61 protein-coding genes and 1 rRNA gene (1 of these 62 running past the window's edge) are annotated in these 57,671 nt (G+C 38.1%); 29 read left to right on the forward strand and 33 right to left on the reverse strand.

The annotated features are described in order from the left end of the window. Positions 1-7: 7 nt before the first annotated feature. Positions 8-119 (forward strand): 5S ribosomal RNA (rrf, locus tag CWD90_RS15475). A gap of 117 nt (positions 120-236) precedes the next feature. On the opposite strand, the gene CWD90_RS15480 is transcribed toward rrf, so the two are convergent. The 10 genes from CWD90_RS15480 to CWD90_RS15525 all read right to left on the reverse strand — a co-directional run bounded on the left by CWD90_RS15480 (position 237) and on the right by CWD90_RS15525 (position 11,977). Beyond that, complete coding sequence (locus CWD90_RS15480; protein ID WP_103476989.1) at positions 237-434, reverse strand: hypothetical protein; 198 nt, start codon at positions 432-434, stop codon at positions 237-239. 159 nt (positions 435-593) lie between these two features. Beyond that, entirely contained in the window at positions 594-1,115 is a 522-nt protein-coding gene (locus CWD90_RS15485; RefSeq protein ID WP_103476990.1) for a 5' nucleotidase, NT5C type, read from the reverse strand. A 203-nt stretch (positions 1,116-1,318) separates the two neighbouring features. Then, positions 1,319-1,555, reverse strand: coding sequence for a DUF6095 family protein (locus CWD90_RS15490; protein WP_103476991.1), 237 nt, complete (start codon positions 1,553-1,555; stop codon positions 1,319-1,321). 36 nt (positions 1,556-1,591) lie between these two features. After that, on the reverse strand, positions 1,592-2,431 hold the full coding sequence (locus tag CWD90_RS15495) for a DUF4249 family protein (protein ID WP_103476992.1): 840 nt from the start codon (positions 2,429-2,431) through the stop codon (positions 1,592-1,594). Between the two features lie 4 nt (positions 2,432-2,435). Next, positions 2,436-4,811, reverse strand: a complete 2,376-nt coding sequence (locus tag CWD90_RS15500) for a TonB-dependent receptor (RefSeq protein WP_103476993.1) — start codon at positions 4,809-4,811, stop codon at positions 2,436-2,438. A gap of 121 nt (positions 4,812-4,932) precedes the next feature. Beyond that, the gene (locus tag CWD90_RS15505; RefSeq protein ID WP_103476994.1) at positions 4,933-7,152 is read right to left on the reverse strand and encodes an NADP-dependent isocitrate dehydrogenase; all 2,220 of its coding nucleotides are present in this window, start codon (positions 7,150-7,152) and stop codon (positions 4,933-4,935) included. A gap of 687 nt (positions 7,153-7,839) precedes the next feature. After that, positions 7,840-8,190, reverse strand: a complete 351-nt coding sequence (rplS, locus tag CWD90_RS15510) for a 50S ribosomal protein L19 (RefSeq protein ID WP_103476995.1) — start codon at positions 8,188-8,190, stop codon at positions 7,840-7,842. A 233-nt stretch (positions 8,191-8,423) separates the two neighbouring features. Then, a complete protein-coding gene (trmD, locus tag CWD90_RS15515; RefSeq protein ID WP_103476996.1) occupies positions 8,424-9,101 on the reverse strand; it encodes a tRNA (guanosine(37)-N1)-methyltransferase TrmD in 678 nt (225 codons plus the stop codon). 344 nt (positions 9,102-9,445) lie between these two features. Beyond that, entirely contained in the window at positions 9,446-10,066 is a 621-nt protein-coding gene (locus CWD90_RS15520) for a tRNA (guanine-N1)-methyltransferase (protein ID WP_103476997.1), read from the reverse strand. A gap of 516 nt (positions 10,067-10,582) precedes the next feature. Further along, entirely contained in the window at positions 10,583-11,977 is a 1,395-nt protein-coding gene (locus tag CWD90_RS15525; RefSeq protein WP_103476998.1) for a S1C family serine protease, read from the reverse strand. A gap of 126 nt (positions 11,978-12,103) precedes the next feature. Between CWD90_RS15525 and dapF the strand changes: the two genes are divergently transcribed. The 4 genes from dapF to CWD90_RS15545 all read left to right on the forward strand — a co-directional run bounded on the left by dapF (position 12,104) and on the right by CWD90_RS15545 (position 15,226). Next, positions 12,104-12,886, forward strand: a complete 783-nt coding sequence (gene dapF, locus CWD90_RS15530) for a diaminopimelate epimerase (protein ID WP_103476999.1) — start codon at positions 12,104-12,106, stop codon at positions 12,884-12,886. After that, positions 12,873-13,397 carry a GNAT family N-acetyltransferase gene (locus CWD90_RS15535; RefSeq protein WP_103477000.1) on the forward strand — a complete coding sequence of 175 codons (525 nt, stop codon included), beginning with the start codon at positions 12,873-12,875 and terminating at the stop codon, positions 13,395-13,397. The genes dapF and CWD90_RS15535 overlap by 14 nt, the downstream gene beginning before the upstream one ends. Beyond that, positions 13,397-14,440: an endolytic transglycosylase MltG gene (gene mltG / locus CWD90_RS15540; RefSeq protein WP_103477001.1), complete on the forward strand. Its 1,044-nt coding sequence runs from the start codon at positions 13,397-13,399 to the stop codon at positions 14,438-14,440. The genes CWD90_RS15535 and mltG overlap by 1 nt, the downstream gene beginning before the upstream one ends. A gap of 156 nt (positions 14,441-14,596) precedes the next feature. Beyond that, positions 14,597-15,226 (forward strand): hypothetical protein, encoded by a 630-nt coding sequence (locus CWD90_RS15545; protein WP_103477002.1) that lies wholly within the window; start codon positions 14,597-14,599, stop codon positions 15,224-15,226. A 53-nt stretch (positions 15,227-15,279) separates the two neighbouring features. On the opposite strand, the gene CWD90_RS15550 is transcribed toward CWD90_RS15545, so the two are convergent. From CWD90_RS15550 to dnaA, 3 genes are read right to left on the reverse strand one after another with little or no spacing between them, the layout of a single operon-like run. Next, positions 15,280-16,002 (reverse strand): SAM-dependent methyltransferase, encoded by a 723-nt coding sequence (locus tag CWD90_RS15550; protein ID WP_239986538.1) that lies wholly within the window; start codon positions 16,000-16,002, stop codon positions 15,280-15,282. A gap of 10 nt (positions 16,003-16,012) precedes the next feature. Then, a complete protein-coding gene (locus CWD90_RS15555) occupies positions 16,013-16,471 on the reverse strand; it encodes a low molecular weight protein-tyrosine-phosphatase (protein WP_103477003.1) in 459 nt (152 codons plus the stop codon). Between the two features lie 13 nt (positions 16,472-16,484). Beyond that, positions 16,485-17,909, reverse strand: a complete 1,425-nt coding sequence (gene dnaA / locus CWD90_RS15560) for a chromosomal replication initiator protein DnaA (protein ID WP_103477004.1) — start codon at positions 17,907-17,909, stop codon at positions 16,485-16,487. Positions 17,910-18,108: 199 nt separating this feature from the next. Here dnaA and CWD90_RS15565 point away from each other — a divergent pair, with 199 nt between their 5' ends. Further along, positions 18,109-18,507, forward strand: coding sequence for an acyl-CoA thioesterase (locus CWD90_RS15565; RefSeq protein WP_103477005.1), 399 nt, complete (start codon positions 18,109-18,111; stop codon positions 18,505-18,507). Here CWD90_RS15565 and CWD90_RS15570 read toward each other — a convergent pair. The 4 genes from CWD90_RS15570 to ribD are packed head-to-tail and all read right to left on the reverse strand — an operon-like array spanning position 18,496 to position 21,626. Then, on the reverse strand, positions 18,496-19,107 hold the full coding sequence (locus tag CWD90_RS15570) for an IMPACT family protein (RefSeq protein ID WP_103477006.1): 612 nt from the start codon (positions 19,105-19,107) through the stop codon (positions 18,496-18,498). The two genes, CWD90_RS15565 and CWD90_RS15570, sit on opposite strands and share 12 nt — an antisense overlap. 9 nt (positions 19,108-19,116) lie before the next feature. Beyond that, on the reverse strand, positions 19,117-19,980 hold the full coding sequence (locus tag CWD90_RS15575) for a DMT family transporter (RefSeq protein WP_103477007.1): 864 nt from the start codon (positions 19,978-19,980) through the stop codon (positions 19,117-19,119). A 1-nt stretch (position 19,981) separates the two neighbouring features. After that, positions 19,982-20,584, reverse strand: coding sequence for an HAD family hydrolase (locus CWD90_RS15580; protein WP_103477008.1), 603 nt, complete (start codon positions 20,582-20,584; stop codon positions 19,982-19,984). Continuing rightward, positions 20,577-21,626, reverse strand: coding sequence for a bifunctional diaminohydroxyphosphoribosylaminopyrimidine deaminase/5-amino-6-(5-phosphoribosylamino)uracil reductase RibD (ribD, locus tag CWD90_RS15585; protein ID WP_103477077.1), 1,050 nt, complete (start codon positions 21,624-21,626; stop codon positions 20,577-20,579). The genes CWD90_RS15580 and ribD overlap by 8 nt, the downstream gene beginning before the upstream one ends. Before the next feature lie 42 nt (positions 21,627-21,668). Here ribD and CWD90_RS15590 point away from each other — a divergent pair, with 42 nt between their 5' ends. The 7 genes from CWD90_RS15590 to CWD90_RS15620 all read left to right on the forward strand — a co-directional run bounded on the left by CWD90_RS15590 (position 21,669) and on the right by CWD90_RS15620 (position 28,350). Then, the gene (locus CWD90_RS15590) at positions 21,669-22,196 is read left to right on the forward strand and encodes a GNAT family N-acetyltransferase (protein ID WP_103477009.1); all 528 of its coding nucleotides are present in this window, start codon (positions 21,669-21,671) and stop codon (positions 22,194-22,196) included. Positions 22,197-22,205: 9 nt separating this feature from the next. Then, on the forward strand, positions 22,206-23,066 hold the full coding sequence (gene prmC, locus CWD90_RS15595; RefSeq protein ID WP_103477010.1) for a peptide chain release factor N(5)-glutamine methyltransferase: 861 nt from the start codon (positions 22,206-22,208) through the stop codon (positions 23,064-23,066). Between the two features lie 104 nt (positions 23,067-23,170). Continuing rightward, the gene (locus CWD90_RS15600) at positions 23,171-23,752 is read left to right on the forward strand and encodes an LOG family protein (protein ID WP_103477011.1); all 582 of its coding nucleotides are present in this window, start codon (positions 23,171-23,173) and stop codon (positions 23,750-23,752) included. Beyond that, a complete protein-coding gene (gene ligA, locus CWD90_RS15605) occupies positions 23,753-25,747 on the forward strand; it encodes an NAD-dependent DNA ligase LigA (protein WP_103477012.1) in 1,995 nt (664 codons plus the stop codon). Between the two features lie 95 nt (positions 25,748-25,842). Then, positions 25,843-27,177, forward strand: a complete 1,335-nt coding sequence (locus CWD90_RS15610; protein ID WP_103477013.1) for a GntP family permease — start codon at positions 25,843-25,845, stop codon at positions 27,175-27,177. Between the two features lie 10 nt (positions 27,178-27,187). After that, the gene (locus CWD90_RS15615) at positions 27,188-28,021 is read left to right on the forward strand and encodes a fumarylacetoacetate hydrolase family protein (RefSeq protein ID WP_103477014.1); all 834 of its coding nucleotides are present in this window, start codon (positions 27,188-27,190) and stop codon (positions 28,019-28,021) included. Between the two features lie 23 nt (positions 28,022-28,044). Continuing rightward, a complete protein-coding gene (locus tag CWD90_RS15620; protein ID WP_103477015.1) occupies positions 28,045-28,350 on the forward strand; it encodes a hypothetical protein in 306 nt (101 codons plus the stop codon). Positions 28,351-28,499: 149 nt separating this feature from the next. Here CWD90_RS15620 and CWD90_RS15625 read toward each other — a convergent pair whose 3' ends face one another. From CWD90_RS15625 to CWD90_RS15655, 7 genes are all read right to left on the reverse strand, one after another. Beyond that, positions 28,500-29,276 carry an NIPSNAP family protein gene (locus CWD90_RS15625; protein ID WP_103477078.1) on the reverse strand — a complete coding sequence of 259 codons (777 nt, stop codon included), beginning with the start codon at positions 29,274-29,276 and terminating at the stop codon, positions 28,500-28,502. 71 nt (positions 29,277-29,347) lie between these two features. After that, complete coding sequence (locus tag CWD90_RS15630) at positions 29,348-29,797, reverse strand: GNAT family N-acetyltransferase (protein ID WP_103477016.1); 450 nt, start codon at positions 29,795-29,797, stop codon at positions 29,348-29,350. 58 nt (positions 29,798-29,855) lie between these two features. Then, positions 29,856-32,165: an FdhF/YdeP family oxidoreductase gene (locus tag CWD90_RS15635; RefSeq protein ID WP_103477017.1), complete on the reverse strand. Its 2,310-nt coding sequence runs from the start codon at positions 32,163-32,165 to the stop codon at positions 29,856-29,858. After that, complete coding sequence (locus CWD90_RS15640) at positions 32,165-32,539, reverse strand: DUF7009 family protein (RefSeq protein WP_103477018.1); 375 nt, start codon at positions 32,537-32,539, stop codon at positions 32,165-32,167. The genes CWD90_RS15635 and CWD90_RS15640 overlap by 1 nt, the downstream gene beginning before the upstream one ends. A 67-nt stretch (positions 32,540-32,606) precedes the next feature. Next, positions 32,607-33,440: a formate dehydrogenase accessory sulfurtransferase FdhD gene (fdhD, locus tag CWD90_RS15645; protein ID WP_103477079.1), complete on the reverse strand. Its 834-nt coding sequence runs from the start codon at positions 33,438-33,440 to the stop codon at positions 32,607-32,609. Positions 33,441-33,450: 10 nt separating this feature from the next. Beyond that, on the reverse strand, positions 33,451-34,362 hold the full coding sequence (locus tag CWD90_RS15650; RefSeq protein WP_103477080.1) for a bifunctional metallophosphatase/5'-nucleotidase: 912 nt from the start codon (positions 34,360-34,362) through the stop codon (positions 33,451-33,453). A gap of 2 nt (positions 34,363-34,364) precedes the next feature. Further along, positions 34,365-35,129, reverse strand: a complete 765-nt coding sequence (locus CWD90_RS15655; RefSeq protein ID WP_103477019.1) for a 5'-nucleotidase C-terminal domain-containing protein — start codon at positions 35,127-35,129, stop codon at positions 34,365-34,367. A 71-nt stretch (positions 35,130-35,200) separates the two neighbouring features. Between CWD90_RS15655 and CWD90_RS15660 the strand changes: the two genes are divergently transcribed. The 13 genes from CWD90_RS15660 (at position 35,201) to CWD90_RS15720 (ending at position 47,841) form a co-directional block, all read left to right on the forward strand. Beyond that, entirely contained in the window at positions 35,201-35,737 is a 537-nt protein-coding gene (locus tag CWD90_RS15660) for a DUF6913 domain-containing protein (RefSeq protein ID WP_103477020.1), read from the forward strand. Next, complete coding sequence (dapA, locus tag CWD90_RS15665; RefSeq protein ID WP_103477021.1) at positions 35,737-36,627, forward strand: 4-hydroxy-tetrahydrodipicolinate synthase; 891 nt, start codon at positions 35,737-35,739, stop codon at positions 36,625-36,627. Before CWD90_RS15660 ends, dapA begins: the two co-directional genes overlap by 1 nt. A 154-nt stretch (positions 36,628-36,781) precedes the next feature. Beyond that, positions 36,782-37,591: an outer membrane protein assembly factor BamD gene (locus tag CWD90_RS15670; protein ID WP_239986539.1), complete on the forward strand. Its 810-nt coding sequence runs from the start codon at positions 36,782-36,784 to the stop codon at positions 37,589-37,591. Between the two features lie 15 nt (positions 37,592-37,606). Beyond that, positions 37,607-37,939: a DNA-directed RNA polymerase subunit omega gene (locus CWD90_RS15675; protein WP_072864859.1), complete on the forward strand. Its 333-nt coding sequence runs from the start codon at positions 37,607-37,609 to the stop codon at positions 37,937-37,939. A gap of 3 nt (positions 37,940-37,942) precedes the next feature. Next, on the forward strand, positions 37,943-39,148 hold the full coding sequence (coaBC, locus tag CWD90_RS15680; protein ID WP_103477023.1) for a bifunctional phosphopantothenoylcysteine decarboxylase/phosphopantothenate--cysteine ligase CoaBC: 1,206 nt from the start codon (positions 37,943-37,945) through the stop codon (positions 39,146-39,148). Continuing rightward, positions 39,141-40,031 carry a type IX secretion system protein PorD gene (gene porD, locus CWD90_RS15685; RefSeq protein WP_103477024.1) on the forward strand — a complete coding sequence of 297 codons (891 nt, stop codon included), beginning with the start codon at positions 39,141-39,143 and terminating at the stop codon, positions 40,029-40,031. The genes coaBC and porD overlap by 8 nt, the downstream gene beginning before the upstream one ends. A gap of 128 nt (positions 40,032-40,159) precedes the next feature. Further along, on the forward strand, positions 40,160-41,812 hold the full coding sequence (gene recN / locus CWD90_RS15690) for a DNA repair protein RecN (RefSeq protein WP_103477081.1): 1,653 nt from the start codon (positions 40,160-40,162) through the stop codon (positions 41,810-41,812). A gap of 131 nt (positions 41,813-41,943) precedes the next feature. Continuing rightward, positions 41,944-42,756 carry an enoyl-ACP reductase FabI gene (locus CWD90_RS15695; RefSeq protein WP_103477025.1) on the forward strand — a complete coding sequence of 271 codons (813 nt, stop codon included), beginning with the start codon at positions 41,944-41,946 and terminating at the stop codon, positions 42,754-42,756. Between the two features lie 161 nt (positions 42,757-42,917). Continuing rightward, the gene (locus tag CWD90_RS15700) at positions 42,918-43,925 is read left to right on the forward strand and encodes a glycosyltransferase (protein ID WP_103477026.1); all 1,008 of its coding nucleotides are present in this window, start codon (positions 42,918-42,920) and stop codon (positions 43,923-43,925) included. A gap of 2 nt (positions 43,926-43,927) precedes the next feature. Continuing rightward, on the forward strand, positions 43,928-44,887 hold the full coding sequence (locus CWD90_RS15705; RefSeq protein WP_103477027.1) for a CdaR family protein: 960 nt from the start codon (positions 43,928-43,930) through the stop codon (positions 44,885-44,887). Further along, a complete protein-coding gene (gene coaE, locus CWD90_RS15710) occupies positions 44,884-45,471 on the forward strand; it encodes a dephospho-CoA kinase (protein WP_103477028.1) in 588 nt (195 codons plus the stop codon). Before CWD90_RS15705 ends, coaE begins: the two co-directional genes overlap by 4 nt. 80 nt (positions 45,472-45,551) lie before the next feature. After that, positions 45,552-47,126 carry a sensor histidine kinase gene (locus CWD90_RS15715; RefSeq protein ID WP_103477029.1) on the forward strand — a complete coding sequence of 525 codons (1,575 nt, stop codon included), beginning with the start codon at positions 45,552-45,554 and terminating at the stop codon, positions 47,124-47,126. A gap of 7 nt (positions 47,127-47,133) precedes the next feature. Then, on the forward strand, positions 47,134-47,841 hold the full coding sequence (locus CWD90_RS15720) for a response regulator transcription factor (protein ID WP_103477030.1): 708 nt from the start codon (positions 47,134-47,136) through the stop codon (positions 47,839-47,841). Positions 47,842-48,046: 205 nt separating this feature from the next. On the opposite strand, the gene CWD90_RS15725 is transcribed toward CWD90_RS15720, so the two are convergent. The 7 genes from CWD90_RS15725 to CWD90_RS15755 form a co-directional block, all read right to left on the reverse strand. Then, entirely contained in the window at positions 48,047-48,553 is a 507-nt protein-coding gene (locus tag CWD90_RS15725; protein WP_103477031.1) for a gluconokinase, read from the reverse strand. After that, positions 48,550-49,464, reverse strand: a complete 915-nt coding sequence (miaA, locus tag CWD90_RS15730; protein ID WP_103477032.1) for a tRNA (adenosine(37)-N6)-dimethylallyltransferase MiaA — start codon at positions 49,462-49,464, stop codon at positions 48,550-48,552. Before miaA ends, CWD90_RS15725 begins: the two co-directional genes overlap by 4 nt. Further along, positions 49,464-50,291 carry an ion transporter gene (locus tag CWD90_RS15735; RefSeq protein ID WP_103477033.1) on the reverse strand — a complete coding sequence of 276 codons (828 nt, stop codon included), beginning with the start codon at positions 50,289-50,291 and terminating at the stop codon, positions 49,464-49,466. The genes miaA and CWD90_RS15735 overlap by 1 nt, the downstream gene beginning before the upstream one ends. A gap of 3 nt (positions 50,292-50,294) precedes the next feature. Beyond that, on the reverse strand, positions 50,295-51,662 hold the full coding sequence (locus CWD90_RS15740) for an exonuclease domain-containing protein (protein ID WP_103477034.1): 1,368 nt from the start codon (positions 51,660-51,662) through the stop codon (positions 50,295-50,297). 71 nt (positions 51,663-51,733) lie between these two features. Beyond that, positions 51,734-52,387 carry a YggS family pyridoxal phosphate-dependent enzyme gene (locus CWD90_RS15745; RefSeq protein ID WP_103477035.1) on the reverse strand — a complete coding sequence of 218 codons (654 nt, stop codon included), beginning with the start codon at positions 52,385-52,387 and terminating at the stop codon, positions 51,734-51,736. Positions 52,388-52,471: 84 nt separating this feature from the next. Further along, positions 52,472-53,359 (reverse strand): 3-hydroxyacyl-CoA dehydrogenase family protein, encoded by an 888-nt coding sequence (locus CWD90_RS15750; protein WP_103477036.1) that lies wholly within the window; start codon positions 53,357-53,359, stop codon positions 52,472-52,474. Positions 53,360-53,429: 70 nt separating this feature from the next. Continuing rightward, entirely contained in the window at positions 53,430-54,398 is a 969-nt protein-coding gene (locus CWD90_RS15755; protein ID WP_103477037.1) for a Gfo/Idh/MocA family protein, read from the reverse strand. Between the two features lie 268 nt (positions 54,399-54,666). Between CWD90_RS15755 and CWD90_RS15760 the strand changes: the two genes are divergently transcribed. Beyond that, on the forward strand, positions 54,667-55,308 hold the full coding sequence (locus CWD90_RS15760) for a protein-L-isoaspartate(D-aspartate) O-methyltransferase (RefSeq protein ID WP_103477038.1): 642 nt from the start codon (positions 54,667-54,669) through the stop codon (positions 55,306-55,308). Between the two features lie 8 nt (positions 55,309-55,316). Here the strand turns inward: CWD90_RS15760 and smpB are convergent, their stop codons facing one another. Continuing rightward, a complete protein-coding gene (smpB, locus tag CWD90_RS15765) occupies positions 55,317-55,778 on the reverse strand; it encodes an SsrA-binding protein SmpB (protein WP_103477082.1) in 462 nt (153 codons plus the stop codon). A gap of 136 nt (positions 55,779-55,914) precedes the next feature. On the opposite strand from smpB, the gene CWD90_RS15770 reads away from it, so the two are divergent. Continuing rightward, the gene (locus tag CWD90_RS15770; RefSeq protein WP_103477039.1) at positions 55,915-56,661 is read left to right on the forward strand and encodes a DUF6503 family protein; all 747 of its coding nucleotides are present in this window, start codon (positions 55,915-55,917) and stop codon (positions 56,659-56,661) included. Here CWD90_RS15770 and CWD90_RS15775 read toward each other — a convergent pair. Further along, positions 56,658-57,188: a SixA phosphatase family protein gene (locus CWD90_RS15775; protein WP_103477040.1), complete on the reverse strand. Its 531-nt coding sequence runs from the start codon at positions 57,186-57,188 to the stop codon at positions 56,658-56,660. The two genes, CWD90_RS15770 and CWD90_RS15775, sit on opposite strands and share 4 nt — an antisense overlap. A gap of 96 nt (positions 57,189-57,284) precedes the next feature. Between CWD90_RS15775 and CWD90_RS15780 the strand changes: the two genes are divergently transcribed. Then, positions 57,285-57,671: the 5' portion of a PorP/SprF family type IX secretion system membrane protein gene (locus CWD90_RS15780; protein WP_103477041.1), read on the forward strand. The gene runs 1,221 nt beyond the window's last position; the window shows 387 of its 1,608 coding nt (coding positions 1-387); the start codon lies at positions 57,285-57,287; its stop codon lies off the right edge, out of view.

Below are 57,671 nucleotides of genomic sequence, written 5' to 3' on the forward strand. Positions count from 1 at the left end.
AAAGATTTTAGGTGGCCATGGCGACGGGGCCCACCCCTTACCATTCCGAACAGGGAAGTTAAGCCCGTCTGCGCCGATGGTACTGCTACACCAAGTGGGAGAGTAGGCCGCCGCCTTTTTTTGAAAGCACTTACCATGTATATGGTAGGTGCTTTTTTTTTGTCCTAAACTCTTCATAAAAGAGACCTCCATTAAATATATCGATCCGACAACCTGTCACTAAATTCTACCTGGAGTTACGGGCTGTCATGGAATGGCACGCCTAGGGCGTGATCAGTTCCTGCGACCACCGCTACTGCACTTTGTTTGTGCCAATGGGCAGTCATTAATAGGCCTCCGTCTTTTTTTGAAGGCACTTGCCATGTATATGGTAGGTGCTTTTTTTTGGTTAGGACCCAGGGCAAGCCCCTGGCACGATCAATTCCTGCTTCCATGGCCACTGCACTTTGTTTGTGCCAATGGGCAGTCATTAATAGGCCGCCGCCTTTTTTTGAAGTCCCCCCGCCTACGATGAAGGGACTTTTTTTTGCCCTAAATCCAAGTACTTTTTCGGCTATAGTAAATTAACCATATTAAATTATCTAAATCTTATATTATAGTAATTTATTGGCTACTTCCAGCCAATTGTCGGCACGTTCATATCCTGTGGTATGTATATTGTGTGGGGAGGTAAACAATATTTTTCTGCCCTTAAAGTGTTCTAGATTGTAACTGCGATCATCAATTAAAATATCTCCAGATAGAATATGTTTGCTACCGCAGAGAATGCGATTTCTCCAATGTATAAAAGGAAAATGTTCGTCCAACCAGTCACTTTTTTCCCTTAAAGAATTAGGGTATTCCATTGCAGCCGAGGCTACATATAGATCATATTTTAAGGATAGTTCCTTTAAAACCTTTTTACTGTCCTTGATGGGTTTTAGGTCTCTAAAGAAACCATCTGTCCTGGCGTGACTCCTTATGCTAAATTGCCGTTCTTCCGGGACACTCTGCCAAACTTCCCGGCCCATGCAGTCCATTTCAGAAAGGGTTTCATTAAATTCCGCATTGTATCGTGTTATGTGTGCGTTATATGCATCGGCAAACACCTCGTCCATATCTACAAATAAAGTCATTGAAATAATTTTTAACTACGAAAATAACCATTTTCCTTTGAAGTAAGGAACCATTATATTCAGGTAAGATTTGAAATTGGAAGGAGAGAGGTTTAATTAAAGATGCTGGAGAGTTAGGGATAATTTTACTTCGATCGCTTTAGAGTGGTCCTGCCTTAAAAGGATGTTGCAGCAATAGTTACGTTGAATATGGTAGGTAATAATTAATCCTGCCTATTGTCCTTGTTGAAAAGTGCATCCATAATTAGTTTTATACTGTAAAAACCAAGGCTAATAGCGGCAATTGCCAATATTATACCAAAAATCAAAACTGGCCAATACAACGGATGGCCTTCATTTTTAAAAGCCTGATATATTACAAGAGGGGCTGTAAACATTAGGGCAATAGTATAGGCTATATATTTTAGGCCTTTTAGTAAAAGCGCTTTATTTGTTCTCATAGTGATGATATTAGGGATCGTCTTAAATTAAATGGATTATTTTTTTATTATAAGGGAGTCCGAAAAAGTCTGGCATACAGCAAAATAACCCAGCGCAAAATTAGTGCTTAATGAACCATTGCCTATATTATTAGTTTCGTTGGTAATATTAATGATATTACCTTTCACGGTGGTGGCTGGGCTACTAAAGGGGCCAGTGTCCGGTCCGCTCTGAAAAATTAATTGATTCATATAATTATAAAAATCCTGATCTACCCCTAAAATACTAATTATCACTTCCCTTTCTTCTTCTACTTTACTATCATAAAAAAATGAAAATTGAAATCGCTTTCCCTGATAAAATTCATCTTCTGTGACTAAATATTCGCCAAAATCAAAATCGAATAAATAATAATCGTCACGTTCCCCATTATCTGTAAAAGTAACAAGTACTTCTGTCTCATCATCTCCAAAAAGGGTAGTTGTTCCTTGCTTCAGAGAATCTATGGGAACGGCGGGAACATATTTGGTTTTGGCCAAATAGGTTTGGTTGTCGTGATTAATGCCGAGTTCCAATTCACCCCGTGTCAATTCTTCCAAATCCCATTCGTTTTCATAGATACCTGAGCCTGGAATAGATTCCAATAAGTTTAAAACAGCCCCTGATTGAATATTTCTGAGGGTAATTCCCAGTAGTTGGGCTGGTTGTACCTCTTCAAAGAACGAACTAGTTAAACTGGCCTTAATTCGTACTAATACCGATGGGTTGTCCATGTTTTCCAATCTGATCAAAGCATCAATGACCAATCTTGGCTCTTCGGTAGGAAGATCAACCTCAATCACATCCTGACAACCAAGAATTAAAAAATAAAGGGTTAAAAATAAAATGTTCTTCATTTCATTAGAATTTGAAATTATAGGTAGCTGCAGGTACCAAACCAAAGATGGAGGTCCGGACGGCTTCATTTACTCCGGTATCCCCATTGCGACCAAACCCGATCGAGGCTGCATTCCTTCTATTGTATAGGTTATAGATACTAAAAACCCATTCGGATTTAAGCTTTCGACCCTTGTTTTTTCGAGGTGTAAGTGTGGCAGAAAAATCGATTCTATGATAGGCAGGCAGCCGCTGCATATTTCTTGGACCATAATAAGGCACCGCTAAATTTTGGAATTCGAATTGGCCAATTGGATAATTGGTGGGTTGACCAGTCTGAAAAACAAAATTACTATTAAAGCTCCACTTTTCATTTAATTTATAATTGGCATATAAGGAAAAATCATGAGTTTTATCGTAAGGCGTATTATACCATTTTCCTGAATTAATCCCTGGTTCCGATATATTTCTGCCGGGAGTTTTTTGTTCCGATTTTGATAGGGTGTATGCTAGCCAACCCTGGAATCTCCCATGGTTTTTCCGTAGCAGGAACTCAAATCCATAAGCTCTGGCTTCCCCGTTCAGGATTACCTGCTCTATAGCATCATTCGCAATTAAATTGGCACCATCTATATAATCTATGCGATTTTGTATATCCTTATAAAAAACTTCTGTCTCCAATGAATAATCCCCGTTTTTTAAGTTCTTGAAATAACCCAGGGCGTACTGATCCAATAATTGCGGCTTTACAAAGGGACCGCTTGGTGTCCAAACATCTAGCGGAGTAGGGGAACTGGTATTGGAAAGCAGATGGAGGTATTGTGTCAATCTTGTGTAACTGGCTTTTATAGAATTATTAGTGTCCAGTGTATAGGCCAAGGCCAAACGGGGCTCAAAATGGGTAAAAGTTGACAAACGCTCATTTCGTTTGGGCTTAATTACATCTATGGGATCTGCCTCCTTATAGATTTGTAGAAATGGGTCAAAATAGACAGAGTTGTTTTCCTCATAGATATTGAGTTCTTCTTGACCTAAGCGCATGAAATTACTGAGACGTAATCCGTATTGTAAACGTAATTGTTTCGTAATGTCCTGCTCAATATCTACATATATTGCAAATTCGTTGGCATATTTTTGGATCAACTGATTTTCTATAATCCCCGATTCCGAATCACTGGGTTCGATCTTCCCAGGATTAAAGCGATAATATATATTATTGATTCCATAGTTTATTTGAAAATTATTGCTCAAATAATGCTTAAAATCGTATTTCAGATTGAAATTTTGGATTCCTGAATTCCATTTAAAGCCAACAAAATCGAGTTTTAAACCGTAGTAATAATCAGAATAGATTAGAGATAGATTAGAGAATAGTTTGTCCGAGAATAAGTGGTTCCACCTGAAATTAAGGACAGCGTTGCCATAGGTATTTACAAAACTATCGCTTATACCAAAAACATCCCTTCCAAAGTATCCCGAAAAATATATATTATTCTGCTCATTTAATTTAAAATTCAACTTGGTATTTAAATCGTAGAAATACGCGGTATTGTCAACATCGAAGAGCGGAAGGAACAGATGTGCGTAGGACGCCCGGCCACCAATTAAAAAGGCAGCTTGGTCCTCAATGATTGGTCCTTCAACCAAAAGCCTGCTGGCAACCGCTCCGATACCGCCATTAACTTTTAGCTCTTTACTGTTTCCTTCTTTTTGAAAAATCTCCAATACGGAAGAGACCCTACCGCCATAACGGGAAGGGATTCCCCCTTTGAATAGTTTTACATCCTTTATGGCGTCTGGATTAAAGACTGAGAAAAAACCGAAAAGGTGGGAGGAATTAAAAATAGTGGCCTCGTCCAAGAGAATAAGGTTTTGATCTACGGAGCCTCCCCTAACATTAAAGCCCGAAGAGCCCTCACCAGCATTGCTAACGCCAGGCAGTAGTAGAATAGACTTGATGATATCGGCTTCACCTAGAATAACGGGTATGTTCTTTATGGTTTCCACCGAAAGTGAGTTAACACTCATCTGTGGTTTACGGATATTTAATTTTTCCACATTCTCCGTAACGATCACTTCTTCGAGTTGCTCTGCAACTTCAAGCAATTGAAAGTTTATTTTTTGATCGTAGGACAGGTCTATATTTTGGACAATATCTTGGTATCCCAATGAACTTAATTGAACCTCGTAGCTTCCCTGGGGTAATGTAATAGAGTAGAAACCGTATTCATTGGTGATAACACCAGTACTTAATGATGGTACAGCAACAGTGACCCCGATTAGGGTTTCGTTACTGGATATTTCGGTAACCGTGCCACTTAACGTGAACCGCTCCTGGGAAAATATATTTACGGAAAAAATTAGTAGAATATAAAAAGGTAGAAATAGATTTTTCCCCATTAAAGGCAATTTTCCTTAAATGTATTGATAATTTTTATGATGGAAAAAAGTTTGCAATGACATTAAGCTAAAAGACCTTCTCAGAGGTTGAAAAGGTCTATTAATTAAAGTGATTATTTGTTTATATGGTTTCCAAAATGGAATTAAATGTTTTGCTAGGTCTCATGGCCCTACTTATAAGATCGGCGTCCGGTAAATAATAACCTCCAATATTGACTGCTGCCCCCTGGGCATCACTTAACTGTTTAAGAATTTCATCCTTCCCCTTGGAAAGCTTTTCAGCAATAGGGGTAAAAACGGTTTTAAGTTCTTGGTCCTTGTTTTGCTGGGCCAAAGCATTCGCCCAATATAGTGCCAAATAAAAATGACTTCCCCTATTGTCCAGTTCTCCAACTTTTCTTGATGGGGATTTGTCGTTTTCCAAAAATTGCTCGGTTGCCTTATCCAACGCATCGGCAAGGACCAATGCCTGTGTATTGTTGTTTTTTTCACCAAAAAACTCCAAAGAAACCCCAAGGGCCAAAAACTCGCCTAAAGAGTCCCACCTTAGATGTCCTTCGGATAAAAACTGTTGTACGTGTTTGGGAGCGGAGCCACCAGCGCCTGTTTCAAAAAGTCCACCGCCGTTCATAAGAGGAACAATGGATAACATTTTTGCACTGGTACCCACTTCTAAAATGGGGAAAAGATCTGTTAGGTAATCTCTTAGCACATTGCCGGATACCGATATAGTATCCTTGCCATCCTTAAGTCTTTCCAAAGTAAATACGGTAGCTTTTTCTGGAGACATGATCCTGATATCCAATCCAGAAGTATCATGATCGGTTAAATAAGAATTCACCTTTTTAATTAGCTCCAAATCATGTGCCCTATTCTCATCCAACCAAAATATAGCGGGTACATTAGTTGCTCTAGCTCTAGATACGGCAAGTTTTACCCAATCTTGGATAGGGGCATCCTTTACCTGGCACATTCTCCAAATATCTCCAGCCTCTACATTGTGCTCAACTAGAATTTTTCCGGAATTAACGTCAATTACGGAAACCTTACCGTTGGCTTTAATTTCAAAAGTTTTATCATGTGACCCGTATTCCTCCGCTTTTTGGGCCATTAATCCTATATTGGGTACCGTTCCCATAGTAGTTGGGTCAAAGGCACCATGTTTTTTGCAGAAGTTTATGGTCTCGGTATATATTCCGGCATAACTACTATCTGGGATTACAGCTTTGGTATCTTGAGCTTTTCCCTTGGAATCCCACATTTTACCTGAACTACGTATCATGGCAGGCATGGAAGCGTCAATAATAATATCACTTGGAACATGTAGATTGGTAATGCCTTTATCCGAATTTACCATGGCCAAGTTAGGACCATTTTTAATGGAATTTTCAATATCCGATTCTATTTGTTGTCTTTCAGTATCGGGAAGGACCTTTATTTTTTTAAGTAAATTTTCCAGTCCATCATTGGCATTGATTCCAATATTGTTAAATGTGGTACTGTGTTTCTTGAAAACATCGTCGAAAAATACTTTTACGGCATGACCGAAGATAATGGGGTCTGAAACCTTCATCATCGTAGCTTTCAAATGCACGGAAAGCAAGACTCCTTTTTCTTTAGCGTCTTTTACTTGCTCTTGTAGGAAGGTTATTAGTGCATTTTTACTTAGTACAGTGGCGTCTATTATTTCACCTTCCAGAAGTTTAATATTCTCTTTTAGTAAAACTTTAGAGCCATTGGTTTTAGTAAGTTCTATATTAATGGACGTAGGTTCCTTAAGTGTAACCGACTTTTCATTGGATTTAAAATCGCCATGAGTCATAGTGGCTACATGGGTTTTGGAATCTGAACTCCAGGCACCCATGGAATGTGGATGCTTCTTGGCATAATTCTTTACAGCTCTAGGTGCTCTACGGTCAGAGTTGCCTTCCCGCAAAACAGGATTCACGGCACTTCCTTTTATTTTGTCATATCTGAGCTTTACGTCCTTCTCAATATCATTCTTTGGATTATCCGGATAGCTTGGAACATTATAACCCTTACTTTGCAATTCTGTAATGGCTTCGTGCAATTGTGGAACGGAGGCACTTACATTGGGAAGTTTAATTATGTTGGTTTCAGGCATTTTGGCCAAATTACCTAATTCTACCAAATCGTCCGAAATCTGCTGTTCCTTTTTTAAATATTCTGGAAACACTGCAATTATTCTACCGGCTAGAGAAATATCTTTAAGTTGGACATCTATTCCAGCTGTTTTTGTAAATGCCTTGATAATAGGTAGAAATGATTGTGTTGCTAATGCAGGGGCCTCGTCTGTTTTGGTATATAAAATTTTTGGCATTATAATTAAGATTTTTAAGTTTAAGCGGAGCAAATATACAATTTTAAATATGCCAAATAAACAGGGAAGAGCTATAATATTGCCTAAATGTACAGGTGAAAAGAAGAGAAGGTAATATTCTTTATAATGAAGCTGATATTACATCAAAAATAAAAGCCATATCAATGTATAATTACCTTGATATGGCTTTCTAGAAATAGTTTACAAACTTGTTGTTTTGCTTTTTACAAAACGGCAACCATTGATTGCATTTGCGTCGCTATTTCAACGTTTGAAACATTTCGTCCTTAATAATTCAACCAAGCGACAAAAATGTTCCTCCTCAATGTTTAAATATTTGTTATTCTTAATGCACAACCTAGATTTCACACTAACAATATCAAAATATCCACAAATTCAACTACCTACTAAAGCAAGTAAATGATTTGACCGCAATTTATTATGTTGAACACAATAAAAGGACAAATAACAAGGAGATAAAGAACGTAAACTTTATATGACATTCATTAATCCGTGTAACGAATTACCAGCCACATATTAAAAGTAGCTAATATTTATTTAAAAACCAAGCATTGTAAAGGATTTATTATCAACATGTTGTAAACTTTAGTTTTAAACAAATGTTCATAAATGAAAAAAGCACCCTTACAATGAGTAAGGGTGCTTTTTCTATATTGACTATACTTATTAAGAGCGAACCTCTTTAATTCTTGCTTTTTTACCGGTAAGACCTCTAAAGTAGAATATACGTGATCTACGGACTTTACCTTTTTTATTGACTTCAACCTTTTGCAAAGCGGGCATATTAATTGGGAAAATACGCTCTACACCAACTGTTCCGGACATTTTACGGATAGTAAATGTTTCGGTTGCCCCTGATCCTCTTCTTTGGATAACAACACCTTTAAAAAACTGTGTTCTTGTTTTTTCACCTTCCTTAATTTCGTAGTAGACAGTAATGGTGTCTCCAGCTGAAAATTTTGGAAAATCTTTTTTCTGGACAAATTCGTTTTCTACAAATTTTAATAACTCTTCCATTGTAATTTATTAATGTTTGCTCAAGCCAACTTTCACGATTATCGTCAGAGGTTGATTTAATGGAGTGCAAAATTAATCAATTATTTATATTTTACAAGTGATTATGAACTTTTTATCGTAAATATCCACTAAAAATGTTCGGTTTGGCTATTCGACCATTTATTAGTGTATGTGGAATTTTAAGCATTTACATTGACGTCCGTTTGAACAAGCTATTAGATTATATAACGGGACTATTCACTTAGCAAGTCGGGACGTAGCTGTTCTGTTCTTTTGTAAGCCTCGTCTTCCCGCCATGTTTCTATCTCAGGAAAGTTACCGCTTAGTAAAATATCTGGAACTTTATATCCCTTATACTCTGCAGGTCTGGTATATACGGGTGGGGCAAGCAAGTTATCTTGAAATGTATCTGTAAGGGCCGAGGTTTCGTTGTTCAGTACTCCCGGGATTAACCTAATAACGGTATCGCAAAGCACTGCTGCCCCCAACTCTCCACCAGACAATACATAATCGCCGATAGATATTTCCCTGGTTATAAATAGATCTCTGACCCGTTGGTCTACACCCTTATAGTGGCCACATAGAATAATTACATTGTTTAGCAAAGACAGCCCATTGGCTATTTTTTGGTTCAAAGTTTTTCCATCCGGGGTCATATAAATAACTTCATCGTATTCGCGTTGACTTTTTAATGCAGAAATACATTTGTCGATGGGCTCGATCATCATGACCATACCGGCACCGCCTCCAAACTGATAATCATCAACCTGATTGTAGCTTTTATCGGTATAATCCCTTAAATTATGCATATGCACTTCCACAATGCCTTTTTCAATAGCCCTTTTTAGAATGGACGCTTCAAACGGACTTTTAAGTAATTCCGGCAATACGGTAATTATATCTATTCGCATGGGTAAAATAAATAACAATTAATGTTTTTTCAAGGCGTGTTCAAAAGTAGTGAAATTAGCAGCAATCCTCTATATTTAAAATTTGGTCCTGTTATTTAGGATGTTATGATTAGGCTCTTAAATAATTGTAAGATTTATTTTCTACAGACCCAATTACAAATAGGATTATCAGAAAAGTTACAAGATGGCATGTAATTCCAAAAAGCTAATAGTCAAATTTTGTTGTTGGCTTAGCATTAGAAAAACATCACAAAACTATTTAAATCCTGACCCAAATGGTTTAGGGCACTTCTGACATTGTTAAAGCCAAAAAAAAATAGGCTCCATTTTTGGAGCCTACCATATTATTTGGATTTTTTGTGTTTATTGATCTCGTCTTGGAGCTGCCTGCTAATTTTTTGCTCCCTTTCCAGAGCTCTTCGTCGGTGGTCCTCATATTCGGTTTCCACTTCTGCAAGAGTTGATTTAGCTTCTTGGGTAAGAATATTGCTATTTCTGAATTTATATATAAAAAATAATAGAAACAGTAATAATCCAGCGATAATAGTCCAAAGGATAAAATTGTAGGTGCTTTTTGCCACTAGAATTCCTAAAAACGACATACTATCCTTTTCCTCTGTAACAGAAGAAAGGTTGTTTGTGGTTTCTGCCAATTTTTTGTTCAATGATTCAATTGTTTCAACATGACCTGTAATAGTGCCATTGAGTTCATTGACCTTTTTATTAAAGGCATTAATAGAGTCCAGTACATTCTGTCTCAATTTACCCAAGTTAAATTCTTTTACAACCTCATACCTTATACCATCGGCTCTATAATTACCTGATTTTTTGGAGACGTATTCAAATTGGGAACTAATTGGGCCTTCATCCAAGGAAAGTTTATCTTCCTCCTCGGAATCTTGGGCAAAGTGTAGGTTAAATGACAATAGAGCCATTACGATAAAGAGTATTCTCGATATTTTCATTTATGTAATTCTTATTGTTAATAATGATTTAGAGAGGGCTAAAATACTTTAATATTCCCATAATTAAAAAAAAATGGATTACAACGTACTATTTACCAATTAGGATAACCGACTATTTTACAATTTATTATGTTCAAATTAAATTATTAATAATAAGTTTTACTGCGGACTTTTACAATGTACTTTGCAAGATGTCATAAATAGCCGGTGCCGAAGTTTCAACTATACCTGTTTAATCCAGTTCGATGTTGAGGGGGTACTTTAATTGTTTCACCAGTTGCCTTCCTGTGCATATTTTATAACTGTGGTTTTTAATGCTACTTACTATTAATCAGTTTCGTGATTGCCTTTCTCTTACTGCTTCGTAATCTAATTCTTTTTCATGTAATTGAGCAGTGATCATAGGTTTTGTGGATTTAATGGGTTTTGTATAAAATTATAGATTTTAAACGTTTTCTTTAAAATAAATGCATAAAAAAAGCGCCCCGGTTGGGGCGCTCGTCTATATCTTCGTTTTTATTGTATTATTAGGCGTTCTTTTTCTCCTTTTTTATTCAACATGGTAATACTTGCTCTATCATATCTAGAAATTTTACCAAATTTGCTTTTGGCATCCTGAATATTATTTATTTCATCATCCCCAAAGGAAAGTAAAACCTTTCCTTCAAATCCATAATTTCTATATGTTTCAGGGACACCAATAATCTTAACCCCTTTCTTGGTCTTAAAGCTCTTTTTCTCATCCTCGGTCAAGTTTTTGACCTCAAAACCCAAAACAGGAATTATGATGGTTTGTCTTTCTTTAAGCATTACGGGGAAATCCATGCGCTCTTCGTTACGCAATACGGTAACCAAAAGCTCATCTCCTGGTCTTTTGGAAGATATATAGCCTATTAGGTCCGCGAATTTGTGAATTTCAACATTGTCGATGTTTTTTATAATATCGCCTTCTTTTAAATCGGCATCAAATGCACCGGAATCTTCCTCGACACCAGCGATATAAACCCCATCAATTTCGTTTATGCCATTTTCAACGGCATACGGACTGTTCATGGGGACGGTATTGATGCCTAGAATGCCTTTCTGTACATTGCCGTATTCCATGATGTCCTCTACCACTTTTTTTGCAATATTACTTGGTACTGCAAAGGAATACCCTACATAGGAGCCGGTTTGTGAGGTAATTGCGGTGTTGATTCCTATGAGGTCACCATTGGTGTTTACCAAAGCCCCACCGCTATTCCCAGGATTAACAGCTGCATCTGTTTGTATAAATGACTGATCCAGACTGGCCAATGCCCTAGCTTTGGCACTAACGATTCCAGCTGTAACCGTGGAGGTTAAATTAAAGGGATTCCCGACAGCCAACACCCATTCTCCCACCTTGGTGTTGTCCGAATCTCCAAATGCCAGATAAGGTAATTGCCTGTCAACCGCAATCTTTATAAGGGCAATATCCGAATTAGGGTCTGTGCCGATTAGCTCAGCGTCATACGTTTTGTTATTATTTAATGTAACCTGCAATTGATCGGCATTGGCAATTACGTGGTTGTTAGTAACAATATAACCGTCCTGTGAGATAATTACTCCAGAACCAGTTCCTACCTGAGGTGTTTGACTGCCGCTGTAACCGTAAAAATACTCCATTATACTGGATGGGCCTTTGCTTGCAGAAACATTTTTAACGTGTACTACAGCATTCACAGTGTTTTGTGCCGCTATTGTAAAATCAATTTCGTTAATGCCAGATCCCTTTGCAGAGGTTGCGGTGTAACTAGTTGTAAACATCTTTGCCCCGTTTTCCTCCTGGATTACTGCATAGTTGGGTTTCTCTAAAAAAAGTTTGTAAGCACCTAAAGTAATAGCACCTGCAAAAACAGCGACCAATAATAAACTTCCAAATCTCTTCATAAAAACATTTTTTTAATTTGCTCTTGTAAAATTAACATAATTCTATACCAATAATTCGGGTTTAACGCGTTTTTAACTGATAATAAAACCTTAATAAAATTATATCTTTGCGTTATAATTTACGATATGCTATTGAATTTTTATAAATACCAAGGAACGGGAAATGATTTTGTAATCATTGATAATCGCCAGAAGGTTTTCCCAAAAGACAATGTTGAATTGGTCTCATTTTTATGTGATAGAAGATTTGGCATTGGCGGCGATGGACTTATTTTATTGGAAAATGATAAGACAACGGATTTTAAAATGGTCTATTATAATTCAGATGGCAGGCAAAGTTCCATGTGTGGCAACGGGGGCAGGTGTATTGTGGCCTTCGCCAATTATTTGGGTATCGTAGATAAAAACACCTCATTTATGGCTGTAGACGGACTTCATAATGCTACTATAGAAAATGGTATTGTTAGTTTGGAAATGCAGGAGGTAAAAGAAATAAAGGTTAAAGCCAATTCTTTGTTTTTAAATACGGGTTCTCCCCACCACGTGCAGTTGGTAGATGGTCTTAAGGATTTTAATGTTCGTAAAGAAGGTGAAAAGCTTCGCTACGGGGTATATGGTGAGCAGGGAAGTAATATTAACTTTGTGGATCAAGCAGGAGAGGATACCTTTAATGTGAGGACCTATGAACGTGGAGTTGAAGATGAGACACTATCCTGTGGAACTGGAGTTACCGCTGTGGCCCTGGCCATGCACCATTCGGGTAAAACCAACAGCAATAGTGTAAAAATAGTTACACCCGGTGGTACGCTCGAAGTGAATTTCAAAAGCAAAGAAAATGGATATAACCAGATTTGGCTTACCGGCCCTGCACAACTTGTTTTTAAAGGAGGGATAAATGTTGAGTCTTAAAGGGGAGCATATATATTTAAGGGGCTTGGAGCCAGAAGATTTGGATTTTCTATATAAACTGGAAAACGATCCTGAAATATGGGAAATAAGTGGTACCACAGCACCTTATTCTAAACATGTATTAAATCTATATTTAGAAAATGCCTATAAAGACATTTATGAGGTAAAGCAATTGCGGTTATGCATCTGCAATATGAAAGGGACCGTAGTTGGTTTAATAGATTTATTTGATTTTGACCCCAAGAATTTAAGGGTGGGAATGGGAATTATAGTGAGCAGCAAGGTTGACAGAAACAAAGGCGTGGGCGCTGAAGCGATTGGGATTCTTACCAAATATACTTTTTCGGTTTTGGGCATGAGACAGATTTATGCAAATGTATTGGAGGATAATGCCAACAGTATACATTTGTTTTCTAAACTGGGGTTCGAAAAAGTAGGTGTAAAAAAAGATTGGATCTATACCAACGGTACTTTTAAAAATGAAATATTGTTTCAAAAGATAAATAACTAATGTCTATAAAGAAAATTTTACTGGTTATTGTTATTGCGGGAATGTTGGTTGGCGGTGTTTTTGCCTATATGGTTTACAGCGCCTTTTTTATATCAAATACTCAATTTGACAATGAGGTAGCTTACGTCCATATCCCTTCAGATTCAAACTTTGAACAAGTAGAGGAAATTATGGAGCCGCTATTGAAGGATTTGAAAACATTTGGGTCGGCCGCCGATAAAAAGGGTTATAGCGATAATGTAAAAGCAGGAAAATATGCCATAAAAAAAGGGATGAACAATAATGATATCGTAAATTCCTTGAGAAGTGGCAATATTCCTGTTAAGGTTGCTTTTAACAACCAGGAAACCTTGGCAGATTTGGCAGGAAGAATATCGCTGCAGATTGAAGCGGACAGTATCACTTTGCTGAGTAACTTTATTGATCAAGATTTTTTAAGGAACAACGGGTTCAATGATAAGACTGCCTTGGCGATGTACATTCCGAATAGTTATGAGTTTTTTTGGAATACTTCGGCTGAAGGATTTAGGGAAAGGATGTTAAAGGAATATGCTAGGTTTTGGAACGATAAACGCCAAGAAAAGGCAAAATCTTTGGGATTAACCTCTTCAGAAGTCATTACTTTGGCTTCCATAGTACATAAAGAGACCGCAAAGGTAGATGAAAGGCCTAGGGTAGCAGGAGTATATCTTAACCGGTTGAGAACAGGAATGAAGCTTCAGGCGGATCCTACCGTTATTTATGCCATAAAACGACACTCAGGTAATTTTGATACCATTATAAAAAGGGTACTGTACAAAGATTTGGAATTGGACTCACCTTATAATACCTATAAGGTAGCCGGATTGCCTCCTGGTCCCATTGCCATGCCCGACATTACGGCTATAGATGCCGTTTTAAATTCTGAAAGGCATGAGTATTATTACTTTGTCGCAAATGTGGAAAACTTTGGTTATCACAAGTTTGCAAAGACATTGGCGCAACATAACCGCAATAAAGAGCAGTATGTCCGATGGATCAATAGTCAAAAGATTATCAGGTGAACCAATGGTCCTTATATAGTTGTCATTCATCCAATATTTATAACATTTTGTACAAAGTTGCGTTAAAATAGGTCGGTTTTTAAAAATCGGGCATATCTTTGTCAAGTGAAATTTAAGCAAACGCTTTTTTGTTGTAAGTCTTAAGAAAACAAATATATGAGAAAGTGGACAAGTTATTTGTTCCCCGTTATCATGATTTTTATTCTTATTAGTTATGGGTTTAAACCAGTTAAAATGGTGATTCCCGAGGCTTTTAGAGTAAACGGACCTACCGAAGTTTTGTATCCCAAACACAAAACTATTTTAAAAACAACTATGGCTGCGCCACCCTTTTTAGGAACATCCTACAATGGGTTTAAAGAGGCATTAGCCTTTAAGGAATCTCAAGGAAATTATTTTACTACCAACGCTTTAGGTTATTTAGGAAAGTATCAATTTGGTATTGGTACCCTGGAACTTCTGGGTGTTTACAACGCTACATTATTTCTAAATGATCCAATTTTACAGGAAAGGGTATTTCATACCAATCTTTCTAGGAATAAGTGGATTTTGAGAAGGGATATTAAGCGTTTTGTTGGCTTGGTAATTAATGGCCAGGAGATTACGGAATCGGGAATTCTGGCTGCTGCCCATTTGGCGGGAGCGGGGAATGTAAAGAAGTACCTAAGGTCCTCTGGGGCATTAAATGTGGATGACGACTTTGGGTCATCGGTTTCATATTATATCAAAAAATTCTCAGGTTATGATATTTCCCATGTAACACCGAAAAGAAATCCAAGGATATAAAGAGTTTATAATTATGAAAATGGAAGGACCCTAACAAGATTGTTGGGGTTTTTTTATGCGTGGATAATAAAAATAGTGGGCCTCTTGTGAAGGTCAACAGATGTTCCTTGCCAATCCGACACTTTTTTTGTGGCGATATATTCTGTGGGTAAAGTAATGTCACAGGCAATGCAAACTAAGGTTTGTGGCGCAAGTGTTCTTATTAATTCGGCAAGAAGTTTATCGTTTCTATAGGGCGTTTCAATGAAAATTTGTGATTGATCGTAATCTCTGGACAATTTTTCCAACTTCTTGATACTCTTTTTTCTTTCACTGGATTCAATAGGTAAATAACCATTGAAAGCAAAACTTTGACCATTTAAGCCGCTGGCCATAAGGGCCAATAGAATAGAGGAGGGGCCCACCAATGGCACTACCTGTATTCCTTTTTGATGCGCAATACTCACAATGTCCGCTCCTGGATCCGCTATTCCGGGACAACCTGCTTCTGATAGTATTCCTACATTATATCCCTCAAAACATGGGTCTAAAAAAGAAGGAAGTATTTCTGGCTCGGTAAATTTGTTGAGTAGGTTAATGTGTAAATTGGGTTGGGATTTTTTAGAACTTATCTTTTTTATAAAGTGCCTAGCAGTTTTTTCATTCTCTACTATGTAGTGATCAATTTGTTCAATAGTCCTTTTAATGGATATTGGCAGCACCTCTAAGGGTTCATTATCGCCCAAGGTGGTTGGGATTAAATACAGTTTTCCAATATTGCCCATTGTTTGGTTCATAGGTGTAAAATTATTTGTGCATTAAGTCTGGGGCAATAATGTTGCATGCCGAATCTATTAAACGAAATATTTCATCAAAACCATCGTCCCCTCCGTAATATGGATCTGGGACTTCCTTGTTGATCGAATTTGATTTCTGAAGCAATAAATTCACTTTTGCTTTTTCGTCCTTACTTTTGGCGAGAGAAATTATGTTTTCATAATTACTATTGTCCATAGCAAAAATGTGGTCAAAATCGCTAAAATCTTTGTGAGTGAATTGCCTACATCGCTGTTGGCTAATATCGATCCCATATCTTTTAGCTATTGAAATAGAGCGAATATCAGGTTTTTTTCCAATATGATAACTGGCGGTACCTGCTGAATCCACAAAGAATTTGTCCCCATCCAGTTTGCTTTTTAGAATACCTTCGGCCAAAGGTGACCTGCAGATATTTCCTAAGCACACCATAAGGACTTTGGTTCTCATGCTAATGTCAATATTAGGAAAACTTCTTTGTTAAATCGTCTATATATTTTCGGAATTGTTTATCGGTTTCTGCAAGGTTGTCCACGGTTTTGCAAGCGTGCAGAACTGTAGCATGGTCTCTTTTTCCTATTTGGGATCCGATGCTTGCCAGGGAGGCTTTAGTGAATTTTTTGGCAAAGAACATGGCCAATTGTCTGGCTTGTACAATATGTCTTTTTCTGGTTTTGGACTGTAAAGTGGCTACATCCATTTCGAAATAGTCAGAAACTACTTTTTGGATATAATCAATGGATACTTCCCTTTTGGTATTCTTTACAAATTTCTCTACTACCAATTGTGCCAATTCAAGAGTAACTTCTTTTTTGTTGAAGGAGGATTGGGCAATTAAGGAAATTATGGCCCCTTCCAGCTCTCGAATATTGGTTTTTATGTGTTTGGCAACGTACTCTATTATATCTTCCGGCATTTCTACGCCATCGCGATACAGTTTGTTTTTTAAGATCGATATCCTTGTTTCGTAGTCGGGTGTTTGAAGCTCTGCGGATAATCCCCATTTAAAACGGGACAGCAAACGCTGTTCGATGTCCTGCATATCTACAGGAGCTTTGTCCGAAGTTAGGATTACCTGTTTGCCATTTTGGTGCAAATGATTGAAAATGTGGAAGAAAACATCCTGGGTCCCTGACTTTCCAGATAAGAACTGTACGTCATCAATGATAAGCACATCAATTAACTGGTAGAAATGGATGAAATCGTTCCTAGTGTTTTTCTTTACGGATTCTATGTATTGTTGTGTGAATTTTTCAGCCGAAATGTATAAGACCGTCCTTTCCGGGTATTTATCTTTGATCTCTACACCTATGGCATGTGCCAAATGTGTTTTTCCCAAACCAACACCACCAAAAATCAATAAGGGATTAAAGGATGTTCCGCCTGGTTTGTTGGCAACCGCCATACCGGCAGATCTGGCCAATCTGTTAGCATCACCCTCAAGGAAATTGTCGAAATTGTAATTGGGATTTAATTGAGATTCAATTTTTATGTTTCTAATTCCTGGAATTACAAAAGGATTCTTTAATTCCGGATTTTTGGATTTTATGGCGACGTCCAATTCTTGGGGCTCTACGTGAGACCTATTGGAACTCGGTATTTTTTCGGTAAAAGGTTCACGGTTGCCATAAGTGTTTTCCATTTTAATGATGTACACCAATTTGGCCGTCTCACCCAATTCTTTAGTGAGCGCAACTTTTAAAAGTTTAACGTAGTGTTCCTCAAGCCATTCATAAAAGAATTTACTGGGAACTTGAATGCTCAAGGCATTATCGGAAAGTTTAACAGGTTTTATTGGCTCGAACCAAGTTTTGAATGCCTGCGGTTGGATATTGTCTTTAATAAAGCCCAAACAATGGTTCCATACGGACGTTGCAGTAACACTCATTTTTAATGTTTTCTTTTTTTTGGTTAGTGTAAATTACTGATGATATGAAGTCAGGTTAAGTGACATTATCAAGTGGGCAAATATGTGAACAATTATTCTAAAAAAAAAATCCAAAGTGGTTGAATTTTCTATTTTTTTTTCTCATGTTGTACCACAATATTTTCACACTTTTAAATATAAAGGTTTTACACGGAATAACATGGATTATAATGAATTTTCTTTTAGGGTTAGATATGGCGAAACGGATCAAATGGGTGTAGTTTATCATGGGAATTACCCGCAATATCTGGAGATGGGACGGGTAGAATGGCTAAGGTCTATGGGCATTTCCTACAAAACGATGGAAGAAAACGGAATAATGTTGCCTGTAATTTCCTTAAACATTGTATATAAAAAATCTGCGGTTTACGATGATCTTTTAACGGTAAAGACTTTTATTCGAAAGAGACCGATGGTTAGAATAGAATTTGACTATGAGATTCGTAATGAGGCCAAGGAATTGTTGATTGAAGCTAATACAGTTTTGGCTTTTATAGATAAGAAGACAAATAGGCCCATAAAATGTCCAAGCTATATACTGGATAACCTAGAGATCTAGTTTTTCTATTTTTACAGGATACAGAGACTCAAAAATATTTTCCGTAAGATCGGCGTCATTTCTTCTAACGGATATTTCAATAACGCAGTCCATTTCCATTTTTTGGCCGATTATTTCCATTTGATATTGCTTAATGGTTCGCATTACCTTGTCCATGTCCGAATAGTCAAACCTAAGCAGATATCTTTGCTGCAGTGTCTTTTCAATTATTTCAGCAGCATCAAGCGCCATTTGTGCTGCTGTTCTGTAGGCGGATATCAGTCCTCCGACCCCTAGTTTGGTGCCGCCAAAAATACGCGCCACTGCCACAAGGATATTTGTAACTTCAAATGACTGTATTTGCCCATAAATTGGCATTCCGGCGGAATTGTTGGGTTCGCCGTCATCATTTGCCCTATAGTTGACATCCATAAACCCCAATTGCCAGGCATAGCAAACATGGTTGGCCGTGTGGTGGTGTTTTCTTATTTCCTCAATTAGGGGCTTTACCTCTTCCTCGTTCCTTATTGGGAAAGCATATCCGAAAAACTTGCTTTTGCGTTCTTTGAATAAAACCTCCTTTGAGGGTGATTCCAAAGTTTTGTACGTGTCAGACTCCATATTGTACCATTAAAAAAAAGCGACTAGGATAATACTGATAATCGCTAGTGAAATACCCATCCAATTTTTGGTGCTGATACGCTCCTTGAAGAGTATAACCGCCAAAAGGGTGGAGAACATAACAATGGCTACATTATTTATTGTAAACACAGAAGCACTGTTAAGGTCTTCGTGCTGTAGTGCACGCAAGAGGTAATATATTGAAAAATAATTTAGAATGCCAAGCCCGATCCCGCCAAGTACAGTTGTAATACTTGGTGTAGACCTTTTTTTAAAGGATTTGATAGCGATAAAAATAATGCCGGTTACCGCTGCAGAACCAAAAACTACTGCGGAAAACAGGGAAAACTCCTCTTTAGGAACTAGTGTTTCCTCCAAATATTTAATGCTGGTGTCTATGACGCCAGAACCAATAAAAACCAGGGCGGGAAGTACCAGGACGCTTTTCTTTATCAAAATATCCCTTTTCTTTACAGAAGCGAAATAGACGGCGGCAAGGGCCAAGAGAATACCTAAGGATTTTAATGATCCTAGTTTTTCATCATATACCAGCAAACCAAAGATAACTGGAATTACGAGCGACATCTTAGTGGCTACCGATGCAACGGATACCCCATTTTTCTGGGAGGTAGCGGCCATAAGATTAAATACGAGGATAAACAAAATACCCAAAACCATAGTGCCCAGAAACCACGGTTTTGTAGGGATTTCCAAGAGAACAATATTTTTTTCGTACAAAAGTAATCCTACTGATGAGGCAACAACATAATTAATTATGATGGCATATAGGGTTTCAACCTTATAAGTATCAAACAATTTAAAAACAACAAAAATGGAACTGGAAAACAGTACACTTAAACCTAGGTCCAACATGTTAAAGTTTATCCTTTAATTGTATAACATCTTCCACGCCTACCTGTAGGTTCCAAGTTTTTATCCCTAGTTTTTTGGCAGCATCCGTATTTTCTTTGGTGTCGTCTATAAAAAGGGTATCCTCTGGCACCAGGTTATTTTGATCGAGCACATATTGAAATATTTCCGCATTGGGTTTCCGCAATTGAATTTCATGCGACAAATAAAATTGTTCAAACGAATGTTTAAAACGCCTATAATTTTCCGCGCCCATAATCTGACTCACATGGGGGATGTGCAAGGCATTGGTATTGCTTAAAAGGAATAGTCTATATTTTTTTTCTTTATCCAGGTTTTCTAAAAAGTTGAGACGATATTCAGGAAAATCCAACAACATGGAATTCCAAATATCGATGATCGATTTGGATGTGAGGTGGGGAAAATCTGGTTGCAATAAGTCTACAAATTCCTGAGGGTCGATCTTGCCAACTTCAAATTCCTCATTTATGGAATGATATTTAGGTAGAAATTCTTGGATATTTTTATTTTCCAATGCTTTAAAAACTACCTGTTTGTCTAAGTTGATAAATATATCACCAAAATCGAATATGATGTTTTTAATCATGTTTAATGAGTGTTAGTGTATCTGATTCTATTTGCTTTTCACAAGTGGTAATACCATGGATTACTGGAGCTCTTAGACCTTCCCCAAATGTAGTTTTGCCTTTAAATACCCTGGCTTCATCCCATAGTTCCGTATCTATAAAGCTCTGAAGTGTTTTGGCCCCTCCTTCAATAATGACACTCAATATGTTATGTTTATAGAGAATGGTGCAAATTTGAGGAGCTATATTATTTCTAAAATCAATTTCCTCATATAAAATTTCGCCCTCGGACTTTTTATGATCATGGCCGCTGAGGATGATGGTTTTTACGCTACCGTCCAATACATGGTATTTGCTATTTATTTTTAATTCCCTGTCCAAAACAATTCTAATGGGATCCTTACCTTTCCAATGACGCACATTTAGTTTGGGGTTATCGGCCAATACAGTGTTGGTGCCCACTAAAATGGCCTGTTCCTGACTTCGCCATTGGTGGACCAATTGCTGGGAGTACTGGTTGGTAATCCAAAAAGGCTCAAGATGGCTATTTCTTTTTTCTTGGTTCGGCGCTATAAATCCATCGGCTGTTTCTGCCCATTTTAAAATTATGTATGGTCTTTTTTGGGTATGATAGGTCAAAAATCTCCTATGGTGTTCCCAGCACTCTTTTTCTAGAATACCAACCGTAACTTGGCAGCCCGAAGCCCTTAGTTTTTCAATGCCTTTACCCGCTACTTTTTCATGTGGATCCAAAAGACCAATAACCACATGAGGTATTCCATGTTTTATGATAAGGTCTGCACAGGGTGGAGTTTTTCCTTGATGGGAACATGGTTCAAGGGTTACGTATATAGTAGCGTCTTTTAAAAGCGCTAAATCTTTTACTGAATTTATGGCATTGACTTCGGCATGGGGACCACCATAAGGACTAGTGTAGCCCTCCCCAATAATTTTGTCGTCTAGGACAATTACACTGCCCACCATTGGATTGGGGAAGGTTGTTCCCAGTCCATTTTTGGCCAGTTGTATGCATCTTGAAATATATTTTTCGTGTATCTTCACTTCGTAAAAATAGAACAATATAGGTATATTATTGATAAACAAATGTTAGTCACTATTATAAGGGAAATTCAGCCCAATGATAATGAGGAGGTTGCAAGGGTGATAAGGAAAGTATTGGAAGATTTGGGAGTGCCTAAAGTGGGTACTGCCTATGCCGATAAAGCTTTGGAGCGGATGTATGATAATTATAATGTTTCAAGGGCCGATTATTTTGTGGTCGAAGAAAATGGTCATATCCTAGGATGTGCAGGAATTGCCCAATTGGAAAATTATGAAGGGAATGTATGTGAATTGCAAAAAATGTATTTTTTAGAAGAAGCTAGGGGCAGGGGGTTAGGCCTTAAGATGATTAATGTTTGTCTAAATAGGGCGATTGAATATGGTTATGAGCAATGTTATTTGGAAACCATGCCCTATATGGAGGATGCCCAAAAATTATATTTAAAAACCGGGTTTCAATATATTAATGGGCCTATGGGTAATACCGGCCATTATTCATGCCCTGTTTGGATGCTAAAAGTTTATAGAAAAGCACAATGCAAGATAAAAGGGGAATTAACTGTTGGCTAAACTTTAAGCATGTTATTAAAGGAGATTAAAAATATTTATCATTTAGAACTAGATTCCCTTTTTCCAAAAGAAGAAGTAGATAGTTTTTTTTATATGGTCATTGATCATTATATGGGATTGGAGAAATTTGTTTTGGTCATGGAACCTAATCTGGTAGTGCCCAAAGCAAAGGAGGAACCTTTGTTTAGTGCTTTGAGCCAATTAAAAGAGGAGCGTCCCATTCAACATATTTTAGGGAAATCCCATTTTTGTGACCTCGATTTTTATGTAGACGAAAATGTCTTGATTCCAAGGCCGGAAACCGAAGAATTGGTGTATTGGATTCTAGACCATGTACAAAAGTTAGGTAGCGGCAACGAGATTAAAATATTGGATATTGGTACAGGAAGTGGGTGTATTGCCATTTCCCTTGCTAAAAACCTGCCAAACGCTACAGTAGCTGCCATAGATATTTCAAAAAAAGCCATTGGAATGGCAAGACAGAATGCAAAGGAAAATAATGTCATCGTCGAGTTTATTGAGGCGGATATACTGGCTAAATTGGATTTTAAAGAAAAATTCGATGTAATTGTATCTAACCCTCCCTATGTCAGGGAATTGGAAAAAGTAGAAATGAAAAATAATGTATTGGATTACGAACCTGGATCGGCACTTTTTGTTTCAGATGAAAACCCTTTAATTTTTTATAAAAAAATTGTCCAATTTGCCGTTGATCATTTAAAGGCCAATGGTGTTTTGTTCTTTGAGATAAACCAATTTTTGGGTAATGAGACAAAACAGCTTTTGGAAAATGAAAATTTTTCGGAAATTGAACTCAGAAAGGACATGTTCGGGAACGATAGAATGTTAAGAGGGATGATTAATTTGTAATCTTTTAAATATAGCGAATGGATACGGTAGTATGGGGGCTATTTGTAAGGGGAATTATAATTAAATAATCACCTACTTTTTTTAATAGGTAAGATATATATGAAATGAAAAGGATAGTTGTGTTTTGTGGAAGTAGTGAGGGCAATGATCCTGAAATAATAAAAGGCGCCTATAAGCTTGGGGCGAGCTTGGCCAAAGGAGGAATTACCTTAGTATATGGTGCCGCCAAAATAGGCATTATGGGTAAATTGGCGCAAGGTGCCCTAGAAAATAATGGAAAAGTTATTGGCGTTATCCCAGATTTTTTAAAAATGAAGGAAGTATTCCATGATGGACTTACACAGCTTATAGTTACCGAAAACATGCATCAACGTAAATTAAGGATGCACGACCTTTCCGATGGAATTATTACGCTTCCTGGGGGATATGGTACCATGGAGGAATTATTCGAGATGATTACCTGGGCACAATTAGGCCTCCATCAAAAACCAATTGGACTTTTGAATGTCAACGGGTTTTATGATGAATTGCTTGCTATGTTACGTACTATGGTAAGTAAGGGGTTCTTAAAACAGGAATATTACGATATATTGCTAGTAGATAATTCTGTTGACGGACTTTTGAATAAAATGAAAAACTATCAACCCTTGCCGTTGCCAAAATGGATTAAAAAGGAACAGCTTTAAATGGAAATTAAACAGAAGATAGAAAGCCTTAGAACTGAGCTTAGGGAACATAATTATAATTATTATGTGCTGGACAATGCCGCTATTTCAGATTATGAGTTTGATATGAAACTAAAGGAACTGCAGGCGTTGGAAGAAAAACATCCTGAATTTTATGATGCTAGTTCCCCAACATTAAGGGTAGGTGGGGCCATCACCAAGAATTTTGAAACATTGGTTCATGAACACCGCATGTATTCCCTGGACAATTCCTATTCCAAAGAGGACCTGGAGGATTGGGAAAAACGAATTCAAAAAATATTAGGTGATGCACCTGTAGAATTTACCTGTGAACTAAAATACGATGGGGCTTCCATAAGTTTAACCTATCAAGATGGCAGGTTGGTACGTGGACTGACCCGTGGAGACGGGTTTCAGGGCGATGATGTTACCAATAACATTAAGACGATTAGGTCGGTACCCCTTCAATTGAAAGGGGATTATCCACCTAAATTTGATATTCGCGGGGAGATCGTATTGCCTTTTGAGGGGTTTGCAAAGATGAACCAGGAAAGGATCGAGAATGGCGAGGACCCTTATATGAACCCTCGTAATACGGCCTCAGGTAGTTTGAAATTGCAGGATAGTGCCCTTGTTGCAGAACGTCCCCTAGATTGTTTGTTGTACGGTATGGTTGGAATAAATTTAGGCTTAGAATCTCAATTTCAAATGTTGGAAAAAGCAAGAAACTGGGGATTTAAGGTGCCTAAGGCGGCTAAATTATGCAAGACCACGGATGACGTTCTGGAATTTGTGGAATATTGGGATAAGCATAGACATGAATTGCCTTATGAGACCGACGGGGTGGTCATTAAAGTGAATAGCATACAACACCAGGAAGAATTGGGGTATACCTCCAAATCTCCACGTTGGGCAATGGCCTATAAGTTTAAGGCAGAGCAGGTTTCTACCAGATTAAATGAGATTACATACCAGGTGGGGCGGACAGGAGCCATAACCCCAGTGGCTAATTTGGAGCCCGTACTTTTGGCAGGTACTACCGTAAAAAGGGCTTCCCTTCATAATGCCGACCAAATAGAAAAGCTCGACATTAGGGTGGGGGATACCGTTTTTGTAGAAAAAGGAGGGGAGATAATTCCAAAAATCGTTGGGGTCGATTTTAGTAAAAGACTTTCGGATTCTATGCCCACCAACTACATAGATCATTGCCCAGAGTGCAATACCCTTTTGGATCGTACCGAGGGAGATGCCAAGCACTATTGCCCCAATGAATATGGTTGTCCTCCACAGATTACTGGCCGTATTCAGCATTATATTTCCCGCAAGGCAATGGACATAGAAGGTCTGGGAGGAGAAACTGTTGAGCTTCTTTTTAAGGAAGGATTAATTAAAAATTATGCGGACCTATATTTACTTACCAAGGAACAAATTATACCCTTGGAACGCATGGCTGAAAAGTCGGCCGAAAATTTGGTAAAGGGGGTTGCTGAATCGGTCAAAATTCCTTTCGAGAGGGTGTTGTTTGCCTTAGGAATCAGGTTCGTAGGTGAAACCGTTGCCAAGAAACTGGCAAAGGCCTATAAAAATATAGATGCCCTGATGATCGCTACAGAGGAGGAATTGATAGGTGTAGACGAGATTGGCCAACGTATTGCTGAAAGTGTGGTCTCATTTTTTCAGAACAGCATTAATACCGATATTATTGCTAGATTAAGGGAATACGGTGTACAATTTGAAGTGTCGGCAGATAAACTACTAAATCAGACCGACTTGTTTAAAGGACAGACCTTAGTGGTGTCAGGTGTTTTTGAAAACCTTAGTAGGGATGAACTTAAAAAATTGATTGAAGATAACGGCGGAAAAGTGGGGTCTAGTATTTCTTCAAAAACTTCTTATCTTGTGGCGGGCGATAAGATGGGGCCTAGCAAAAGGACCAAGGCCGAAAGCCTGGGAGTGCCCATTATCTCGGAGACCGATTTTATGGGCATGCTATAATTTTGCCTGCTATGAAGAATGATGATAATCAATGTTTGTTACAGATAGTTTAGGGAGGTTATGAAGTTTAAAAAGTACTACACTAAATAATAATTATGTATACCATCCTTTTACTGCTAATCTGTATTGTTTTCATTATTGTGGCTTCCACCCGTTTTAAGCTGCATCCATTTTTGGCATTATTGGCCGCTAGTTTGATATTTGGAATTTTTTCCGGACTGCCCTTGGATCAACTCATTAAAACCATTAACGATGGATTTGGTGCTACCATAGGTGGGATTGGCATCATAATTATCGCCGGACTGATCATAGGCACTTTTCTGGAAAAGTCGGGCGGGGCCTATGCTTTGGCCAACCTTGTTTTACGCATTATAGGTCCCAAGCGCGTACATATGGCCATGGGCTTTATAGGTTATTTTGTATCCATTCCCGTCTTTGCAGATAGCGGATTTATTATTGTTTCCCCGTTAAATAGAGCGTTGACCAAAAAAGCGAAATTATCCTTGGCAGGAACTACAGTGGCTTTGTCCTTGGGACTATTGGCATCGCACACAATGGTGCCGCCAACTCCCGGGCCCATTGCGGCGGCAGGAATTATAGGTGCCGATTTGGGGCAGGTGATCCTTTTTGGGTTAATGACCAGCATACCGGCATTGTTAGTTTGTATATTATTTGCGAAAAAAATAGGTTCCAAGATATTTATTGATCCCGCTCCCAAGATAACCGAGGAACAGATCAATACCCAACTAGAAAATGCTCCATCTGTCTTTAAATCCTTTATTCCTATTGTAATCCCAATATTACTAATTGTGTTGAGGTCCTTTGCTGAATACCCGACCCTGCCTTTTGGAGAGGGGACTTTTAAATTGGCTATTGGTTTTGTCGGTAATCCTGTGGTGGCTTTATTGATAGGTATGGTTTTATCCTTCACATTACCCAAAAAATTGGATAAGGAAATGTTGGGTACTACGGGTTGGATTGGGGAAGCGCTGACTTCGGCGGCTATAATTATTTTAATCACCGGTGCTGGTGGCGCCTTTGGGAAAGTATTGCAGACTTCGGACATAAGTTCCTTGTTGGAATCCAATGTCACGAATGGAAATTTAGGGATATGGCTTCCATTCCTTATTGCCGCGGGCATTAAGACAGCCCAAGGCTCCTCTACCGTGGCCATTATTACGACTGCGTCTATTATTGCCCCTTTAATGCCTGCAATGGGTTTTGATACCGAGGTTTCAAAGGCTTTGGCGGTAATAGCCATCGGTGCAGGTGCATCCGTGGTGTCCCATGCCAACGATAGCTTTTTTTGGGTAGTAACCCAATTAAGTGATATGAAGGTAAATCAGGGTTATAGGACACATAGTTTGGGATCTGCCATTTTGGGCTTTTCAGCAATGATAGTTTTAACCATTATCAGTTTATTAATATAATTTAAAAAGAATGAAAGTTTTTAAGACCAACCAGGGTATTTTAATTGAAAAAGACAGTAAATTTTATCTAATGGAGACGGACTGGGATTCGTTTATTACGGATGATGACATTTACGCCAGTACCCTGGACATAATTTCAAAACTAGATCCTATAGGAAACAGCGCTTCTTTGTTGAATGGAAGTATATTGCCTCCTGTAGGGCGCCAAGAAATTTGGGCCTCTGGGGTAACTTATTACAGCAGTAGGGAGGCACGTATTGAAGAATCCAAAGATGCGGGTGGAGGCGATTTTTATGACCGGGTGTATAGTGCAGAAAGGCCGGAATTGTTTTTTAAAAGTACTGCTAGCCGAGCTGTGGGGCATAAACAGGATGTTAGGATCAGAAAGGATTCTAAATGGAATGTCCCTGAGCCGGAATTGACATTGGTAATAACGCCTAATGCAAAAATAATAGGGTATACCATTGGTAATGATATGAGTTCTAGGGATATTGAGGGGGAGAATCCCTTATACCTCCCGCAAGCCAAAAGTTATGATGGAGCAGCGGCTGTAGGACCTTGTATTTGGCTTACCAAGGAACCCATCGCTATGGATACCAAGATTAAAATTCAAATTGTTCGTAAAGGCAATACTGTTTTCGAGGGTGAGACAGAGGTGGGCCAAATGAAAAGAAAACTTACCGATCTAGTTAGCTACCTGTACCGTGAAATGTCTTTTCCTTATGGTAGTCTATTAATGACGGGGACCGGGGTGGTGCCACCGGATTCCTTTACACTTGATCATGGAGACGTTATTGATATTACTGTTGATTCAATTGGGACCCTATCCAATACGGTAGCCTAGTTTGTAAAATTAAAATAAGAATAATGTCCACTCCGAAAAGTTATAAGGAATTTGAAGAAACCCTGATCCAACAGTCGCCATCAGCATCCTGGTCCGAGGCTTTGAGTGCCATGTGGTTCGATGTTAAGGGGGATTGGGAGGCATCCCATAATATTGCCCAGGACATGCATGATAACAATGGAAGCTGGATCCATGCTTATTTGCACAGGAAAGAAGGAGATAAATTTAATGCGGGTTATTGGTATAGAATGGCAGGGAAAACATTTCCTAACAAAAACTTGGAGGAGGAGCAACGAGAATTGGTGGAATATTTTTTAGCCCAAAAATAATTGTAATAGCAGTTTTGGTAGAAAGGCTTAGACGTTATATAAAACAAAATAGGCCGTGAATTAGTTTCACGGCCTATTTTGCCTTATAAATTTATTATCCCTAACATGGTCTTACATTTAGGGTAATTGGAAACACAGTGGGGTTATGCTTAATAATCGGAATATTCCGTAGGGTAAAAGAAACGGGTAACGTTTTTGGAAACATTATTTTGATAATTGGGTTCTGTTTTTATTTTATTCCATACTGGGGAATCGGAAAATGATTTCCAATGGGCATCCCTACTGGCCTGATTTTCAAATGTGGTCATATACATGAGGTTGGGCATAGTAGCACCTGACAATACTTCTCCGTAGAAAACGGCATTAAAGCCTAATGCATCAAATAGCGATACTTCCCCGCCTTTGTTGAACATGTCTACCTTGTTAATGTATTTCGCCGGAGTGGCAGACTCATAGCTTCTTAATTCGTATACACGGTCTTTACGAGGTCCAGTAAGAGGTGAAGGCTTCATTCTAGGCATATCAACAAAAGCCTTTAAAAGGACTGATTCAACCCTACTAAAGGGAGGATTCTTATAGGGTGCATCCAAGAAATCCTTGGCAGATGTCATATAAACTTTGTCCTTTTGCAGTTTTGCATCCAATGTTTCCAAATCGGCAATGCCTTTCATAGGGATCAAGACCTTAATACTTCTTGGATTTAAGGAGTCTATGGTTCTTGGTTTTAAAACACCTACGTGCTTTATATTCAGTTTTTTAAGTGCAGGTAATAAGGATTCACTTAGATATTTGTCCGTACTTTTTTCCTGTTCCTCGGTGTCCAAAAGATAGGTTTTAAGTTGGTAATATTCCCGTTGGTGGGCTTGGCCCCATGTGCTTAAAGTGAATAATAGAAAAAGAATAGGCAGGTATAAGGCTTTGTACATTATGTCTGAATTAGGATAAATAATTGATTTTTTTTTTGACGATTGGTAAGGTAGTGTTTTTCTAAATAATGTCATAGTTCTTTAATAAAACAGACACTGTTGTCCATATTCTTGTATTGGCCGTAATTGGGAATAGAGAGATAACCATTTTTTTTATAGAGGGAAATGGCCTCTGGCTGTCTAAGTCCTGTTTCCAATATACAGGAATGGCAATTCTTCTCCGCTGCCCATTTCTCCAACTCTTTTAAAATCATTGACGCGATTCCCTTTCCCCGTTCGCTTGGTGCAACATACATTCTTTTTATTTCCATGATGTCGGCATTGTATTCCTTTATAGCACGACAACCTACTGGCTTGTTATTCCGATAGGCCAAAACCACAAATGGGAGGTTTTCTATGCCATTGAATTGTGCATAGAAGTCATGTTCATCCCCATCCCTTTGTTTTAGATCGGCATCGAGTAGTTGAACCAGCGCTATAAAATCCAAATCTTTGGAATTGCTTCTTTTTATCGTCACCATAATAATTCCATTTTCTTAAAGCATGTTACGATAAGGCCAGGCTTCATAAATAAAAAGTTTAAGGAATATGAATTTTAACTTTAATAACCACCGATTTGGAAGTGGGGGTATTGCTTTGGTCGGCAGTACTATTTAAAGGAACCAGAACATTGGCCTCTGGAAAGTAGGTTGCACAGCATTGTTGAGGGATATCGTATGGTAGAACAATAAATTTTTGCGCGACCCTTTCCGTATTGTCGTGATAATTAAAAAGGTCTACCAAATCCCTTTCTTTAAGTTGTTGTGCTGCTATATCCTTGGTATTCATTAGTATAATCCTTCTTTCATTAAAAATGCCTCTATAGCGATCATTTAGTCCGTAGATAGTGGTGTTAAACTGATCATGGCTTCGTATGGTCATCATTAAAAGTTCATCTGCTTGTAAAATAACGGCATCGCTATTGGAAATACTGAAATTGGCCTTCCCCGTTGAGGTATTATAGGAATTGTCACGTGGCCCATTCGGTAAATAAAAGCCTGAAGGCTGTCTTACTCTTTGGTTATAGTTGTTAAATCCTGGAATACAAGCTTCAATACTGTCCCTGATGTGGTCATAATGCTGCAGGTATTTTTCCCAATCCACTTTTGAATTTTCCAGGGTGGCCATGGCCAAATCACAAACAATGGAAGGCTCGCTCAGCAATTGGGAGGATATGGGCTTAAGGCTTCCTTTAGAGCTATGAACAACTCCCATGGAATTTTCAACACTTACAAATTGTAATTCCCCCTTAATAAGATCTTTGTCGGTCCTTCCCAAACAGGGCAGGATGATCGCTTCCTTGCCATGGATAAGGTGGCTACGGTTGAGTTTGGTGGATACCTGAACGGTAAGATCACATTTTTGAAGCGCTTTTGCCGTATATGACGTATCCGGGGTGGCCGATAGAAAATTACCTCCCATGGCAAAAAAGACCCTTGCTTTTCCCGAATGCATGGCTTTAATACTATCTACAGTATCAAACCCATGTTTGCGAGGTGGATTGAATCCAAATACTTTTTCCAAGTTGTCCAATAATGATTTTGGAGGCTGTTCGTAGATCCCCATGGTTCGGTCTCCCTGTACATTGCTGTGGCCACGAACAGGGCAGGTGCCGGCACCGGGTTTTCCGATGCTTCCCTTTAAAAGTAAAAGATTGACAATTTCTTTTATAGTATTTACGGAATTCTTGTGCTGGGTAAGTCCCATGGCCCAGCAAGCAATAATTTTATTTTTTCTGCCCAAGATGTTGGCAACAGTTTGTATCTTTTCGAGTGGTATTCCACATTCGGCTACAAGCACATTTAAATCTAGTGTTCTTATATGGGCTAGGTAATCTTTAAATCCTAGTGTTTTTTCTTCTATAAAGGAAAGATCAAAAACACTACATGGAAGCTGATCTTCATTTGCCAACATAAGTTTTACCATGGCTTGAAGGAGTGCCATATCCCCATTTATCTTTACTTGCAGATATAGATCGGTTATTTTGGACTTTATCCCCAAGGCCCCCTTCAATTCTTGCGGGTTGCTGAAATTTAAAAGGCCTGTCTCAATAATGGGGTTTATTGAAATAATTGTGGCACCATTATCTTTGGCCTTTTTTAGGGCACTTAGCATTCTTGGATGATTGGTGCCAGGATTCTGGCCCAATATCAGGATGACCTCCGTATTGTAGAAATCTTCTAGTTTTACAGACCCTTTGCCTATTCCAAGGGTATCTGTTAGAGCCACACCACTGCTCTCATGACACATATTACTGCAATCCGGCATATTATTGGTGCCATACTCCCTTACAAAAAGTTGATAAAGAAAGGCGGCCTCGTTACTGGTTCTGCCCGAGGTGTAAAATATAGCCTCATCAGGGTTATTTAAAGCATTGAGATGCTCTGCTATTTTATGAAAAGCGCCTTCCCATGTTATTTCTTGATAAAAGTCGGATCCTTTAGGTAGGTACATAGGTTGTGCGAGCCTCCCTTTTTTGCCTATTTCGTAGTCGGAAAGCATAGATAATTGTGAGACACTATTTTTTTTAAAAAAATTGGCATCCAATTTTTTGGTGGTGGCTTCCTCGGCAATGGCCTTGGCACCATTTTCACAATATTCCGCTATAGTGCTTCGCTCATCATCTGGGTCTGGCCAAGCGCAGCCAGGACAGTCGATTCCACCTTTTTGGTTGAGGTTGGCAAGCGCTTTTAATCCCCTTCCCAGTCCCATTTCGCCAAAAATATGTTTGGCTGAAGAAATAACTGCAGGAATCCCTGCAGCCACTTTTTTAGGTTCTGTGGTTTTTAGACCGGTTAATTTGGCTGGGGACGTTGGGCTTGGGCCTAATTTTTCAGGGTTTTTCGCCATTATTTTTTGCTTGTTGCCGCGGGGTTAGGGTAATTGTCCGTTTGGTCTTCAATGCGTTCATCCAAACAAACAAAATCTTTTTCCAAAAGTAGGTGTAATGTATGTCCATTGTCCATGATCATATCATTCGCATATCCTACAAGATTGCTATCTGCCCATTTCTTACTTTCAACTTTGGGTAGAAATAGGGTTATAGTGTTTTTTTGGAATTCCGCTTGCAGGCCGGTGATACCCTCCTTGGCCATTACACAATAACCAAAGTTTAATCCGTTAAATCTTGTGTGCTCCTCAAAGAAGCCTTTTTCCTGTAGCACGCTAACTTCGGAACGGGTGAGCCTGTAGCGAATAGAATTACCTTGTATCCTTATCTTCATTCAAACCAAATTTTATATCTGAGTATATAAAGTTATGGATTACACGATCAGCCTCAAAGTTTAGTTTCTATATTTTAATTCGATTTGCTCCAGTGTAGATATTGTAACGGGTTTTATTTAAAAAGCCTATTAAGGTAATATCGTGTTCCACTGCCATTTCTATAGCCAAGCTAGATGGCGCTCCTACCGCCATAATAAAGTGAATTCCGGCCATGGCCGCCTTTTGAATCAACTCGAAGCTGGCACGACCGCTTAGAAATAATAAATACTGGTTTAAGGGTAATTGTCCTTGTTGAAGACTATGTCCAATGAGTTTATCCAAGGCATTATGTCTACCTACGTCTTCCCGTACATTAATTAGTTGGCCTTGAGTATTGAATAGGGCAGCTGCATGTATTCCTCCGGTGTAATTAAAAATATTCTGTTGCTGCTGTAGTATCCCGGGAAAGGTTTTGATGAGATTTTTTTCAATTCTAAAATCCGATGGGGAAGGGGGGAGGCGACATACTGTTTTTATAGCATCAATACTGGTTTTGCCGCAAACACCACAGCTACTGCTGGTGTAAAAATGTCTTTCTAGTTTGCTGAGATCTACTTCTTCCGAATTATTTAGTTGGACATTAACACTATTTTGATTAATAATAACCTCTGTAATTTGATGGGGCGCTTTAATAATTCCCTCAGTAAAAAGAAATCCTAAGGCAAGATCTCGATCATGGCCGGGGGTCCTCATCGTGATGGAAATATTTTTATTGGTAATAGGTGAAACCTTAATTAAAACACTGATACTAATTTCCAAGGGTTCTTCAACTGCAATGGCATCTGTATATTCCTCAAAGTCGTCTCCCTGTATTTTAATGATTTTTTTAGAGACTATAGATCTGCTTTTTTCCTGAATCATAAATATGTGTTTATACCTTGATAGAAACTCCTTCGGAAACATTTTGCTTTCCGTCGTCAAAATAAAAGTCGATACGGCCTAAATTAACACCAAAGCAACCTACTTGGTTAACCAACATTTGTTGGTCCTTTCTATTGTTTGTTATTGTTGGCCGATCTAAAAATGTATGCGTATGGCCGCCAATAATTAGATCAATATTCTCTGTGCTGGCCGCCAATTTTAGGTCGTCCGGTTTTTGTGGATTTTGATATTGATATCCTAAATGGGAAAGGCAAATAATTAAATCACACTGCTCTTCTTCCTTTAATGTAAGGCTTATTTCTTGGGCTATTTCTATAGGGTCTAGGTATACGGTTTCTTGATATAACTTTTTAGTCACTAAACCGACAAGTTCTATTCCCAATCCAAAAACTCCAATTTTCACACCATCTACAAGATAAGTCTTATAGGGCTTTACATGCCCTTCCATTAGGGTATTGGTAAAATCATAATTGGCGGATAGAAAATCGAAACTAGCGTGGGGAAGTTGTGAATAAAGTCCTTGGATGCCATTGTCAAAATCGTGATTACCAATGGTAGCGGCGTCATATTTTAAAAGGCTCATTAGTTTAAATTCTAATTCGCCCCCATAAAAATTGAAGTAGGGTGTACCCTGAAAAATATCGCCGGCATCGAACAAAAGTGTATTTGGATTTTCCTTTCTTATTTCGTCGACCAAAGTAGCCCTTCTTGCCAGGCCGCCCAAGTTGGGATAGGTTGAATGGGTTTTTGGAAAAGGGTCTATGTGGCTATGGACATCGTTCGTGTGTAAGATGGTAATATGTTTGCTGGAAGAATTATGGCAAGAATTCAGACTTAGGCCGCCTAAGCCAATAAATGTAGAGGAGGCAGTTGTTTGTGATATAAATTTTCTACGATCCATCATTAATCAATTTTTATAAATCGGTTATCTTCATACGCGTTAATAGTGTCCATTTTCTTAAAATAATCGATCATGGTGTTTCTAATCAAGTAATCCGAATCGGTCAAGGAGATATAATCTTTTAGAAAATCCATACTATCGCCACCTGTTACCAAATAATCCGATGTAGCAACAAAATAGGTCCTATTCTCGTCAAAAGGTTCGCCTTGAATGTTAACCGCTTGTAAACTTTTATTTTTATCAGTGATTATTTGAATCCCTGCAATAGGGTGGGCAACGGTAGACTTTATAAGGAACGATACCATAGCCCTAATTGCTTTGCCATCCAATTCGGCTATAACCACCGAATTTTCAAATGGCATTACTTCATAAGCAGTACGTTCTGTAATGTTACCTGCTGAAATTACAGATCGTATACTTCCAAAATTAAGCAGTACAAGATCTATTTTATTACCAGTCCTTGTGGTAAAAACAGGGTCTACTTCATGCATAACTATATCTGCCATTAAATTGCCCGCCGGAGTATTCAGTGTGCCGTCCGTTTTGGATATGGCCCTTGGGGCAAAGGCTAGGATGCTATCCAATACCTGGTTGATCCTGTTATGATAGGGGGAAATAATGTTTTCAATAGAATCTTTTGGAGTAGCGGCGTAATTGACCTGAATCCTTTGTCCTTCTATGTTTCTTAGTTTGGGAACCGTATCATTACAGGCCAGGAAGATCACACATGTTACAATTATAACAAAATGTTTGTTTTTTAAATCCATATACTTCTTACCTTCGTGTAAATATTGCGTTGATAATATTTACATTTACATTCTTGATAATGTAAAAATACATGTTTTTAAAAGCGCTTAAGGAAAAAATTAAATTTAGGGTCGGTAATAGGTTTTTACAGCGGGGATTGAATGCGCCATCACAGCTGGTAAATCGGGAAAAAGGTATAAGTTCTGTAGGTTGTATTGTGGATTTGGACGCATTTGAAAATACGAATGCCTTTTATGAGTTCGTGGATGAATTTTCTTTAAGGCCCAATTCGGTAAAAATAATTGGTTACAAGAAATTTTACGATAAAAACTCTCCATATTCCACACCGGTTTTTTCCGATAAGGATTTGGGATGGAAAGCAAATATTGAAAACAGCTATGCCTTGGAATTTTTAAACAGGGAATATGATTTATTGGTAAATTATTATACAGATGAAAAATTATTATTACAATTAATGACGTTAAAGACCAAAGCAAGGTTAAAGGTAGGCTTTGGTAATGTAGATAAAAATTTAAATGATTTGATATTGAATACCCCCATTAAGGATTTCCAAACATTCAAAAAGGAGTTACGGAAATACTTAAGGGTTTTAAATGAGATTAAATAATGGAACAGTTAGTTGGTACAGGTGTTGCCTTGGTCACTCCTTTTAAGGAAGATTTTTCTATAGATACGATGGCATTGACGGAAATCGTAAACTATTGCGTGGATGGTGGAATAGATTACTTAGTTGTTCTAGGGACTACTGGTGAATCTGTTGTATTATCGAAAAAAGAAAAACAACAGGTTATACAAACCATTGTTATGGCCAACGCAGGAAGGCTTCCGTTGGTTTTAGGTGTTGGAGGTAATAATACTGCCGCCGTGGTGGAAGAGGTTCAGGAAACCGATCTAAGCGATTTTGTGGCAATTTTATCGGTCTCGCCTTATTATAATAGACCAACCCAAGAGGGTATTTATCAACATTTTAAAGCTATTTCCTTGGTATCGCCCAAGCCAATAATATTGTACAATGTGCCCGGAAGGACAGGGAGTAATATGTTGCCTGAAACGGTTTTGAGATTGGCCAATGATTTCAATAATATTATTGGGATAAAAGAGGCTTGTGGTGATATGGTGCAAATAATGCGTACCATAAAGGACAAACCTGCTGATTTTATGGTGATTTCTGGAGATGATTTTACGGCTCTGTCCACAGTGTTGGCCGGTGGTTCCGGAGTTATATCCGTGATTGGACAAGGTGTGCCAACAGAATTCTCCCAAATGATACGCCTTGGACTGGCAGGGAAGGTCAAGGAAGCCTTTACCTTACATTATGCTCTACAGGATGGTATGGATTTAATTTTCAAAGAAGGAAATCCTGCAGGCATAAAAGCACTTATGGAAACTGTTGGTTTGTGTACTGCTGTAGTCAGGTTGCCGTTGGTTGAGGCTACCACAACTCTAAAAAAGACCATTAAAATTTTTTTAAACACCTTGCTTAAGACGGTTGCATAGCAATATTCGGCCGACTTACTTTAAGATTCTTTGCCCACAAAGTTAAAACTTGCATAAAAATGTTGCCGTTGGTAAATAGGCAGGCTATTTTAGCAAGTGAAAAATGTTTTTTATATCCGTTTAGAATCCTTAATTTTGCAAAATGTTTTTAAAAATGAAGCGTATATTTTCCTTTTTATTATTGGTTACCATTCTTAGCTCTTGTAGCGAGTACCAAAAGGTGCTTAAAAATGAAGATGTTAAGGCCAAGTATGATTTGGCCGAAAAATTTTATGATGCCGGTGATTTTAAAAGGGCAAACCGTTTATTGGAGCAGATTGCGCCCAAGTATATAGGTAAGCCACAAGGTGAGCGTGTTATGTTCTTTCTTGCTGATTCTTATTATCAGACCAAGGACTATAACATGGCGGGTTATCAATTTGAAAGGTTTCTAAAGTCGTACGCTAAAAGTGATAAGGCTGCTGAAGCAGGATTTTACGGTGCAAAAAGTTACTATAAGCTATCGCCTAAATATTCTTTGGATCAAACAGATACGGACAAGGCCTTAATAAAATTGCAAAACTTCATTAATGCATACCCAGAGTCGGAATATTTGGTAGAGGCCAATATTATGGCAAAGGAATTGACGACAAAGAAGGAACGTAAATCTTATGAGATTGCAAAGCAATTCAATACCATCGGAGAATTTGATTACACTTTTTTAACTCCAGCAGTTACCGCTTTTGATAACTTTGTGTCTGATAATCCTGGCTCTGTTTATAGAGAAGATGCCCTTTATTATAAGTTTGATGCGACTACGCATTTGGCGCTGAATAGTTACGATTTTCTTAAAAAAGAACGTTTGAACGATGCTAAAGCCGCATATTTGGCTTTTACGAAATATTTTCCTGAGTCCAAGTATCTTAAGGATGCCAACAAGACTTTGGAAAAAGTTGAAAAAGAATTAGAAGTTTATTCCAAATAAAAATACCTTTTTGATATGAATATGAACGATTTAAAAAATTCGAAAGCTCCTGTTTCCACGGTAACTATCAATAAAAATGATTTTGATGCCAAGACTGGGAATATCTACGAGGCTATTTCTATAACTGCCAAAAGAGCTGTTCAGATAAATTCTGAAATTAAAAAAGAGCTTTTGGAGAAGTTAGAGGAGTTTGCAACCTATAGTGATAGTTTGGAGGAGGTTTTTGAAAACAAAGAACAGATCGAGGTTTCTAAATTCTACGAAAAATTGCCTAAACCTCACGCATTGGCGGTAAAGGAATGGTTAGATGATAAAATTTATCACAGGAATACAGAGAAAGACGCTTAAAGGATGTTGAGCGGTAAGAATATACTTTTAGGCATTTCTGGGGGTATAGCTGCTTATAAAACTACCTTTTTGGTTCGTTTACTTATAAAAGCTGGCGCTAACGTTAAAGTTATTTTAACGGATAGCGCTAGCTCTTTTGTTACCCCCTTAACCTTAGCTACCCTTTCTAAGAATGCGGTGCTTTCTTCATTTATAGATGAGGAAAACGGAAGCGTTTCATGGAACAACCATGTAAAATTGGGACTTTGGGCGGACATTGTTCTAATTGCGCCCGCCACGGCCAATACCCTGTCGAAAATGGCGAATGGGACTTGCGATAATTTATTGATGGCAGCCTACCTATCTGCTAAATGTCCAGTTTATTTTGCTCCTGCAATGGATCTGGATATGTTTGGACATCCTTCTACTAAAGCAACTTTTAAAAAGCTCTTATCCTTTGGGAATACAATGATTCCGGCTACTTCGGGCGAGTTGGCCAGTGGATTGATAGGAGAGGGCCGTATGGCCGAACCTGAGGATATTGTCGATTTTTTGAATGATCACCTTAGGAAGGGACTGCCGTTGAGCGGTAAAAAAATATTGATTACGGCCGGGCCCACCTATGAGGCCATTGACCCGGTAAGGTTTATAGGGAATCACTCTACAGGATTAATGGGGTACGAATTGGCAAGAAATGCGGCTAAACTTGGGGCTATGGTATATTTGGTTTCAGGGCCTTCGCATCTAACGGTTCAGCATTCGAATATTCACCTTATTAAAGTAACTTCAGCGGATGAAATGTATACAGAAACCATTGCCCTGTACAAGGACATGGACGTGGTTATTTGTGCTGCAGCAGTAGCGGATTACAAACCAAAAACTGTGGCTGAACAGAAAATAAAGAAATCTTCTGAAGAGTTTAGTATTACCTTGGTGAAAAACAAGGATATCCTATATTCCTTGGGGGAAATGAAGAAGGAGCAGTTTTTGGTGGGATTTGCCCTGGAAACGGAAAATGAAGTTGAAAATGCCATTGGAAAATTAAAAAGGAAAAATTTGGACGCCATTGTGTTAAATTCCCTGAACGATAAAGGGGCTGGTTTTGGCAAGCTCACCAATAAAGTATCGTTTATAGATAAGAATTTGGATATTAAAACGTTTGAGTTAAAAACCAAGGCAGAGGTAGCCTCGGATATTTTAAATGAAATCACCAATAGGATCCATGCGTAATCTACTTTTTGTCATAATTTGTTTTATAGCTTCCTTCTCGGTAGGGGCCCAGGAATTAAATTGTGTTGTTACCATAAATTCGGATCAGGTTGGGCAGACCAATCAGCAAATATTTAAGACATTGGAGCGTTCCTTGAACGATTTTGTCAATAAAAATAGATGGTCCAATAGGGTTTACAAGGAAAATGAACGCGTGAATGCCCAAATGTTTATTACTATTACCGAGTATGAATCCAATAGGTTTAAGGGGAATATTCAGATCCAATCTTCAAGACCGGTTTTTAATACTTCCTATACAAGTCCAATTTTTAATTATAAGGACAATCAATTGAGCTTTAACTACATTGAGTTTCAACCTTTGGTTTTCAATGAAAACAACATAGAATCCAATTTGGTAGGAGTAGTATCCTTTTATACTTATCTTATTTTAGGCTTGGATGCCGATACCTTTTCTTTAGAAGGTGGAAGTGACTTTTATAAAAAAGCGCAGCAGATTGTTACTTTGTCCCAAAGTGCCGGGTTTTCTGGATGGGCACAGACATCAGGCGACAGAAGTAGGTTCGAGTTGGTGGACAATCTTATGTCCAACTCTTATAGGGAATATAGAATAGCCATGTACAATTACCATAGAAAAGGATTGGATGTATTGGCAGATAATAATAGTACGGGAAAACAAGTGGTAGCTGGCACCATGCGCCTGTTCGAAACTATGATAGGTAGACATCCCAATGCTTTTTTGATTCAAACTTTTTTTGATGCCAAGGCGGAGGAGATCCAAAATGTATTTTCCGATGGTCCTAAAGTGGATATTGTGCAGCTAAAGCAGACATTGAATAAAATTGCACCTCTCTATTCTTCCACTTGGAATGAAATAAAATTCTAGGCAGGTATCTCAAATATTTTTTTTATTGCATCATAAGTTATTAGAAATTGGTGTTAGGAAATTTTTTATCCTACATTTTTTTCCAAAGCAATATAAATTATCTTTACGGTAATATTAGAACATATACATTGCTGACAAATCTCTCCATTAAAAATTACGCATTAATAGACCATTTAAACGTTAAGTTTACCAATGGTTTTACAGTAATAACCGGTGAAACCGGTGCCGGTAAATCCATTTTATTGGGTGGATTATCCTTGGTACTGGGGAAAAGGGCAGATCTCTCCTCACTAAGAGAAAAGGATGATAAATGTATAGTGGAGGCAGAATTCGAAATTTCCAAATATGGTTTGGAAGCCTTTTTTGATGACAACGATCTGGATTACGAGAATAGGACCATAATTAGAAGGGAGATTTTACCAAGCGGTAAATCTAGGGCCTTTATCAATGATTCTCCTGTAACCTTGGACATCCTTTCCAAATTGGGGGATCAATTGATAGACGTGCACTCACAGCATCAAACTTTACGCCTTGCCGATAATGATTTTCAGCTAAAAGTGATAGATGCTTTGGCAGACAATGGAAAAGGGATTAAAGAGTACCTATCCAAGTTGTTGAAGTATCAGTCTACATTAAAGGATTTGCAAATTCTGCAAGAGTTTCAGAATAGTGCCACCAAGGAGCAAGAGTATAATAGTTTTTTGTTACAGGAATTAAATTCGGCCCCCTTGAAAGAGGGAATATTGGAAGAGTTGGAGGAGCAATACGAACAGCTCAACAACGTGGAAATTATCTTGGAGCAATTGTCCCATGGTCAACAATTGCTAAATGACGAGCAGATCGGGGTGGTGAACCTTCTTACTGAATTGAAACAGGTATCCAGTAAATTAGCAAGTTTTGGCCAGCAATATTCTGGTATAAATGAGCGTATAAAATCGGTTTTTATTGAGTTGGATGATGTCTCCAATGAACTTAACTTGCTGGCTGAAAATGTTGAGGCCGATCCGCAAATGTTGGAGGAGGTAAATACAAAATTGAAATTGCTATATGACCTTCAAAAGAAACATAAGGCACAGAGCATAACCGAGTTGTTGGAGATTAGGAATAAGCTGGACGAAAAGGTAAGTGCTACAGAGAATGTGGCCGTGGATATAGACCGTAAAAAGAAAGAGCTACAGCTTTTGGAGGTTACTTTAAATACTGAAGCTTCCAATATAAGTAAGAAAAGAAAGGCGGTTATTCCAAATTTGAAAAAACAATTGGAAGATACCTTGATCGACTTGGGCATGGCGAGTGCTACTTTTAAAATAGAAATCGACCCTTCAAAAGAATTCAAGCCAACTGGTAAGGATGATCTAACCTTTCTATTTTCTGCAAATAAGGGATCTGCTTACGGTGATCTTAAAAAAGTCGCCTCGGGAGGCGAGCTGTCTAGGATTATGTTGACCATTAAGGCTATTTTGGCAAAATATGAACAACTGCCAACCATGATGTTCGATGAAATAGATACCGGAGTTTCTGGGGAAATCTCTAATAAGATGGGAGACATTATGCAGGCTATGAGTAATACGATGCAAATATTTTCGATTACCCATCTACCACAAGTGGCGGCCAAAGGAGTGCATCATTTTAAAGTTTATAAAGAGGAGGAATTGATGGGGACCAACACTAAAATGAAAAAACTTTCTGCGGAAGAGCGAATTGTAGAGCTGGCCGAAATGTTGGGGGGCAAAACCTTGTCAGATTCAGCTTTGGCCCATGCTAGGCAGTTGTTGGATTAAAATGGTTCTGTACGATATATGCTGATCTACCAGCCTTTATATAGCTAACATTTTCTGCATATGGGGTAATGCTATCTGCCCGTTAATTTTTAATATCTTTGACGATCTAAAATTCACTAAGAAAATAGACTATGTCGTTTAATTTATTAAAAGGAAAGAAGGGAATTATTTTTGGGGCATTGGATGCTAATTCAATTGCTTGGAAAACTGCTGAAACTATACATGCCGAAGGGGGCACCTTCGTGCTTACCAATGCACCTATAGCCATGCGCATGGGACAAATAGATGAGCTTGCCAAAAAAACAGGTTCGGAAATTGTCCCTGCCGATGCCACTAGCGAAGAAGATCTGGATAATCTAGTAACAAAATCCATGGAGATTTTGGGAGGCAAAATAGATTTTGTACTTCATGCCATAGGAATGTCTGTCAACGTGCGTAAAGGCAGGGCGTATGTGGATGAGAAATACGAATTTACTACAAAAGGTTGGGATGTTTCTGCCCTTTCCTTTCACAAAGTAATGCAGAGCCTTTACAAGGCGGACGCTATGAAGGAATGGGGAAGTATTGTAGCTTTGACCTATATGGCGGCCCAACGTACCTTTCCTGATTATAATGATATGGCGGACAATAAGGCCTATTTGGAATCGGTGGCCCGTAGTTTTGGATACTTTTTTGGTAAAGAGAAGAAGGTAAGGGTAAACACTATTTCCCAATCCCCAACACCTACTACGGCGGGACAAGGAGTTAAAGGTTTTAATAACTTTATTTCTTATGCGGATAAGATGTCGCCTTTAGGAAATGCAACTGCACAAGATTGTGCAGATTATACCGTTACCCTGTTTTCGGATCTGACCAAAAAGGTTACAATGCAAAATTTATTTCATGATGGTGGTTTTTCCAATACAGGAGTTAGTCAGGAGGTAATAGATAGGTTTTCGGAATAATACTTTAGCGCTGAAAGGAATCCTTTAAAACGGATAATACGCTATTAAAAAAAGGTGGACGTCTTGGGTCTGCACAATTAAAATTTAAATGAGGTAATTGCTGCAACGTAATACACCAACCTATACGATTGTTCTACCTCCTTATTTTATAAGTAACGATAATGAATTTATTCTTTTCTTTTATAGTACCTGTTTATAACAGACCCAATGAGATAAATGAATTACTGGAAAGCCTTTCCTTACTGGACTACGACAAAGCTTTTGAGGTAGTTATTGTGGAAGATGGCTCTACGGAAAGTTCTGAGGGTATTGTGGAAAAGTATAAAGACAAACTAGCTATAACTTATTTAAAGAAACACAATTCTGGTCCAGGGGATTCCCGTAATTATGGAATGAACCGAGCAAAGGGCAATTATTTTATAGTGTTGGATTCCGATTGTATAATTCCATCGCAGTATTTATCCGTAGTGGAAGAATCTCTGACCAATAATTATGTGGATTGTTATGGTGGACCTGATGCAGCACATCATACATTCACCAATGTACAAAAGGCTATTAACTATGCCATGACCTCCGTACTTACTACCGGTGGAATAAGAGGAAATAAGGCGGCTGTAGGTAAATTTCAACCAAGGAGTTTTAATATGGGTATTTCAAAGCTTGCTTTTGGGAAAACTCAGGGGTATGGGAATATTCATCCCGGAGAAGACCCGGACCTTACTTTTAGGATATGGGAGGCCGGATTTGTAACAAAATTAATTGAAGATGCCTATGTTTACCATAAAAGAAGGATAGATTGGAATAAATTTTATATACAGGTCAATAAATTTGGAATGGTACGGCCTATTTTAAATCAATGGCATCCTGGCCAATCAAAAATCACTTATTGGTTTCCCACTTTATTCTGCCTGGGATTTATTGTGGCCATTGTTTTGTTGGCACTAGGGGTTTTTTGGCCGATAACTGTTTATATTCTTTATTTTGTTTTACTTTTTGTACATTCTTTAATGGTCAACAAAAATTTTAAGGTCGCTTTACTGTCCTTAGTTGCGGTGGTAATCCAATTTGTGGGATATGGCTTTGGATTTTTGAAAAATTCAACGCTATTGGCCCTAAGTAATAAGACGGCAGAGGAGTTATTTCCAAAGCTTTTCTTTAAAACGATGTAGAATTGATAGAAAAAATAAAAAACGGACTCAATAAAAGAAAGGTTAAGCTGTTTCTAGTCTTACTTTTATGTTCAAGCCTCGCTTGGTTTATAAGTAATTTGGGAGAGCAATATACCAATAATGGCACCTTTGATATTTATTATGGCAGCACTCCTGATAGCTTATTGCTCAACAGTGTCTCAAAAAGGAACATTAAGGTAAGGCTTAGGGCAAGTGGCTTTCAATTCTTAATGTTCGGTTTTAAAAACAAATCAGTGGCTGTAGACTTGTCAGAACTGGAAAACAGAGGGTCTAAGTTTTTTGTTTCCCCAATAGCCTATAGAAGTCAAATAGAAAATCAACTTTCTAAATTTATCACCGTGTTGGACATGGATAGGGATACCTTGTTTTTTGATTTTCAAAGACTTTATAAAAAGAAGGTTCCCGTGATAGCTAATGTTACTATTGATTTGGAACAAAATTATTTAATGGACAAAGGTTATATCTTAATGCCCGACTCCATTACGGTAATAGGACCTAAAAAGGAAATAGATACTTTAAAGGGGATATCTACCCAGGCCATGATTCTGTCACATACGGCAAGTGATGTGTCCAAGGAATTAAAATTAAGCCTTCCCTCTAACCTAAAGAACACCAAATACTCCAATAGGAGCGTTACCTTATCGGCCAAAATATTTAGATTTTCCGAAAAGATTTTCAAGGTTCCCGTTGAGGTGGTCAATGTACCTGAGGGTGTCGAGATAAGAACATTTCCAGAAATGGCTTCTGTACTGTGTAGGGGTGGATTGAATGTAATAAAGGAATTGACAGTTTCGGATTTTGTAGTGGCAGCCGATTACTTGAGTCTAAGGGATAAAAGTGAAAATATTTTGGAGTTGAAATTGGTAAAAAAGCCGAACACACCCAATCTGGTTCAATTAAAGGAGGATAAGGTAGAATTTATACTAAAGAGGCAGCAATGATGATCGTAGGGTTGACCGGGGGTATAGGTAGTGGAAAATCTACGGTCGGGGCAATGTTCCGAAAATTGGGCGTACCAGTATATAATTCCGATGTTGAGGCAAAAAAATTAATGTCCCGTTCAAAAAAGATAAAAAAAGACATTGAAGCCTTGTTGGGAAAGCAGAGTTATTTGGAAGGGGAGCTGAACAGGGAATATATAGCGAAATCAGTGTTCAAGGATAACCATTTATTACAGGCCTTGAACGGCATTGTGCATCCCGCTGTAAGACGTCATTTTGTTAGTTGGTCCAAACAACAGAAAGCACCTTATGTAATACAGGAAGCAGCCATCATCTTTGAAAATGGAAACAACGAATTTTATGATAAGATTGTTTTGGTCACCACCCCGTCCGAAATTAGAATACAAAGGGTTGTTGATAGGGATGGGATTGCCCCTGCGAAGGTGAAGGAACGCATAAGTAATCAATGGCCAGATAGTAAAAAGGAAAAGCTTGCAGATTTCATAATTGAAAACATCAATCTTGAAAATACGGAAGAAAAAGTTTCCCAGATTCACTATAAACTACTTAAAATAAGTGCTTAAGAGCATAATTTTAACATTTTTGTTAAGGTTAGGTTAAACGTACAATCCGCTAAATGTTAAATTTATAATTTTGTTAATAAATGAATAAGAGGTTATTTGGTCTTTTGGTAGTCTTAATGAGCCTTTCCCTAATTGGAATCATCTTTGTTCAGAGCTATTGGATAAATAAGTCAGTAGAGGATAAGGAGGAACAATTTTCAAATAGCGTCAACCAAATTTTAAGTAGGGTTGTCGAGAATATTGAAAAACGGGAAGTGCAAGATTACCTTAACGAATTTTACAAGTTAAAGGATAGTATAGGAAAGCCAAAGGCAACCCATCTTAAGAATTTCTTTTTTTTTGATCGCGATATCAATTCCAATGAAATACGGTTTTATACCCATGGTATTTTGGAGGAGGATTACAATATGGCATCTACGTTCTTTGATATAGGCTTGGACACAACAACCTTTAGAAATATTACGAGTACTAGAAAAACCGAAATTTACAAAGAAGATTTTGGTCTGGATGGTAGGCAATATTCCTTGACACCGGTCCAAAAGCTCGAGAAAATCGGTGGGCTTTCATCTATTGATAAAGCTGCATTGGATGATGTATTTAGGGAACAAGCGAAATCTAGGTCTATTCACAAACGAGTATCCAAACAGGAGATAGAATTGTTCCTTAGTAGGGAACTTGAGAATAGGGGAATAGATATAGACTACGAATACGGAGTTTATAGCAAAGGACTGCCAACAAAAGTGAAATCTAAAAAATTTAAGTTTACACAAACAACACTTTACAAGGCACCATTATTTAAGGATAGTGAAGGGAATACCAATTTTTCCCTCTTGCTCACCTTTCCCAAAAAGAAAAGGTTCCTAATTCAGTCCATTCTCGGAATGGCAATATTGTCCTTAGCATTTACCTTGGTTATTGTAGTGGCGTATTCCAGTGCTATCTATCAGTTGATAAAACAAAAGCAGATTTCAGAGATAAAATCAGACTTTATCAATAATATGACGCATGAGTTTAAAACGCCAATAGCAACAATAAATTTAGCTGTTGAAGCTATAAAAAATCCAAAGATAATAGATGATAAGGAGAAGGTGTTGCGCTATTTACAAATGATCCGGGATGAAAACAAAAGAATGCATGCGCAGGTGGAAAATGTGCTGCGGATATCCAAGTTGGAAAAAAATCAGTTGGATATTAGTAAGGATAGGGCAGATGTGCACGACATAATTGAAGATGCTATTACCCATGTTGAGCTTATTGTTGCGGATAGGGGAGGATATATTAAGCCCCATTTGAAGGCGGAACGCACTGAGGTATTGGCCAATGAGATGCATTTTACCAATGTAATTGTGAATATATTGGATAATGCGGTTAAATATTCGCCAGAAGTACCAAAGATTGATGTTTTTACTGAAGTGGTCGGTAATTCTATCATTGTGAAAATACAGGATCAAGGTGCGGGAATGAGCAAGGCAGTGCTAAAGAAGGTTTTTGAAAAGTTCTATAGGGAACATACAGGAGATATACACAATGTAAAGGGGCATGGTTTAGGGCTTTCTTACGTAAAAAAAATAGTTGATGATCACCAAGGTGAGGTTTATGCAGAAAGTGAAAAAGGTAAAGGAAGCACTTTCTATATAAAACTGCCTTTAATTTAAAACAATAATGGAAACAGCAGATAAGAAAATATTACTCGTAGAGGATGATCCTAATTTTGGGATTGTACTTAAAGATTATTTGGCAATGAACGATTTTGACGTTACGTTGGCAAAAAACGGAATGGAAGGTTTTGAAAAGTTTAAGAAAGACAATTTTGACGTCTGTATCTTGGATGTTATGATGCCTTACAAAGATGGATTTACCCTTGCCAAGGAAATTCGTGAAAAGAACGAAAACGTACCTATTGTTTTTCTCACCGCTAAGACTATGAAAGAAGATGTCCTGAAAGGATATAAGGCAGGTGCCGACGATTATTTGAACAAGCCTTTTGATTCAGAAGTCCTACTGATGAAACTTAAAGCTATAATTCAAAGAAAGTCTTCGAGTTCTTTATCGGATAGTAAGCAATTTGAATTTACCATTGGTGGTTTTCAACTGAATTCCAAGCTCCGGTTCTTAAAATATAAGGAGGAAGAGGCTTCTAAATTGTCACCTAAGGAAAATGAACTGCTTAGATTGTTGGCTTTGCACGAGAACGACTTAATGCCAAGAGAATTGGCCTTGACCAAAATCTGGAGGGACGATAATTATTTTACTTCTCGAAGTATGGACGTATACATTGCGAAATTGCGTAAATACCTTAAAAAAGATGAAAATGTGGAGATTTTAAATATCCACGGTGAAGGGTTTAGATTGGTTATTAAAACCGAGTAAGTCCTTTGTATCTAGATATTTGAAAAAACACCAGGGGAGACTTTGGTGTTTTTTTATTCGTGAGACCCGCATTTCAAAAGCTGCAGGCTCATGGAATTACAACAGTCGAACGAACCCCGCCTTTTTTGGTGGGGTTTCTGGTTATATACCCATACCCTTAGGGCCATATCTTTAAGGGCGCTAAGGAATTCTCTAGCGTTTAATATTATTGAGTTCTGGAATATTCCTTTAATATTGTATCGACAATTTCTTGGGGACTCGGCTCAATGGTAATTTTTATAGCCCTGGTAGGAGCTTCAAAAGTGTCTAGTTGAGATCGCAGTAAATCTGCTGGCATAAAATGGCCCTTCCGCTTTTGTAAACGGTCCAACAACAATTCAAAAGAACCTTCTAGGGAGATCCATATCACCTTGTCTTCAATTTTGCTTTCGAGTAATTTTCTATAGGATTCCTTTAAGGCGGAACATACTATTACGGCACCGGTTTCTTTATTGTTTACGGCCAGTTTATTTAAAGTTAGAAGCCAGTCATATCTATCCTCGTCGGTCAAAGGATTTTTATTGGCCATTTTTTGTACATTGGATTCTGAGTGGAAGTCGTCGCCATCAAAAAAAGCTAGGTTCAATTTTTCAGCCAACAACTTACCAACGGTAGACTTACCGGTACCGGAAACACCAATTACAAAAAGAATATCTTTTTTGCCGTCTGTCATTTTCTATCTGTTTCTTGTGCTACTTTTTGTAGAAGTTCCTCTAGGTCATATTCGTAATCTACCCAAAGGATATCTTCTTTTTTCCTCAGCCATGTTAATTGCCGTTTTGCAAACCTCCGGGTATTCTTCTTTATTTCTGCAATAGCGGTATCCAAATCATATTCTCCATTAAAATAACTAAATAGCTCTCTATAGCCTACGGTTTGCAGTGCATTTAGGTGCTGTTGTTTTTTTAAGGATTGCACTTCTTCCAACAGGCCTTGTTCCAACATTATAGCTACTCTTTGGTTTATTCGATCGTAAATAGTCTTCCTCTCCGCGGTTATGCCTAGGGTAATTGAATTAAAATTTCTAGAAACTTTTTCTTGGTTAAGGAAGGAGCTGTATGGGAGGCCAGAGCCAATACAGATCTCTAGAGCTCTAATAAGCCTATGTGGGTTGTTTAAATCTACTTTGTTGTAATATTCGACATCTAAAGATTTAAGCTTCGCCTGGAGGCTTAAAATTCCTTCGTCTCTTAAGGTACTGTTCAGTGTTTCGCGCACTTCCGGGTCTATTGTGGGAAAATTATCCAGGCCGTTTTTAATGGCATCAACATATAATCCACTGCCACCGACCATTACAACAATATCGTGTTGTTCAAAGAGTATTTCTAGCTTTTTTAGGACCTCCCTTTCAAAGTCCCCAACGGTGTATTCTTCAAATATACTTTTATGCTGAATAAAATGATGGGGAACGGATGCTAATTCATCCACTGATGGTACCGCGGTCCCAATGGACATTTCTTTAAAGAACTGACGGGAATCGGCTGAAATGATCTCGGTACCGTAATGTTTGGCTATGGCAATGGCCAAGGATGTCTTTCCAATTGCAGTTGGTCCAACAACGCTAATAAGATTTTTTCCCTTCATTAATCTTCACTTAATCTATGCCCACATTGCCTACAGTAATGGGCATCTATACGCATAATTTCTGTGCCACAATCCGGGCAGGTTCTCCCAGTGTCAATATTTTTTTTATTGATTGCGGCAGAAGTATATTCGGCAGATACAATTCCTGTAGGTACTGCAATTACCCCATAACCAATGATCATAATCAAGGTGGCGATAAATTGCCCCAAGGGGGTTTCTGGAGAAATATCTCCATAGCCAACTGTAGTTAAGGTAACAATGGTCCAATACACACTGTGTGGGATACTAGAGAAACCATGGGTAGGCCCTTCAACGATGTACATCACCGTTCCCAATAAAACGGATATTACAATAACAAAGAATACAAAAACAAAGATTTTGGTTCTACTGGCATGTAGTGCTCTTATTAGATTATTGGATTCTCCTACAAAACGTACCAACTTTAATATTCTAAAAACCCTTAACAATCTTAAAATACGAAAAGCGGTAATGTATTGGGAACCGATTAGGAAAAGGGAAAGGTATTTGGGTATGGTGGATAGCAAATCTACAATACCGAAAAAACTAAAAATATATTTTTTGGGCCGGTTGATAGAAACAATTCGTAATATGTATTCAATGGAAAAAAGAATTGTCACAATCCATTCCGAAAAGTTTAGAAACCTATGATGCTTTTCGTCAAAGGTGGGGATGCTTTCCAGCATTACGATGATAACACTATAAACTATTAAAACTAGTAAAAGGATGTCAAAGAGTTTTCCGGCAGGAGTATGTGTCCCGTAGATTACTTCGTGTATCTTCTGTTTCCAACTTCTTTTTAGTTTCAAAGTTTAGTATTTAAGTTCTAGAATTTTAAGGACCTTTTTTTTTCTAAGGTAGGATGAAATAATGTGGGTCGTGTTTTCATTTCCTTCCATAGGCGTTATTATGGATTCCAAGATATGAATATTATTTATTTGATGGTTTAAATTAAAATAGCCAAAGCCTTTAAAAACACCATCCTTGATTTCAATCCCACAACGTTCGCCAATTTCCCGCCCCTTATCCATAAGCAAGATGCTCTTTTTTGAAAAACTGTATTTATCAATCGCCTGCCTTGCTCTTTCATTGTAGGCTTCCGCTGGCTCTTGTTTAATGCATCCGCCAAGGCAACTGCGGTCCTCATAATGGGAACAGTGCATTTTAGCCTGAGACAGTCCATTTATTTTATTGCACAATTGAAATTCCTCTCTAATTTTATGAAGGAAATTCTCGGCACCTTGGAAGCTGTTAAAGGTAGCCACCGGTCTTTTTTTAGAGTCTATTGCTGCTACGGTCAGCGCTATATAACCATTCTCGTTTATGGATTGGTACAGGCCATGCGAAAACAGCCTTTTTTTGTAAAGGGAATTGTATTTAGGTTTGTTTCGTAATAGCTCTGCATTTTCTTTTAGCAAGGCGGCCAATTCGTTGCCAGTTTTTTCATAAGAAACACTTTTGGTCTCTTTTTGAATTTTTCTGGCTTTTGGACTATTGTTCGTAAAATGCTGATTTACTCTTTTTTTTATGTTGCTACTTTTGCCCAATAAGATAATATCACCATCCTTATTATGCAGATAGAAGACCCCTGTTTCGGAAGGTAATTCGTCTACCATATCCAGCTGCCTAGGTGAAAGTTCACCTTGGGTTTCATTTCTTAAAACACTTTTAATTATCGTTTTGTCTAGATCTTTTGAAAGTAAAAGTTTAAATAGTTGTAAAGTGGCGAGTGCATCCCCATTCGCCCTATGTCGGTCACTTACTGGTATTCCCAACGAGCGAACCAATTTACCCAGACTATAGGATTCCGCATCCGGCAGTAATTGTTTGGAAAGTTCAACGGTACATAGGGTCTTACGTTCAAAATTAAACCCTAACCGTCTAAATTCAGTGCGCATTATACGGTAGTCGAACTGAGCATTGTGCGCAACTATTACTGCGTCTTCCGTAATTTCGACTATGCGCTTGGCTACTTCATAGAATTTAGGGGCCGTACGTAACATATTGTTGTTAATGCCCGTAAGATTGACTACAAATGGCTGGATTTCTTTTTCAGGGTTTACTAGGCTAATAAATTGATCCACTACTTTATGCCCGTCAAATCTGTGAATAGCAATTTCCGTAACCCCCTCTTCATTGTACTTTCCTCCCGTGGTTTCAATATCTAAAATGACGTACATGTATTATTTATAATTCGAATTGGTAAACAAAGATACATATTCTGTGGTCAAAGAAATAGCCACAATACCCTCTAATTTCTGGCTCCAAAAATAAAACTACCAACGCGTATCATAGTACTCCCCTCGGCAATCGCTATCTCGTAATCGCCACTCATTCCCATAGAAAGCTCGGTTATATCCGGGAGTTTGGTTTTGGCTTTGTCAAACAAACTTTTTAGCCGCTTAAATTCTTTTCTAATTTGTTGTGTGTTATCGGTAAATGTTGCCATGCCCATTAATCCAGCAATCTTAATGTTGCTTAGTTGCAGTAAATCAATAGAGGTAATTATTTCATTTAATTCATTCTCGTCAAAACCAAATTTAGTTTCTTCCTCGGCAATGTCAATTTGTAGCAGGCAGGGAATGGTGCGATCGCAATTTTTGGCATGTTTATTAATTTCCTTCAGGAGTTTTAGGGTATCCACTCCATGGATCAACGATACATATTCGGCCATATATTTAACCTTGTTGCGTTGTAAATGGCCAATCATATGCCATTGGATATCCTTGGGCAGTACTTCCCATTTCTGAGTCATTTCCTGTATTTTATTTTCACCGAAAACCCTTTGCCCAGCCTTATAAGCTTCCATTATATCCTCTATGGGCTTGGTCTTGGAAACTGCAACCAGTTTAACATGGACGGGGAGGGATTCCTTGATTTTTTTTAAATTTTCTTTGATGGACATGCACTTATTTTTTTGACTTTAATCTTTTTTGGGCCATTTTAAACGATCAAATATATAATTGAAATAAAGGGTTTCAATTACCTACTAATTAAACTGTTTTGAAACTTTTTCAGACTTTCTGGATTGGGAATAATCATAAAATCCTTCCCCTGATTTAATGCCTAATTTTCCTGCGGTTACCATATTTACCAATAGAGGACATGGCGCATATTTGGGATTTTTAAATCCGTCATACATAACATTTAGGATAGACAAACAAACATCCAACCCAATAAAATCGGCCAGTTGTAAGGGACCCATAGGGTGCGCCATTCCCAATTTCATGACGGTATCTATTTCGGCAACACCGGCAACTTTATTGTACAAGGTTTCTATGGCTTCATTGATCATGGGCATTAATATGCGGTTGGCCACAAATCCTGGATAATCATTCACCTCCGTAGGGGTTTTTCCAAGTTTTAGAGAGAGTGCCATAATAGTTTTTGTAACCTCATCAGAAGTGTTGTAACCACGTATGATCTCTACTAATTGCATAATGGGCACAGGGTTCATAAAATGCATTCCTATAACCTTATCCGCCCTTTTGGTGGCCGCGGCTATTTGTGTAATGGAAATGGATGAGGTGTTGGTAGCTAAAATGGTGCCTGTCTCGCAGATGGTGTCCAGTTCTTTGAAGATGTTAAGCTTCAAAGTAGTGTTTTCCGTTGCGGCCTCTATTACCAAGTCTGCCTGTTGAACTCCGTCCGCCAATATGGTGTATGCAGTTATATTTTCCAAGGTAGATTTCTTATCATTTTCGGTGATAAGCCCCTTGGCTACCATTCGGTCCAGGTTCTTGCCAATGGTCGCTAACCCTTTGTCCAAGGAATCCTGTGAAATGTCTATGAGGTTGGTTTTATATCCATTTTGGGCAAATACATGGGCAATGCCATTACCCATTGTCCCGGCTCCTATGACTGCTATGTTTTTCATTATGGTATGTTTTTACCTAGAATTTAGACCCAATAGCTTACTTGGGCATTTTTAACATTAATCCTATCTTTTATTTCTTTTGAAACGATTTAATGACTTCTAAAGCAACCCTTAATGCGCGGGTACCCTGTTCTAGGGTGACCACAGGGACCGTATTGTGGTTAATAGCGTCTGCAAAAGTTTCCAATTCTTCCAGAATGGCATTGTTTGGGGCTATATCCGGGTTTTCAAAATAAATCTGTTTTTTTAAACCTTCGGCATTCTGTAAGATCATATCAAAATCTCCTGGTTTTTCAGGAGCATCTTTCATTTTAACCACTTCCACCTTTTTCTCCAGAAAATCCACAGCGATATAAGCATCTTTTTGGAAAAAGCGCGACTTTCGCATGTTTTTCAAGGAAATTCTACTGGCCGTTAGGTTGGCAACACAGCCATTTTCAAATTCGATTCTGGCATTTGCAATATCCGGGGAATTACTGATAACGGATACCCCGCTGGCATTAATTTGTTTTACCTCGGATTTTACAACACTTAGTATGGCATCGATATCATGGATCATTAAATCCAAAACAACAGGTACGTCGGTACCCCTGGGGTTAAATTCGGCCAATCTATGGGTTTCAATGAACATAGGGTTGTTAATGTTCTCTTTTACTGCCATAAAAGCGGGATTAAATCTTTCCACATGGCCCACCTGGCCTTTCACCCTATATTTTATCTCTAACTCCAATAACTCATTTGCCTCTTGTAATGTATTGGTGATGGGTTTTTCAATAAAGACATGTTTCCCTTTTTCCATTGCTTTCTTGGCGCAATCGAAATGAGAAAGGGTAGGGGTTACAATGTCTATAACGTCAACGGCATCTATTAATTTGTTTATGTTGTCGAAAAAAGTATAACCGAATTCGGCTTCCACTTTTTTGCCATTAATGACATCCGGGTCGTAAAAACCTACTAAATTATATTTTTGGGACTCATTGAGTAATCTAAGATGAATTTTTCCTAAATGTCCTGCTCCGAGGACGCCAACATTAAGCATATTTGTTTATTTTCTTCAAAAATAAGGATAGTTTGCAAGTTTAAGGGCTTTAAAAATAAAAGTTGGGTTTTATATCCCATCTTTAGTGCGATAATTTAAAACCATTAAAAAAGATAAAACAAGCGTGGGCAATACAGCTTTGGATTGGGTAGTTGAAAATAAATCTACCCGCATTTAATAGAATGAGTTAGATTGCAGCATGTAATTTAAACGATTTTTTCATTTTAAGTTTTTCATTTTTTTAACTTTACGGACCAAAACCAAACAATTGAAGGATACATTAAAACATCGCGGAATGCGTAACAAATTGGCAGACATTCTTGCGGAAAAAGGAATTCTGGATAATGCCGTACTAAATGCTATTCGCGCTGTACCAAGGCACTTATTTTTGGATAGTAGTTTTGAGGACCATGCCTATCAGGACAAAGCATTTCCAATTGGGGCGGACCAAACAATATCCCAGCCCTATACTGTGGCCTTTCAGTCAGAACTTTTACAGGTTAAGCCTAACCATAAAATATTGGAAATAGGGACGGGTAGTGGTTACCAAACTGCAGTATTGTTAAAACTGATGGCTAAAGTTTATACTATTGAGCGCCAATTGGAACTCTTTAAAAAAACAAATCTCTTTTTTAAGAAGATGGGTTACAGGCCCAAAAAAGTAATTTTTGGTGACGGTTATAAAGGATTGCCCGAAGAGGCGCCTTTTGATAGTATCATAGTAACTGCTGGGGCACCATTTGTGCCAAATCCTTTGTTGGCGCAACTTAAGGTAGGTGGTAGGTTGGTAATACCTGTGGGCTTGGACGAGCAAATTATGACCTTGTATGTAAGAAAATCGGCCAAGGAATTTGAAAAAAAGGAATTAGGGTCTTTTAAATTCGTCCCTTTATTGGAAGATAAAAATTAGTTGATCCACTAATTATTAAAACTCTTTTTAATTCTGTCCAGGTTTTTCTTATTATCTCGGTCTTTAATCGTTTCGCGCTTGTCAAATAACTTTTTACCCTTTGCCAAAGCAATATTTATTTTAGCCAAACCCCTGTCGTTCAGGAAGAGGTTTAAAGGGATTATGGTAAGGCCCGAATTTTTTACCTCTTTTTCCAGTTTTTTAAGCTCACCACGATTCAAAAGGAGTTTTCGCTCTGCTTTTGGCAAATGGTTGTAATGGGATCCATGGGAATATTCATCTACCTGCATATTAATGACAAATAATTCGCCCAGATCATTAAATTCACAAAAACTTTCAGAGATCGAAGCCTTGCTCTCCCGGATAGATTTAATTTCGGTGCCCGATAATACAATGCCTGCTGTATAGGTATCCAACAACTCATAATCAAACCGAGCCCTTTTATTTTTTATGTTTATTTTTTTCTGCATATGTTTGACAAAAATAGAAACAATTATCCGATTGGCAATTAGTGCCCACACATAGATTTTGCATTGTGCTTGGATACATGTTTGTTTTTTTTGTAATGACTGGTACATCTTTACGATTAACCATAAAATTAATAAGATGAGAATAGTAGTTCCTGTGTTTGTGGTTTTGTTGATTATTTCCTGCAAGGAGAAAGTAAGAACCGCTATTTCTGCCCAAGAAATAGTGGATAGGTCTATCAAAGTAAGTGGCGGAGAGTTGTATACTACGAGTGATATTTCCTTTAAATTTAGAGATTATCATTACACCTCGGAATGGGATGATGGGAGTAGAATTTTAAAGCGTATTAAACTCACTGATTCCACAAAGGTGGTAGATGAAAAAGGCATCAGTGGATTAAAGCGTTTTGTTAATGATAGCTTGGTTCCCTTAAAAGATTCGATTGCCAATGTATATGCAAATTCGGTAAATTCTGTCCATTACTTTGGGCACTTGCCCTACGGTCTAAATGATCCCGCGGTTAAAAAGGAGTTGCTGGGCCAAGTTACGCTGAACGGTAAAGAATATTATAAGCTAAAGGTGACCTTTGATAAAAAGGGGGGAGGGGATGACTATGACGATATTTATTTGTATTGGTTTAATAAGGAGACTTTTAAGCCCGATTACCTAGCGTATGAATTTCATGTGGATGGCGGTGGAATCCGTTTTAGAGTGGCTTATAATGAGCGTATCGTAGGAGGAATCCGTTTTGTGGATTACGAAAATTATGAGGCCTCAGCGCAAGATGCCTCAATAATTGGGATCGATGATCTATATGGACGGGGTGAGTTGAAATTGTTATCAAAAATAGCGTTGGAAGATATTTCCGTAGTGGTGGCCGATTAGTCCATTTTCAACCTAATATCGGAAGCTTTCCCATTTATAATCCGCACAATAAAAAGACTGCTATTATCATAATCGTCCATGTGTTCATATTTTTCTTGCCCCAACATAAGATTTACAAATTCAGGGGTGGTATTACTGTGTCCGACAATAAGAACGTTCTTGCCTAGGTTCTCTTTTTTAAATTCTTCTAAAATTATCGCTTTGGGGTCATAATATTGAGGGGTTATTTCTTTTTTTATGGAGGTAGGGGCTGCGGTCATTGCAGTTCTTTCAAAATCCGTGATGTAAATGGCATCAAGGGCTACGGGGTCAAAAACCTCGGCCCAACGTATTGCCCGTCCCAATCCGTCCTGGTTCAATTCTGGATCTATATTTTCCGGGTCGCTGCGGTCTTTTTCGGCATGTCTTATAAAATAAAAGGTAGAAATATAATCTTCTGCATTTTCCAATGGTACCTTGGGTTCATCTTTACAGGCTAGGTTGCCAATAGTTAATGCTAGAATTAATAGCAGTTTTATATTTTTCATGGTCAATTCTATTTTTGGTAAATGATTATTCTAGTAATGTAACTAAAATTACATTAAAAAAGTATGTAGTGCCCGCAGTTTTTTGTTCTTTTGTATATGGATAAAAAGTATGCTATTTATGCTGTTTTGTTTGCGATATTTTTTTCGCATGCCCAAGAGGTTGCACTTCCGACCGATCTAAGGCAGCATAACTTAAATGAATTCAATTCCAGTTTATTTAATCCCGTTTTTTCCCTCGACCGGAACAATCCCCAGTCCATTGCATGGTGGTCCAGGTATCAATGGCAAACTATTGACGCTGATCCAACTTCCATGTTTCTAAATTATTCCAAAAAAATAAACGATCAATCGGCTATTGGAGTTGGTTTTATCCAGAATAATACGGGTGTGTTTTTAAATACAGGAGGAGTGCTTAATTATGCATATGCCTTTAATTTCGACAATAATATGCAACTGTCTCTAGGGTTGAATGTTTTTGGTTTT

The sequence above is a fragment of the Arenibacter catalasegens genome, assembly GCF_002909235.1.
Classification (GTDB): domain Bacteria; phylum Bacteroidota; class Bacteroidia; order Flavobacteriales; family Flavobacteriaceae; genus Arenibacter; species Arenibacter catalasegens.

Coding starts and splice junctions, on each gene's coding strand:
- CWD90_RS15480 (WP_103476989.1), bottom strand. CDS start 434: ATGGAAGCAGGAATTGATCGTGCCAGGGGCTTGCCCTGGGTCCTAACC.
- CWD90_RS15485 (WP_103476990.1), bottom strand. CDS start 1,115: ATGACTTTATTTGTAGATATGGACGAGGTGTTTGCCGATGCATATAAC.
- CWD90_RS15490 (WP_103476991.1), bottom strand. CDS start 1,555: ATGAGAACAAATAAAGCGCTTTTACTAAAAGGCCTAAAATATATAGCC.
- CWD90_RS15495 (WP_103476992.1), bottom strand. CDS start 2,431: ATGAAGAACATTTTATTTTTAACCCTTTATTTTTTAATTCTTGGTTGT.
- CWD90_RS15500 (WP_103476993.1), bottom strand. CDS start 4,811: ATGGGGAAAAATCTATTTCTACCTTTTTATATTCTACTAATTTTTTCC.
- CWD90_RS15505 (WP_103476994.1), bottom strand. CDS start 7,152: ATGCCAAAAATTTTATATACCAAAACAGACGAGGCCCCTGCATTAGCA.
- rplS (WP_103476995.1), bottom strand. CDS start 8,190: ATGGAAGAGTTATTAAAATTTGTAGAAAACGAATTTGTCCAGAAAAAA.
- trmD (WP_103476996.1), bottom strand. CDS start 9,101: ATGCGAATAGATATAATTACCGTATTGCCGGAATTACTTAAAAGTCCG.
- CWD90_RS15520 (WP_103476997.1), bottom strand. CDS start 10,066: ATGAAAATATCGAGAATACTCTTTATCGTAATGGCTCTATTGTCATTT.
- CWD90_RS15525 (WP_103476998.1), bottom strand. CDS start 11,977: ATGAAGAGATTTGGAAGTTTATTATTGGTCGCTGTTTTTGCAGGTGCT.
- dapF (WP_103476999.1), top strand. CDS start 12,104: ATGCTATTGAATTTTTATAAATACCAAGGAACGGGAAATGATTTTGTA.
- CWD90_RS15535 (WP_103477000.1), top strand. CDS start 12,873: ATGTTGAGTCTTAAAGGGGAGCATATATATTTAAGGGGCTTGGAGCCA.
- mltG (WP_103477001.1), top strand. CDS start 13,397: ATGTCTATAAAGAAAATTTTACTGGTTATTGTTATTGCGGGAATGTTG.
- CWD90_RS15545 (WP_103477002.1), top strand. CDS start 14,597: ATGAGAAAGTGGACAAGTTATTTGTTCCCCGTTATCATGATTTTTATT.
- CWD90_RS15550 (WP_239986538.1), bottom strand. CDS start 16,002: ATGAACCAAACAATGGGCAATATTGGAAAACTGTATTTAATCCCAACC.
- CWD90_RS15555 (WP_103477003.1), bottom strand. CDS start 16,471: ATGAGAACCAAAGTCCTTATGGTGTGCTTAGGAAATATCTGCAGGTCA.
- dnaA (WP_103477004.1), bottom strand. CDS start 17,909: ATGAGTGTTACTGCAACGTCCGTATGGAACCATTGTTTGGGCTTTATT.
- CWD90_RS15565 (WP_103477005.1), top strand. CDS start 18,109: ATGGATTATAATGAATTTTCTTTTAGGGTTAGATATGGCGAAACGGAT.
- CWD90_RS15570 (WP_103477006.1), bottom strand. CDS start 19,107: ATGGAGTCTGACACGTACAAAACTTTGGAATCACCCTCAAAGGAGGTT.
- CWD90_RS15575 (WP_103477007.1), bottom strand. CDS start 19,980: ATGTTGGACCTAGGTTTAAGTGTACTGTTTTCCAGTTCCATTTTTGTT.
- CWD90_RS15580 (WP_103477008.1), bottom strand. CDS start 20,584: ATGATTAAAAACATCATATTCGATTTTGGTGATATATTTATCAACTTA.
- CWD90_RS15590 (WP_103477009.1), top strand. CDS start 21,669: ATGTTAGTCACTATTATAAGGGAAATTCAGCCCAATGATAATGAGGAG.
- prmC (WP_103477010.1), top strand. CDS start 22,206: ATGTTATTAAAGGAGATTAAAAATATTTATCATTTAGAACTAGATTCC.
- CWD90_RS15600 (WP_103477011.1), top strand. CDS start 23,171: ATGAAAAGGATAGTTGTGTTTTGTGGAAGTAGTGAGGGCAATGATCCT.
- ligA (WP_103477012.1), top strand. CDS start 23,753: ATGGAAATTAAACAGAAGATAGAAAGCCTTAGAACTGAGCTTAGGGAA.
- CWD90_RS15610 (WP_103477013.1), top strand. CDS start 25,843: ATGTATACCATCCTTTTACTGCTAATCTGTATTGTTTTCATTATTGTG.
- CWD90_RS15615 (WP_103477014.1), top strand. CDS start 27,188: ATGAAAGTTTTTAAGACCAACCAGGGTATTTTAATTGAAAAAGACAGT.
- CWD90_RS15620 (WP_103477015.1), top strand. CDS start 28,045: ATGTCCACTCCGAAAAGTTATAAGGAATTTGAAGAAACCCTGATCCAA.
- CWD90_RS15625 (WP_103477078.1), bottom strand. CDS start 29,276: ATGTACAAAGCCTTATACCTGCCTATTCTTTTTCTATTATTCACTTTA.
- CWD90_RS15630 (WP_103477016.1), bottom strand. CDS start 29,797: ATGGTGACGATAAAAAGAAGCAATTCCAAAGATTTGGATTTTATAGCG.
- CWD90_RS15635 (WP_103477017.1), bottom strand. CDS start 32,165: ATGGCGAAAAACCCTGAAAAATTAGGCCCAAGCCCAACGTCCCCAGCC.
- CWD90_RS15640 (WP_103477018.1), bottom strand. CDS start 32,539: ATGAAGATAAGGATACAAGGTAATTCTATTCGCTACAGGCTCACCCGT.
- fdhD (WP_103477079.1), bottom strand. CDS start 33,440: ATGATTCAGGAAAAAAGCAGATCTATAGTCTCTAAAAAAATCATTAAA.
- CWD90_RS15650 (WP_103477080.1), bottom strand. CDS start 34,362: ATGGATCGTAGAAAATTTATATCACAAACAACTGCCTCCTCTACATTT.
- CWD90_RS15655 (WP_103477019.1), bottom strand. CDS start 35,129: ATGGATTTAAAAAACAAACATTTTGTTATAATTGTAACATGTGTGATC.
- CWD90_RS15660 (WP_103477020.1), top strand. CDS start 35,201: ATGTTTTTAAAAGCGCTTAAGGAAAAAATTAAATTTAGGGTCGGTAAT.
- dapA (WP_103477021.1), top strand. CDS start 35,737: ATGGAACAGTTAGTTGGTACAGGTGTTGCCTTGGTCACTCCTTTTAAG.
- CWD90_RS15670 (WP_239986539.1), top strand. CDS start 36,782: ATGAAGCGTATATTTTCCTTTTTATTATTGGTTACCATTCTTAGCTCT.
- CWD90_RS15675 (WP_072864859.1), top strand. CDS start 37,607: ATGAATATGAACGATTTAAAAAATTCGAAAGCTCCTGTTTCCACGGTA.
- coaBC (WP_103477023.1), top strand. CDS start 37,943: ATGTTGAGCGGTAAGAATATACTTTTAGGCATTTCTGGGGGTATAGCT.
- porD (WP_103477024.1), top strand. CDS start 39,141: ATGCGTAATCTACTTTTTGTCATAATTTGTTTTATAGCTTCCTTCTCG.
- CWD90_RS15695 (WP_103477025.1), top strand. CDS start 41,944: ATGTCGTTTAATTTATTAAAAGGAAAGAAGGGAATTATTTTTGGGGCA.
- CWD90_RS15700 (WP_103477026.1), top strand. CDS start 42,918: ATGAATTTATTCTTTTCTTTTATAGTACCTGTTTATAACAGACCCAAT.
- coaE (WP_103477028.1), top strand. CDS start 44,884: ATGATGATCGTAGGGTTGACCGGGGGTATAGGTAGTGGAAAATCTACG.
- CWD90_RS15715 (WP_103477029.1), top strand. CDS start 45,552: ATGAATAAGAGGTTATTTGGTCTTTTGGTAGTCTTAATGAGCCTTTCC.
- CWD90_RS15720 (WP_103477030.1), top strand. CDS start 47,134: ATGGAAACAGCAGATAAGAAAATATTACTCGTAGAGGATGATCCTAAT.
- CWD90_RS15725 (WP_103477031.1), bottom strand. CDS start 48,553: ATGACAGACGGCAAAAAAGATATTCTTTTTGTAATTGGTGTTTCCGGT.
- miaA (WP_103477032.1), bottom strand. CDS start 49,464: ATGAAGGGAAAAAATCTTATTAGCGTTGTTGGACCAACTGCAATTGGA.
- CWD90_RS15740 (WP_103477034.1), bottom strand. CDS start 51,662: ATGTACGTCATTTTAGATATTGAAACCACGGGAGGAAAGTACAATGAA.
- CWD90_RS15745 (WP_103477035.1), bottom strand. CDS start 52,387: ATGTCCATCAAAGAAAATTTAAAAAAAATCAAGGAATCCCTCCCCGTC.
- CWD90_RS15750 (WP_103477036.1), bottom strand. CDS start 53,359: ATGAAAAACATAGCAGTCATAGGAGCCGGGACAATGGGTAATGGCATT.
- CWD90_RS15755 (WP_103477037.1), bottom strand. CDS start 54,398: ATGCTTAATGTTGGCGTCCTCGGAGCAGGACATTTAGGAAAAATTCAT.
- smpB (WP_103477082.1), bottom strand. CDS start 55,778: ATGCAGAAAAAAATAAACATAAAAAATAAAAGGGCTCGGTTTGATTAT.
- CWD90_RS15770 (WP_103477039.1), top strand. CDS start 55,915: ATGAGAATAGTAGTTCCTGTGTTTGTGGTTTTGTTGATTATTTCCTGC.
- CWD90_RS15775 (WP_103477040.1), bottom strand. CDS start 57,188: ATGAAAAATATAAAACTGCTATTAATTCTAGCATTAACTATTGGCAAC.